The organism is Streptomyces sp. B5E4 (assembly GCF_039871555.1).
Taxonomy (GTDB): domain Bacteria; phylum Actinomycetota; class Actinomycetes; order Streptomycetales; family Streptomycetaceae; genus Streptomyces.
Genome location: NZ_JBDPMI010000016.1, coordinates 57,672 through 115,342, shown reverse-complemented (window position 1 = coordinate 115,342; position 57,671 = coordinate 57,672). Strand labels below are relative to the sequence as shown.

General features: G+C 73.5%; 32 protein-coding genes, 3 tRNA genes and 1 pseudogene (2 of these 36 cut by a window edge). 17 read left to right on the top strand and 19 right to left on the bottom strand.

Annotated elements, in window-relative coordinates:
- The 5 genes from ABGA99_RS21315 to ABGA99_RS21295 all read right to left on the bottom strand — a co-directional run.
- Positions 1 to 5,552, bottom strand: partial view of a type I polyketide synthase gene (locus tag ABGA99_RS21315; RefSeq protein ID WP_347583214.1) — the 5' portion only. Its footprint begins 5,116 nt before the window's first position; only the first 5,552 of its 10,668 coding nucleotides appear in the window; it begins with the start codon at positions 5,550 to 5,552; the stop codon falls past the left edge of the window.
- Positions 5,553 to 5,617: 65 nt separating this feature from the next.
- A complete protein-coding gene (locus ABGA99_RS21310) occupies positions 5,618 to 18,418 on the bottom strand; it encodes a type I polyketide synthase (protein ID WP_347583213.1) in 12,801 nt (4,266 codons plus the stop codon).
- A 134-nt stretch (positions 18,419 to 18,552) separates the two neighbouring features.
- The gene (locus tag ABGA99_RS21305) at positions 18,553 to 19,824 is read right to left on the bottom strand and encodes a cytochrome P450 (protein WP_347581405.1); all 1,272 of its coding nucleotides are present in this window, start codon (positions 19,822 to 19,824) and stop codon (positions 18,553 to 18,555) included.
- Positions 19,825 to 19,875: 51 nt separating this feature from the next.
- Positions 19,876 to 21,168: a cytochrome P450 gene (locus ABGA99_RS21300; RefSeq protein ID WP_347583212.1), complete on the bottom strand. Its 1,293-nt coding sequence runs from the start codon at positions 21,166 to 21,168 to the stop codon at positions 19,876 to 19,878.
- Positions 21,169 to 21,573: 405 nt separating this feature from the next.
- Positions 21,574 to 21,657 (bottom strand) — tRNA-Leu (locus ABGA99_RS21295).
- A gap of 375 nt (positions 21,658 to 22,032) precedes the next feature.
- Between ABGA99_RS21295 and ABGA99_RS21290 the strand changes: the two genes are divergently transcribed.
- The 7 genes from ABGA99_RS21290 (at position 22,033) to ABGA99_RS21260 (ending at position 30,225) form a co-directional block, all read left to right on the top strand.
- Positions 22,033 to 22,908 (top strand): DUF3662 and FHA domain-containing protein, encoded by an 876-nt coding sequence (locus ABGA99_RS21290; RefSeq protein ID WP_347581403.1) that lies wholly within the window; start codon positions 22,033 to 22,035, stop codon positions 22,906 to 22,908.
- 10 nt (positions 22,909 to 22,918) lie between these two features.
- Positions 22,919 to 23,425: an FHA domain-containing protein gene (locus ABGA99_RS21285; RefSeq protein WP_347581402.1), complete on the top strand. Its 507-nt coding sequence runs from the start codon at positions 22,919 to 22,921 to the stop codon at positions 23,423 to 23,425.
- 26 nt (positions 23,426 to 23,451) lie between these two features.
- Entirely contained in the window at positions 23,452 to 24,957 is a 1,506-nt protein-coding gene (locus ABGA99_RS21280; protein ID WP_347581401.1) for a PP2C family serine/threonine-protein phosphatase, read from the top strand.
- Positions 24,958 to 24,979: 22 nt separating this feature from the next.
- Positions 24,980 to 26,389: an FtsW/RodA/SpoVE family cell cycle protein gene (locus tag ABGA99_RS21275; protein ID WP_347581400.1), complete on the top strand. Its 1,410-nt coding sequence runs from the start codon at positions 24,980 to 24,982 to the stop codon at positions 26,387 to 26,389.
- On the top strand, positions 26,386 to 27,840 hold the full coding sequence (locus tag ABGA99_RS21270; protein ID WP_347581399.1) for a penicillin-binding transpeptidase domain-containing protein: 1,455 nt from the start codon (positions 26,386 to 26,388) through the stop codon (positions 27,838 to 27,840). Before ABGA99_RS21275 ends, ABGA99_RS21270 begins: the two co-directional genes overlap by 4 nt.
- Before the next feature lie 288 nt (positions 27,841 to 28,128).
- Entirely contained in the window at positions 28,129 to 30,081 is a 1,953-nt protein-coding gene (gene pknB, locus ABGA99_RS21265) for a Stk1 family PASTA domain-containing Ser/Thr kinase (protein WP_347581398.1), read from the top strand.
- 71 nt (positions 30,082 to 30,152) lie between these two features.
- A tRNA-Ala gene (locus tag ABGA99_RS21260) sits at positions 30,153 to 30,225 on the top strand.
- 193 nt (positions 30,226 to 30,418) lie between these two features.
- On the opposite strand, the gene ABGA99_RS21255 is transcribed toward ABGA99_RS21260, so the two are convergent.
- Entirely contained in the window at positions 30,419 to 31,240 is an 822-nt protein-coding gene (locus ABGA99_RS21255) for a DUF5324 family protein (protein WP_347581397.1), read from the bottom strand.
- A gap of 181 nt (positions 31,241 to 31,421) precedes the next feature.
- Between ABGA99_RS21255 and ABGA99_RS21250 the strand changes: the two genes are divergently transcribed.
- Positions 31,422 to 31,946: a peptidylprolyl isomerase gene (locus ABGA99_RS21250; RefSeq protein WP_347581396.1), complete on the top strand. Its 525-nt coding sequence runs from the start codon at positions 31,422 to 31,424 to the stop codon at positions 31,944 to 31,946.
- A 102-nt stretch (positions 31,947 to 32,048) separates the two neighbouring features.
- The gene (locus ABGA99_RS21245; RefSeq protein ID WP_347581395.1) at positions 32,049 to 32,948 is read left to right on the top strand and encodes a rhomboid family intramembrane serine protease; all 900 of its coding nucleotides are present in this window, start codon (positions 32,049 to 32,051) and stop codon (positions 32,946 to 32,948) included.
- Between the two features lie 311 nt (positions 32,949 to 33,259).
- Here ABGA99_RS21245 and crgA read toward each other — a convergent pair whose 3' ends face one another.
- On the bottom strand, positions 33,260 to 33,517 hold the full coding sequence (crgA, locus tag ABGA99_RS21240) for a cell division protein CrgA (protein ID WP_347581394.1): 258 nt from the start codon (positions 33,515 to 33,517) through the stop codon (positions 33,260 to 33,262).
- A 128-nt stretch (positions 33,518 to 33,645) separates the two neighbouring features.
- Here crgA and ABGA99_RS21235 point away from each other — a divergent pair, with 128 nt between their 5' ends.
- From ABGA99_RS21235 to ABGA99_RS21205, 7 genes and pseudogenes are all read left to right on the top strand, one after another.
- Complete coding sequence (locus tag ABGA99_RS21235; RefSeq protein WP_347583211.1) at positions 33,646 to 34,395, top strand: DUF881 domain-containing protein; 750 nt, start codon at positions 33,646 to 33,648, stop codon at positions 34,393 to 34,395.
- Between the two features lie 168 nt (positions 34,396 to 34,563).
- A complete protein-coding gene (locus ABGA99_RS21230) occupies positions 34,564 to 34,737 on the top strand; it encodes a hypothetical protein (protein ID WP_027774183.1) in 174 nt (57 codons plus the stop codon).
- Positions 34,734 to 35,471: an aminodeoxychorismate/anthranilate synthase component II gene (locus ABGA99_RS21225; RefSeq protein WP_347581392.1), complete on the top strand. Its 738-nt coding sequence runs from the start codon at positions 34,734 to 34,736 to the stop codon at positions 35,469 to 35,471. Before ABGA99_RS21230 ends, ABGA99_RS21225 begins: the two co-directional genes overlap by 4 nt.
- Positions 35,472 to 37,216: 1,745 nt before the next feature.
- A pseudogene (locus ABGA99_RS21220) lies at positions 37,217 to 37,948 on the top strand (class E sortase); the annotation flags it as partial.
- A 47-nt stretch (positions 37,949 to 37,995) separates the two neighbouring features.
- Positions 37,996 to 38,883 carry a class E sortase gene (locus tag ABGA99_RS21215; protein WP_347583210.1) on the top strand — a complete coding sequence of 296 codons (888 nt, stop codon included), beginning with the start codon at positions 37,996 to 37,998 and terminating at the stop codon, positions 38,881 to 38,883.
- 168 nt (positions 38,884 to 39,051) lie between these two features.
- Positions 39,052 to 39,597, top strand: a complete 546-nt coding sequence (locus ABGA99_RS21210) for a DNA-binding protein (RefSeq protein ID WP_347579744.1) — start codon at positions 39,052 to 39,054, stop codon at positions 39,595 to 39,597.
- Positions 39,598 to 39,643: 46 nt separating this feature from the next.
- Positions 39,644 to 41,074, top strand: a complete 1,431-nt coding sequence (locus ABGA99_RS21205) for a protein kinase (RefSeq protein ID WP_347583209.1) — start codon at positions 39,644 to 39,646, stop codon at positions 41,072 to 41,074.
- A gap of 26 nt (positions 41,075 to 41,100) precedes the next feature.
- On the opposite strand, the gene ABGA99_RS21200 is transcribed toward ABGA99_RS21205, so the two are convergent.
- The 3 genes from ABGA99_RS21200 to ABGA99_RS21190 all read right to left on the bottom strand — a co-directional run bounded on the left by ABGA99_RS21200 (position 41,101) and on the right by ABGA99_RS21190 (position 44,906).
- A complete protein-coding gene (locus ABGA99_RS21200; protein ID WP_347579742.1) occupies positions 41,101 to 42,573 on the bottom strand; it encodes a hypothetical protein in 1,473 nt (490 codons plus the stop codon).
- Positions 42,574 to 42,584: 11 nt separating this feature from the next.
- Positions 42,585 to 44,573: a VWA domain-containing protein gene (locus tag ABGA99_RS21195; protein ID WP_347583208.1), complete on the bottom strand. Its 1,989-nt coding sequence runs from the start codon at positions 44,571 to 44,573 to the stop codon at positions 42,585 to 42,587.
- Positions 44,574 to 44,771: 198 nt separating this feature from the next.
- A complete protein-coding gene (locus ABGA99_RS21190; protein ID WP_018838829.1) occupies positions 44,772 to 44,906 on the bottom strand; it encodes a DLW-39 family protein in 135 nt (44 codons plus the stop codon).
- A gap of 179 nt (positions 44,907 to 45,085) precedes the next feature.
- Between ABGA99_RS21190 and ABGA99_RS21185 the strand changes: the two genes are divergently transcribed.
- Complete coding sequence (locus ABGA99_RS21185; RefSeq protein WP_347583207.1) at positions 45,086 to 46,591, top strand: MFS transporter; 1,506 nt, start codon at positions 45,086 to 45,088, stop codon at positions 46,589 to 46,591.
- Positions 46,592 to 46,644: 53 nt separating this feature from the next.
- Here the strand turns inward: ABGA99_RS21185 and ABGA99_RS21180 are convergent.
- The 9 genes from ABGA99_RS21180 to dnaA form a co-directional block, all read right to left on the bottom strand.
- Positions 46,645 to 46,718, bottom strand: a tRNA-Ile gene (locus ABGA99_RS21180).
- Positions 46,719 to 46,786: 68 nt separating this feature from the next.
- Entirely contained in the window at positions 46,787 to 47,563 is a 777-nt protein-coding gene (locus ABGA99_RS21175) for a DUF3566 domain-containing protein (RefSeq protein WP_347579739.1), read from the bottom strand.
- A 3-nt stretch (positions 47,564 to 47,566) separates the two neighbouring features.
- A complete protein-coding gene (gene gyrA, locus ABGA99_RS21170) occupies positions 47,567 to 50,194 on the bottom strand; it encodes a DNA gyrase subunit A (protein WP_347583206.1) in 2,628 nt (875 codons plus the stop codon).
- 95 nt (positions 50,195 to 50,289) lie between these two features.
- Positions 50,290 to 52,422, bottom strand: coding sequence for a DNA topoisomerase (ATP-hydrolyzing) subunit B (gene gyrB, locus ABGA99_RS21165; protein ID WP_347583205.1), 2,133 nt, complete (start codon positions 52,420 to 52,422; stop codon positions 50,290 to 50,292).
- 292 nt (positions 52,423 to 52,714) lie between these two features.
- Positions 52,715 to 53,302 carry a DUF721 domain-containing protein gene (locus ABGA99_RS21160; RefSeq protein ID WP_347579736.1) on the bottom strand — a complete coding sequence of 196 codons (588 nt, stop codon included), beginning with the start codon at positions 53,300 to 53,302 and terminating at the stop codon, positions 52,715 to 52,717.
- Positions 53,299 to 54,432: a DNA replication/repair protein RecF gene (gene recF, locus ABGA99_RS21155; protein ID WP_347579735.1), complete on the bottom strand. Its 1,134-nt coding sequence runs from the start codon at positions 54,430 to 54,432 to the stop codon at positions 53,299 to 53,301. Before recF ends, ABGA99_RS21160 begins: the two co-directional genes overlap by 4 nt.
- 85 nt (positions 54,433 to 54,517) lie before the next feature.
- On the bottom strand, positions 54,518 to 55,396 hold the full coding sequence (gene gnd, locus ABGA99_RS21150; RefSeq protein ID WP_347579734.1) for a phosphogluconate dehydrogenase (NAD(+)-dependent, decarboxylating): 879 nt from the start codon (positions 55,394 to 55,396) through the stop codon (positions 54,518 to 54,520).
- A gap of 54 nt (positions 55,397 to 55,450) precedes the next feature.
- Positions 55,451 to 56,590: a DNA polymerase III subunit beta gene (gene dnaN, locus ABGA99_RS21145; protein ID WP_347579733.1), complete on the bottom strand. Its 1,140-nt coding sequence runs from the start codon at positions 56,588 to 56,590 to the stop codon at positions 55,451 to 55,453.
- 871 nt (positions 56,591 to 57,461) lie between these two features.
- Positions 57,462 to 57,671: the 3' portion of a chromosomal replication initiator protein DnaA gene (gene dnaA, locus ABGA99_RS21140; RefSeq protein WP_347583204.1), read on the bottom strand. Its footprint extends 1,749 nt past the window's final position; only the last 210 of its 1,959 coding nucleotides appear in the window; the start codon falls outside the window, past its right edge; it ends in the stop codon at positions 57,462 to 57,464.

The following is a 57,671-nucleotide window of genomic DNA, read 5'->3' as shown; positions in this document are numbered from 1 at the left end:
GACAGTCCGAAGAATCCGGGGTCGAAGTCCGCCGCCCCGTGCAGGAAGCCGCCCGACCACACCGACGACCGGCCCGCGCGGTCGGGGTCCGGGTCGTACAACTCCTCGGGGTCCCAGCCCCGGTCGGCGGGGAAGTCCGAGATCGCGTCACGGCCCGCCGCGACCAGCTCCCACAGCTCCTCCGGCGAGCCGACGCCCCCCGGGTAGCGGCACGCCATGCCGACGATCGCGATCGGATCGTCCGCCGCGGCCGCCCGCGGCACTCCCGCGCCCGCGTCCGCCCGGGTCTCCGTGCCGAGGCCGAACTCGGTGAGCAGGAAGCCCGCCAGCGCCGCCGGGCTGGGGTAGTCGAAGACGAGCGTCGCGGGCAGCCGCAGTCCCGTCTCGCGGGCGAGGCCGTTGCGCAGGTCGACGGCCATCAGCGAGTCGAAGCCCAGGTCCCGGAACGCCTGCGCCTCCGGTACGGAGCCCGGCGACTCGTGCCCGAGCACCGTGGCCGTCTGCGTACGCACCAGGTCGAGCGCCGCCGTCGCGCGCTCGGCACCGGGCAGGGCGGCCAGCCGCTCCCGCAGCTCCGGCGCCCCCGCACCGGGCGCCGCGGCCGACACCGCCCGCCTCCCGGGCGTACGGACCAGGCCCCGCAGCACGGGCGCCGGCGCGTCGGCGCCCGCGAGGGCGGCCGTATCGAGCCGTACGGGCAGCAGCACCGGCTCGCCGGATTCGGCGGAACCGGCGGACGCGCACGCCGCGTCGAAGAGCGCGAGCGCCTCCGCGTCCGGCAGCGGTGCGACCCCGGACCTCGCCATCCGCGCCCGGTCCGCCGCCCCCAGCCCGGCGGTCATGCCGCTCATCCGCTCCCACAGCCCCCACCCGAGGGCGACCGCCGGCAGCCCCTGCGCCCGCCGGTGCCGGGCCAGGGCGTCGAGGAACGCGTTCGCCCCCGCATACGCGCCCTGACCGGCCCCGCCGAGGACGGAGGCGGCGGAGGAGAAGAGGACGAAGGCGTCGAGCGGGAGTCCGCGGGCGAGCGTCAGCTCGTGGAGATGGAGCGCACCCGTCACCTTGGGGGCGAGAACACGGTCCAGTTGCCCGGACGTGAGCCCCGCGAGCAGCCCGTCCTCCACGACGCCCGCCAGGTGGACGACGGCGGTCAGCGGGTGCGCCGCGGGGATGCCGTCGAGGAGCCGGGCGGTGGCGTCGCGGTCGGCGAGGTCGCAGGCGGCGACGGTGACGGTGGCACCGAGGGCGGTGAGTTCGTCGCGCAGCGCGGTGGCGCCCGCGGCGGCAGGCCCGCTGCGGCCGGCGAGCAGCAGGTGGCGTACGCCGTGTTCGGTCACCAGGTGCGCGGCGAGCAGCCCCGCGAGCGTGCCGGTGCCGCCGGTGATCAGCACGGTGCCGTCGGGATCCCACCGCGGTCCCGGCGGCGGCTCCGCCGGGGCGGGGGCCCGGTGCCGGACGAGCCGGGGCGCGGTGAGGCGGCCGGCGCGTACGGCGACCTGCGGCTCACCGCAGGCGAGGACCCGCCGTACGGTACGCGCCGGATCCTCCGCGGCCGCGTCGTCGTCCAGGTCGACGAGGACGAACCGGCCGGGCGCCTCCGACTGCGCCGAGCGCAGCAGCCCCCAGACGGGAGCGGTCGCCAGGTCGGGTACGTCGCCGGGGGCGGCGGCGACGGCGCGGCGGGTGAGCACGACGAGCCGCGCATCGGCCGCCGCCGCCCGCTCGTCGGCCAGCCAGGTACGTGCCACGTCGAGGGCGCGGTGGAGCGCGGCGGTGGCGTCGGCCGCCTCGCCGAAGGGCAGGACGACGGCCTCGGGGATCTCCGGCAGGGCGGCGGTGTCGGCGATCTCGCCGATCTCGGCGATCTCGCCGATGCCGGTGCTGCCGGCGGCGCCGGCCGGGCCCGCCGCCTCCGTGTCCGTCGCGACCGGGGCCCAGTCCAGCCGGTACAGCGAGTCGGTCGCGGGGCGCGCGAGCCGGTCGGCGGCGAACGGCCGCGTCACCAGGGCGTCGACGGCGGCGACGGGCTGCCCGAGCGCGTCGGCGACCGTGAGCGCGACGGCGTCGGGCCCGGCCGGTGCCAGCCGCACCCGTACGGCGGTGGCGGCGACCGCCTCCAGCCGCACCCCGCCGAAGGAGAACGGCAGTTGTGCCCGGTCGGGCTCCCGGCCCGCGCCGAGGCCGAGCCCGATGCCGTGGAGGGCGGCGTCGAGCAGCGCCGGGTGGATGCCGAAGCGTGCGGCGTCGGCGGTGGCCTCCTCGGGCAGCACCACCTCCGCGAACACCTCGTCGCCGCGCCGCCACGCGGCCCGTACGCCGGTGAACACCGGCCCGTAGGACAGGCCGAGGGCCGCGAGCCCCGGGTACAGCCCGTCCACCGCGACCGGCTCCGCTCCCGCGGGCGGCCAGGCGGCCGGGTCCTGCCGGTCGGCCGCCGGGGCGGGGAGGGCGGCGAGGCGGCCGGAGGCGTGCTCCGTCCAGGGGCCGGGCGGCACGCCCCCGGGTTCGGGCCGCGCGTGGATACGTATCTCCCGCCGCCCCGCGGCGTCGGCCTCCGCCACCAGCACCTGGATCTCCACGGTCCCCGCATCCGGCAGCACCAGGGGCGCGTGCAGGGTCAGCTCCTCCACGCCCAGGTCCCGCTCGTCCAGCCGCGCCGCCGCGGACAGCGCGAGTTCGACGTACGCGGTGCCGGGGAGGAGGACGCTGCCGGCGACGGCGTGGCCGGCGAGCCAGGGGTGCGTACGCAGGGAGAGCCGGCCGCCGAGGACGAGGCGGTCGCCGTCCGCGGGGCGGGTGACGGTCTCGATGAAGGGGTGCGCGTCACGGCCGGCCAGCGACGTCCCGGGGGCGAAGGGCGGGAGCCAGTAGTCCTTGTGCTGGAAGGGATACGTGGGGAGGTCGTCGGCCAGGCGGGCGCCGGGGAGCAGCGCGGGCCAGGCGGGGGAGGCGGCGTGGTGGGTGTGGAGGGTGGCCAGGGCCGTGAGGAGGGTGTGGCGCTGGTCGCGGGTGCGGCGCTGGAGGGGGACGGCGAGGTGGTCGGTGCCGTCGGCGAAGGTCTGGCCGGCCAGGGTGGTCAGGGCGGCGTCGGGGCCGACTTCGAGGAAGGCGCCGGCGCCGTTCTCCGCGAGCCGGGCGAGGTGGTCGGCGAAGCGGACGGGTTCGCGGACGTGGCGTACCCAGTGCTCGGGGTCGCGGAGCCGGTCGGCGTCGGTCGCCATCGGTATCCGCGGGGGATGGAAGGTGAGGGTGCGGACGACCTCGCGGAACGGCTCCAGCATGCCGTCCATGTGGGGGGAGTGGAACGCGTGGCTCACGTGCAGCTCACGGGAACGGAACCGTTCGGCGACGGCACGCGCCTCGGCGGCGTCACCCGAGATGACGGTGGCGGTCGGGCTGTTGAGCGCCGCGATCGTGACGCCTTCCGTGAGGTGCGGGGCGACCTCGTCCGCGGCGGCGTGCAGGGAGATCATGACGCCGGTGGCGGGCATCTCCTGCATGAGGCGGGCCCGGGTGGTGACCAGCAGACCGGCGTCGGCGAGGCCGAGGACACCGGCGCAGTGGGCGGCGGCGACGTCGCCGACGGAGTGGCCGGCGAGGTGGCCGGGGGTGATGCCCCAGTGGCCGAGGAGGCGGAAGAGCGCGACCTCGTAGGCGAAGAGCGCGGGCTGCGCGTAGCGGGTCCGCCCCAGCAGCCCGGCCTCAGCCGAGCCCTCCCCGGCGAACATCACCTCGCGCAGCGGACGGTCGAGATGCGGGTCGAGCGCCGCCGTCGTCTCGTCCAGCGCCTCGGCGAAGGCGGGGAAAGCGGCGTACAGGTCCCGGCCCATGCCCGGGTGCTGGCTGCCCTGCCCGGAGAAGAGGAACGCCAACGCGCCCGCCACGGGGCCGGTGGCCGGGCCGGTGACGAGGCAGGGGTGCGCGGCGCCCTCGGCCAGCGCGGCGAGCGCCGCCGGGTCGCCGTCCAGGACCACGGCGCGGTGCCGGTGCCCGGCCCGGGACGTGGCCAAGGTGTGGGCGACGTCGGCCGGTTCCGTGTCCGGGTGGCGCTCGACGTACGCCGCGAGCCGCGCGCCCTGGGCGGCCAGCGCCCGCGGCGTCTTCGCCGACAGCGGCCACAGCGGCGCCCCGGGACGTGCCTGCGGCTGCTGCTCCGCGGCCTCCGGCGCCTCCGGGGCCTGTTCGAGGATCACGTGCGCGTTGGTGCCGCTGATGCCGAACGACGAGACCGCCGCCCGCCGCGGCCGGTCCGCCTCCGGCCACGCACGCGCCTCCGTCAGCAGCCGTACCGCGCCCGACTCCCAGTCCACGTGCGGCGTCGGCTCGTCCACGTGCAGCGTCCTGGGCAACCGCCCGTGCCGCATCGCCAGGACCGTTTTGATGATCCCCGCGACCCCGGCCGCGGCCTGGGTGTGCCCGATGTTGGACTTGACCGACCCCAGCCACAGCGGCCGGTCCGCGGTACGCCCCTGCCCGTACGTCGCGAGCAGCGCCCGGCCCTCGATCGGGTCGCCCAGCTCCGTGCCCGTACCGTGCGCCTCCACCGCGTCCACGTCGCCGGGAGCCAGGCCCGCGTTGTCCAACGCCGCCCAGATGACCTGCTGCTGGGCCGGGCCGCTGGGGGCGGTGAGCCCGTTGCTGGCGCCGTCCTGGTTGACGGCGGATCCGCGCACCACCGCCAGCACGCGGTGCCCGCGGCGCCGCGCGTCCGACAGCCGCTCCAGCGCGAGGACGCCGACGCCCTCCGCCATCCCCATGCCGTCCGAGCCCGCCGCGAACGCCTTGCACCGCCCGTCGGCGGCGAGCGCGCCCTGCTTGCCGAACTCCACGAAGGTGCCCGGCGTGTACATCACCGTCGCCCCGCCGGCGAGGGCGAGATCGCTCTCGCCGGAGCGGAGCGACTGCGCCGCCAGGTGCAGCGTCACCAGGGACGTCGAGCAGGCCGTGTCGACGGTGACGGCGGGACCGGAAAGACCGAGCGTGTACGCGATCCGCCCCGACGCCACGCTCGCCACGGACCCGGTGACGAGGTGCCCCTCGACCGCCCCCGGGGCGTACTCCAGCGGGGCCCCGTACTCGTGGTAGTTGCGGCCGACGAAGACCCCGGCCTTCGCCTCCTCCAGCCCCGCCGGGTCGATGCCGGCGTGCTCCAGCGCGGCCCACGCGCTCTCCAGCAGCAGCCGCTGCTGCGGCTCCATCGCCAGCGCCTCACGCGGCGAGATGCCGAAGAACTCCGCGTCGAAGCCGGCGGCGTCGTCGAGGAAGCCGCCCTCGCGCACCGTGGTCGTACCGCCCGGTCCCGGTCCGAAGAGGCGTTCCAGGTCCCAGCCGCGGTCGGCCGGGAACGGGCCGATGGCGTCGCGCTCCTCGACGAGGAGCCGCCACAGCTCGTCGGGCGAACCGACCCCGCCGGGGAAGCGGCAGGCCATGCCGATGATCGCGATCGGCTCCGCGGCCCGGTCCTCGACCTCCTGGAGGCGCCGCCGGGCCTTGCGCAAGTCCACGGTGACCCGCTTGAGATAGTCGCGGAGCTTGGCTACGTCCTCGGCCATGGCGCGTCCTTCACGTCGTGCGGCGGTCCGGCGGTGGATACGGCGGTCGGCATGGGTCTCACGCCTCAGCCGTCGCGGAATTCGCGGTCGATGAGGTCGAACATGTCCTCGTCGCTGACGAGATCGAGATCGTCGTCCGCCGCCTCCGGGCCGTCCGCCTCGTCGGCGTCCGCCGCGGGTGCCGTGCCCTGGGTGTCGAGGCCGGCCAGCAGGGTCCGCAGGCGGGCGGCGATCTCCGTACGTTCCTGGGCGCCCACCCCGTGCGCCGTGACCGCGGCCTCCAGGCGGGCGAGTTCGGCGCGTACGGCGGCGGCGGGCGGCTCGTCGGCGAGTTCTCCGGCGAGTTCCCCGCCGAGGAAGCGGGCGACGGCGAGCGGGTGGGGGTGCTCGAAGACCAGGGTGGCGGGCAGCCGCAGACCGGTCGCCTCGCCGAGCCGGTTGCGCAGCTCCACGGCCAGCAGGGAGTCCATGCCGCGCTGCCGGAACGGGGTCTTGTCGGTGAGGTCCGCCGGGTCCGCGGCACCGGGCCGCCCGCCGAGGACCGCGGCGAGGCAGCCGTGGACGACGGCCAGTAGCTCCTTCTCGCGCTCCTCCGGCGCCAGTCCGGCCAGCCGCTGCGCGAGCGGCGACCCTTCGCGTACGGGCCCGGCCGCCGCCTGCTCCGGCGGCGGCCGCAGTTCTGCGGCGATCTCCGCGAGCAGCGGGCTGGGCCGGGCGGAGGTGAAGACGGGCAGGAACCGTTCCCAGTCGACGTCCGCGAGGGCCACGAACGTCTCGTCGTGGTCGAGCGCCTGCCGGAGTCCGGCGAGCGCCGTCTCCGGGTCGAGCAGCGGCAGCCCCTGCTTGCGCAGGAATGCCGGATCGACCGCGTCCGGCAGCGTGTCGCTGCCCCACACCCCCCAGGCCACGGAGGTGGCGGGCAGCCCGCGCGCGCGGCGCTGCTCGGCGAACGCGTCCAGCCAGGCGTTGGCCGCGGCGTACGCCCCGTGGTCGCCGCTGCCCCACACGCCGGCGATGGAGGAGAAGAGCACGAACGCCTCCACCGGGTGATGCGCCAGCAGCTCGTCCAGATGCCGCGCGCCCGCGACCTTGGCCTCGACGACCTCGTGGAACTCCTCGACGGTCAGCGCGTCCAGCGAGTTGAGCCGCATCGCCGCCGCCGCGTGGATCACGGTGCCGATCCGGCAGCCGTCCGCGTCCAGGCGGCGTACGAGGTCGGCGACCGCGTCCCGGTCGGCGACGTCGCAGGCGGCGACGGTGACCCCGGCGCCCTGCTCCTCGATCTCGGCCACCAGCTCCGCGACGCCGGCGGCCGCCTCGCCGCGGCGGCTGACGAGGACGAGGTGTTCGGCGCCCGCGGCGACCAGCCACCGCGCGATGTGCGGGCCGAGGGCGCCGGTTCCGCCGGTGACGAGGGTGGCGTGGCGGGGGCGGTAACCGGCGCCGGGCGGCGGCGCATTGTGCGGGGCGCGGGTCAGGCGGGGGGTGTGGCCGCCGTGGTCGCGGATGGCGAGGTGGGGTTCGTGGCCGGGCAGGTCCCGGCCGGCGAGGTGCTGGACGAGGCGGGTGTAGTGGTGGGGCCCGGGGTCGGCGGGGAGGTCGATGAGACCGGCGAAGTGCCGGACGTACTCCAGCGCGGCGACCCGCCCGAGCCCCCAGGTCTGGGCGTGCTCGGGGTCGGGGGGCGGGTCGTGGGGGGAGGTCCGTACGGCATGGGTGGTCACGGTCCACAGAGGGACGGCGGGGTGCCGCTGCCGCTCGTGGAGGCGGGTGAGGGTGGCGGTGGGGTCGGGATCGAGGTTGAGGATGCCGGCCGGGTCGGGGTGGCCGGGGTCGGTGGTGACGGCGGCGCCGGCGGCTTCGAGGGCGGCGACCAGGGCGGCGGGCGCGGGCGTACCGGGTGGGGGGAGAAGAAGCCAGGTGCCGGTGAGCGCGGGCGGGGCGGCGGGGGGTGTGTGGGGGCGCCAGGTGACGGTGTAGCGCCAGGTGTTGAGGGTGTCGTGGGTCGATTCGGCGGCCCGGGGCGGGGAGAGCCAGAGGTGTTGGTGCTGGAAGGGGTAGGTGGGGAGGTCGGCGGGCGGGGCGGTGGTGCCGAGGGTGGCCGACAGGCCGTGGGCGTGGGTGTGGGCGCGTGCGAGGGCGAGGCGGTGGGGGGTGTCGTCGTCGCGGTGGAGGGTGGCGTGGGTGACGGCTTCGGCGTCGGCCTGGTCGATGGTGTCTTCGACGGCGGTGAGCAGGCCGGGGTGGGGGCTGGGTTCGAGGAAGTGGCCGTAGCCGTCGGCGAGGAGTGCCTGGACGGTCTGGTGGAAGCGCACCGGGGAGCGCAGATTGGTGAACCAGTAGCCGGCGGTGAGGGTGGTGGTGTCGACGGGCCCGGCGGTGACGGTGGAGTAGAAGGGGATGTCGGCGGCCCTGGGCTGGATCCCCGACAGCCGCGCCTTAAGGTCCGCTTCGAGGGGTTGGACGAGGGGGGTGTGCGAGGCGTACGTGACGGGGATGCGGCGGTGGCGGATGTCGTGGCGGGCGCAGTGCTCCTGCACCGTGTCCAGCGCCGCCACCGGGCCCGCGACGACCACCGCCGCGGGCCCGTTGAACGCCGCGACCGACACCTCCCCGGCAACACCGCAGTTCTTCAGCAGCCCCTCCGCACCGGCCTCGTCCAGCGCGACGGACAGCATCCCGCCCGTACCGGCCAGGGCCGTCAACGCCCGCGACCGCAGCGCGACCACCCGCGCCGCGTCCGCCAAGCTCAACGCACCCGCCACATGCGCGGCGGCGATCTCGCCCTGCGAATGCCCGATCACCGCATCCGGACGCACGCCGTGGTGCTCCCACCACCGCGTCAACGCCACCATCACCGCCCACAGCGCCGGCTGCACCACCTCCACCGGCTCCAGCACCGCGGGATCATCGCCGGTGAGCACGTCGAGAAGATCGAAGTCGCTGTACGGGGCCAGAGCTTCGCCGCACTCCGCGAGGGCCTCGGCGAAGACCGGGGACTCCTCCAGCAGCCGGGCACCCATCCGCACCCACTGCGACCCCTGCCCGGGGTAGACGAACACCGTCCCGCCGGACACCTCTCGCCCGGTCACCACGCCCGGATGCGGCACGCCGTCCGCCAACGCCGCCAGCCCCGCCAGCAGTTCCTGCCGGTCCTCCCCGACGACCACCGCGTGCCGCGTCAGCCGCGCCCGCGTCCGCAGCGCCGCCGCGACGGCTTCGGGCCGCAGCCCGGGGCGCTCCGCCAGATATCCGTGCAGCGTCCCGGCGTACGCGCGCAGGGCGTCGGCTCCCTGGGCGGAGAGCGGCGCGCCCACGGGTCCGGCGGGTGCCGCGGCCGGGGGTTCGGGCTCCGGCTCGGCCTGTTCGAGGATCACGTGGGCGTTCGTGCCGCTCACCCCGAACGACGAGACCGCCGCCCGCCGCGGCCGGTCCACCTCCGGCCACGACCGCGCCTCGGTCAGCAGCCGTACCGCGCCCGACTCCCAGTCCACGTGCGGCGTCGGCTCGTCCACGTGCAACGTCCGCGGCAACTCCCCATGCCGCATCGCCTGCACCATCTTGATGATCCCCGCGACCCCCGCCGCCGCCTGCGTGTGCCCGATGTTCGACTTCACCGACCCCAGCCACACCGGCCGCTCCGCGGCACGCCCCCGGCCGTACGTCGCCAGCAGCGCCTCCGCCTCGATCGGATCGCCCAGCGTGGTGCCCGTACCGTGCGCCTCCACGGCATCGACATCAGCGGCACCCAGCCCGGCGCTGTCCAGCGCCGCACGGATCACCCGCTGCTGCGAAGGACCGTTGGGCGCCGTCAACCCGTTGCTCGCACCGTCCTGGTTCACCGCCGAACCACGCACCACCGCCAGCACCCGGTGCCCGTTCCGCCGCGCCGCCGACAACCGCTCCAGCACCAGCACACCGACCCCCTCGGCCCAGCCCGTGCCGTCCGCACCCGCCGCGAACGACTTGCACCGGCCGTCCTCGGAGAGCCCGCGCTGCCGGCTGAACTCCACGAACGTCCCCGGACTCGCCATCACGGTGACACCACCCGCGAGCGCCATCTCGCACTCACCCGTACGCAGCGACTGCGCCGCCAAGTGCAGCGCCACCAGCGACGACGAACACGCCGTGTCCACCGTCACCGCAGGACCCTCCAGCCCGAACGCGTACGACACCCGGCCCGACGCCACGCTCGCCTGGGTCCCGGTCAGCACATGCCCCTCGACGCCCTCGGCGCCCGCGTCCACGCCCACCGCGTAGTCGTGGTACATCAGCCCCGTGAACACGCCGGTGCGGCTGCCCCGCAGCGCGGACCGGTCGATGCCCGCCCGCTCGAACGCCTCCCAGCTCGTCTCCAGCAGCAGCCGCTGCTGCGGATCCATCGCCAGCGCCTCGCGGCGCGACAGCCCGAAGGGTTCGGGGTCGAAGTCCCCGGCCCGGTAGAGGAAGTGCCCCGCCCGCGTGTGCGAGGTGCCCGACCGGTCCGGGTCGGGGTGGAACAGCCCGTCGAGATCCCAGCCCCGGTCGGTGGGGAACGGGCCCAGGCCCTCCCGCCCTTCGGTCACCAGCCGCCACAGGTCCTCGGGCGAGGCGACGCCGCCGGGGTAGCGGCAGGCCATGCCCACGATGACGACGGGGTCGTCCGCGCCATCCGCCGCTCCGCCGCCCGGCCGCCGCGCGGCGGCGGAGTCCGTGCCCGCGGCGTCCTCGCCGAGCAGGAAGGCGGTGAGGGCGTGCGGCGTCGGGTAGTCGAAGGCGAGGGTCGTCGGCAGGCGCCGGCCGACCACGTCGGCGAGGCGGTTGCGCAGTTGGACGGCCGTCAGCGAGTCGAAGCCGAGGCTCTTGAACGTCTGGCCGGGCTCGATCGGCTCCGCGGAGTCGTGCCCGAGCACGCTCGCCGCCTGTTCCCGTACGAGCAGCAGCGCCGCACGCTCCCGCTCGGCCGGCGCCATGCCCGCCCAGCGCGCGGCGGGGGTGTCCTCCGCCGCAGCGGCGGCGGACCGGCGGGCGGGCAGCCGGACGAGGTTCCGCAGCACGGCCGGTACGGCTCCGCCGCCGTCGCCGAACGCGCGGAGGCCGAGGCGGGCGGCGACCAGGTGCGGCGGCTCCCCGCCGGCCGCGGTGCGCGTGGCCGCGTCGAAGAGGGCGAGCGCGTGGTCGGTGCCGAGCGGCGCGACCCCGTGCCGGGCCATGCGCCGGATCTCGGCGTCGCCGAGGTGCCGGGTCATGCCGCTGGCTTCCGCCCACAGTCCCCAGCCGATCGAGCGGGTACGCGGCCGGCGGTGGGCCAGCGCGTCGAGGAAGGCGTTGGCGGCGGCGTAGTTCGCCTGGCCGGGGGTGCCGAGCGTGGCGGTGGTGGAGGAGAAGAGGACGAGCGCCGGGGGTTCCGGCAGGTGGGCGGTGGCGCGGTCGAGCGCGAGCGCGGAGTCGACCTTCGCCGCCAGGACGGCGTCCAGCCGCTCCGGGGTGAGGTTGGTGATCAGGGCGTCGTCGAGCACCCCGGCGGCGTGGACGACGGCCGTCAGCGGGCCCACCGCGGCGGTGGCGTCGATCAGCTCGCGTGTGGCGTCGGGATCGGTGAGGTCGCAGGCCGTGACGGTGACGGTGGCGCCGAGGGCGGTCAGTTCCTCGCGCAGCGCGTCGGCGTGCGGCGCGCGGGGTCCCCGGCGGGAGACGAGCCGGAGGTGGCGTACGCCGTGGCGGGTGACCAGGTGGCGCGCCAGCAGCGCGCCGAGGGTGCCGGTGCCGCCCGTGACGAGGACGGTGCCGTCGGGCCCGAAGGGCGAGGCCCCGGGGTCGGCGGGGGTGTGGCGGGCGAGGCGGGGGACGGTCAGGCGCCCGGCGCGGAGGGCGAGTTGCGGCTCGCGGGTGGCGAGCGCCGCGGGCAGCGCGGCCACGGAGGCGGGGTCGTCGTCGGTGTCCACGACCACGAACCGGTCCGGGAACTCCGACGCGGCGGAGCGCAGCAGCCCCCACAGCGCGGCGCCCCCGAGGTCGTCCACCCGGTCGCCGGGCTCGACCGCCACCGCCCCGCCGGTCACGAAGACCAGCCGCGCGCCGTCGAACCGCTCGTCGCCGAGCCACCCCTGCACCAGCTCCAGCGCCCGGGCCACCGAGGCGCGTATCCCGGTGGCCTCAGGGGCGGCGGCGGGCGGCCGGACCACCGCGAACTCCGGGACCGGGACGGGCAGGACGGCCAGGTCGGCGAGGTCGGCGAGCTCGACGTGCTCTGCCCGGTCCTGCCCGTGCGGCAGCGGCTGCCACGCCACCCGGTACAGCCCGTCCTGCCGCGCGCCGACCGCGTCGCGCAGCCGCTCCGCCGCCACCGGCCGCAGGGACAGCCGGTCCACCGTGACGACGGGGTCGCCGGCCGGGTCGGTCATGACCAGGGCGACGGCGTCGTCGCCGAGGCGGGAGGCGCGTACGCGCAGGGAGGTCGCGCGGGTCGCGTGGAGGCGTACGCCCGACCAGGAGAAGGGCAGCAGCGTACGGTCGGACGGCGCACCGAGGAGCACCGCGTGCAAGGCGGCGTCCAGCAGCGCCGGATGCACGCGGGAGCGGTCGGCGTCGGCGGTCGCCTCGTCGGGCAGGGCCACTTCGGCGAAGGTCGCGTCGCCGCGGTCGTCGTGCCACAGCCGCCGCAGGCCCTGGAAGACGGGCCCGTAGTCGTAGCCGCGGGCGCCGAGCCGCGGGTAGCCGTCGGAGAGGTCGACGGGGACGGCGGTGGCGGGGGGCGGCCAGGGCAGGACGGCCGCGGGCGGAGCGGCGGCGGTACGGGACAGCACGCCCTCGGCGTGCGGGGTCCACGGCGCTTCGTCGTCGGCGGCCGGGCGGGCGTGGACGCCGAACGTCCGCCGGCCCTCGGCATCCGGAGCGGCCACGGTGACCTGGAGGCGTACCGCTCCGGTGGCCGGGAGGAGCAGGGGCGCCGACAGGGTCAGCTCGTCGACCTGATCGCATCCGACCTGGTCGGCCGCGTGCAGCGCCAGCTCCACCAGCGCGGTGCCGGGCAGGAGAACGGTGCCGGCCACGGCATGATCGGCGAGCCAGGGGTGCGTGGCGAGCGAGACCTCCGCGGTGAACAGCACGCCGCCCGAGGTGGCGAGAGAGACGGGGGCGTCGAGGAAGAGGTGGTGGCCGTCGGTCCCGGCGGACGCGGCGACGGTGGGGGAAAGCCAGAGGCGCTGGTGCTGGAAGGGGTAGGTGGGGAGGTCGGCGGGCGGGGCGGTGGTGCCCACGGTGACGGGCAGGCCGTGGGCCTCGGTGTGGGCGAGCGCCACGGCGAGGCGGTGGGGGGTGTCGTCGTCGCGGTGGAGGGTGGCGTGGGTGACGGCTTCGGCGTCGGCCGCGTCGACCGTTTCCTCGATGGCGGTGAGCAGGCCGGGGTGGGGGCTGGGTTCGAGGAAGTGCCCGTAGCCGTCGGCCAGCAGCGCCTGCACGGTCTGGTGGAAGCGGACGGGCGAACGCAGATTGGTGAACCAGTAGCCGGCGGTCAGCGCGGTCGTGTCCATGGCCCCGCCGGTGACGGTGGAGTAGAACGGGATACGCGCCGCTCGCGGCCGGATACCCGACAGCCGCTGCTCCAGGTCCGCTTCCAGCGGCAGGACCAGCGCAGTGTGCGAGGCGTACGTCACCGGAACCCGCCGGTGCCGGATGTCGTGGGCGGCACAGTGCTCCTGCACCGCGTCCAGCGCCGCCACCGGTCCCGCGACGACCACCGCCGCGGGCCCGTTGAACGCCGCGACCGACACCTCCCCGGCAACACCGCAGTTCTTCAGCAGCCCCTCCGCACCGGTCTCGTCCAGCGCGACCGAGAGCATCCCGCCCGTACCGGCAAGGGCCGTCAACGCCCGCGACCGCAGGGCGACCACCCGGGCCGCGTCGTCCAAGCTCAACGCACCCGCCACATGCGCGGCGGCGATCTCGCCCTGCGAATGGCCGATCACCGCATCCGGACGCACGCCGTGGTGCTCCCACCACCGCGTCAACGCCACCATCACCGCCCACAGCGCGGGCTGCACCACCTCCACCGGCTCCAGCACTTCGGGGTCGTCGCTGGTGAGCACCTTGAGCAGGTCGAAGTCCGTGTACGGAGCAAGGGCTTGGGCGCACTCGCCGAGGGCCTCGGCGAAGACCGGGGACTCCTCCAGCAGCCGGGCGCCCATCCGCACCCACTGCGACCCCTGCCCCGGGTACACGAACACCGTCTTCCCCGGCACGGCGCTCCCCTGCACCACACCGTCGTGCGGCACACCCGATGCCAGCGCCTCCAGCCCGGTCAGCAACTCCGCGCGCCCGGCCCCGACGACGACCGCGCGCCGGTCGAACCGCGTGCGGCGTACGAGTGCGGCCGCCACCTCCTCGGCGCGCAGCGCGGGCCGCTCCGCCACGAAGCCGTGCAGGCGGTCCGCCTGTGCCCGCAGCGCCGCCGCCGTACGGCCGCTCAGCGGCCACGAGACCACCCCGGGCGCCGCGGCATGCTCCTCCGCACCCCGCTCTTCGGCCTGTTCGAGGATCACGTGCGCGTTGGTGCCGCTGATGCCGAACGACGAGACCGCCGCCCGCCGCGGCCGCTCCGCCTCCGGCCACGACCGCGCCTCGGTCAGCAGCGAGACACCTCCGGCGGCCCAGTCCACGTGCGGCGTCGGCTCGTCCACGTGCAACGTCCGCGGCAACTCCCCATGCCGCATCGCCTGCACCATCTTGATGACCCCCGCCACGCCCGCCGCCGCCTGCGTGTGCCCGATGTTCGACTTCACCGACCCCAGCCACACCGGCCGCTCCGCGGCACGCCCCCGCCCGTACGTCGCCAGCAGCGCCTCCGCCTCGATCGGATCGCCCAGCTCCGTACCCGTACCGTGCGCCTCCACCGCGTCCACGTCCGACTCGGCGAGCCCGGCGCTCGCGAGGGCCGCGCGGATCACCCGTTCCTGCGCCAGCCCGTTGGGCGCCGTCAGTCCGTTGCTCGCGCCGTCCTGGTTGATCGCCGTGCCGCGCACGACCGCGAGCGGCCGGCGCCCGTTCCGCCGCGCCACCGACAGCCGCTCCAGCACCAGCACGCCGACGCCCTCGGCCCAGCCCGTCCCGTCCGCAGCCGCCGCGAACGACTTGCACCGGCCGTCCGCCGACAGCCCGCGCTGCCGGCTGAACTCCACGAACATCCCGGGCGTCGACAGCACCGTCACCCCGCCCGCCAGCGCCGTCGCGCACTCGCCCGCGCGTATCGACTGCGCGGCCAGATGCAGCGCCACCAGCGACGACGAACACGCGGTGTCCACCGTCACCGCGGGACCCTCAAGCCCGAAGACGTACGCGATCCGGCCCGAGGCGACGCTCGGGGTGGTGCCGGTGAGCACGTAGCCCTCCAGCCCGTCCGCGGCCTCGTGCATGCGCGGCCCGTAGTCCTGCGCCGTGGCGCCGACGAAGACCCCGGTGCGGCTGCCCCGCAGCGGCCCGGCCGCGATGCCCGCGTGTTCGAGGGCCTCCCAGCTCGTCTCCAGCAGGAGCCGCTGCTGCGGGTCCATCGCCAGCGCCTCGCGGGGCGAGATCCCGAAGAACTCGGGGTCGAAGCCCGCCACATCGTCCAGGAAGCCGCCCCGCGCGGTGTACGACGTGCCCGCGCGGTCGGGGTCCGGGTCGTGCAGGCCGTCCAGGTCCCAGCCGCGGTCGGCGGGGAAGTCCCCGGTGGCGTCCCGCTCTTCGCGGAGCAGCCGCCACAGCTCGGCGGGCGAGCCGACGCCGCCGGGGTAGCGGCAGGCCATGCCGACGATGACCACCGGATCGTCGTCACCGGACGCCGGGTCCTGGTCGCCGTCCGGCTCGGGCCGGGCTTCGTCGCCGCCGAGTGCGGTGTGCAGCCAGGCGGCCATCGCCGCGGGCGTCGGGTGGTTGAACAGGGCGGCGCTCGGGAGGCGTACGCCGGTGCCGGCGGTGAGGCGCCGGCGCAGGTCGGCGGCGCCGTAGGAGTCGAGGCCGAGGTCGCGGAAGGCCGTGTCGGTGCTGACGTCGCCCGCCGAGTCGTAGCCGAGGGCGGCGGCCGTGTGGGTCCGTACGAGATCGGTGAGGCCGGCGAGATCGGCGGGGGCGGGCTCGTCGGCCGGTTCGGCCGGCGGGACGTCCGGCGGCTCCGGCAGTTCCCGCGCCACGGGCCGCGCCTCCGGCGACGGCCCGGTCCAGTGGCGGCTGCGCTGGAAGCGGTAGGTGGGCAGCTCGACCCGGCGCGTGCCCGCGTCGGCGAAGAACGCGTCCCAGCCGATCCCGGCGCCGTGCACGTGGAGTTCGCCGAGGGTGGCGAGGAGGGACCGGTCGTCCGCCATGTCGCGCCGGAGCGTGGGCAGCACCAGGGCCTCGGCGTCCTCCCCCAGGCAGTCCCGGGTCAGCCCGCTGAGCACGGCTCCCGGCCCGATCTCCAGGAACACCGCCGCCCCGCCGGCGCTTGCGGCGCGCGCGCCGTCGAGGAAGCGGACGGCCTCGCGGACGTGCCGTACCCAGTAGTCCGGGCCGCACAGTTCCCCGGCCGTGGCCGGGGCGCCGGTGAGGTTGGAGACGACCGGGATGCGCGGCGGACGGTAGGTGAGGGCTTCCGCGGCCTCGCGGAAGGCGTCGAGCATGCCGTCCATGTGCGGCGAGTGGAAGGCGTGGCTGACGCGCAGCGCGGTGGTCCTGCGGCCGCGCGCGGACCAGGCGGCGGTCAGGTCCCGTACGGCGCCGGCGTCGCCGGAGACGACCGTCTCCGCGGGGCCGTTGAGCGCGGCGATCGCAAGACGGCGGCCCGGCTCCCGTTCGTACGCGGCGAGGCCGGCCCGCAGTTCGGCCTCGCTCGCCTCGATCGCGGCCATGGCCCCGTCCGCGGGGAGGGCCTGCATGAGCGCGCCCCGGGCGGTGACGAGGGCGGCGGCGTCGGCGAGATCAAGGACCCCGGCGACGTGCGCCGCCGCCAACTCGCCGACGGAGTGGCCCAGGAGCACGTCGGGGGTGACGCCCCAGCGTTCCAGCAGCCGGCAGAGGGCCACCTCGACGGCGAACAGCGCGGGCTGGGTGAAGACGGTGCGCCCCAGCAGCTCCGCTTCCGGGGACTCCGCCCCGGCCAGGACGACGTCCCGCAGCGGCGGCGCGTCCGGCACGTGCCGGGCGAGGTGGGCGTCGAGTGCGGCGCACACGGCGTCGAACGCCTCCGCGTACGCGGGGTACGCGGCGTACAGCGCGCGCCCCATGCCCGCGCGCTGGCTGCCCTGCCCGGAGAACAGGAACGCCAGGCGCCGCCCCGGCGCGTCCGGCCGCGCGGGGCCCGCGCCGCGCAGCACATGGGGCGCGTCCCGGCCGTCCACGAGCGCGGCCAGGCCCGACAGCAGGGCCTCGCGGTCCCCGCCGAGCACCACGGCGCGGTGCTCGAACGCCGAGCGGGTGGTGGCCAGGGAGCCCGCGAGGTCGGGCAGTCCGGCCCGGTCGGGGCCGGCGTCGGTGACGTACTCCGTCAGCGCCCCGGCCTGCGCGCGCAGGGCCGCCGCGCTGCGCCCCGACACCAGCCACGGCAGCGTGCGGGGCGGGCCGTCCCCCGCGCGGTGCCCGTCCGCGGGCGCCGGGCGCCAGTCGGCCAGCACCACGTGGCAGTTGGTGCCGCCCATGCCGAACGAGCTGACCCCGGCGACGAGACGTTCGTCCGCCGCCCGCGGCCACGGCCCCGGCGCGGTCCGCACGCTCAGCTTCAGCTCGGCCAGCGGAATCCCCGGGTGGGGCTCCTCGAAGTGGAGGCTGGGCGGCAGCTCCCGGTGCTTCAGGCTCAGCAGCGCCTTGATCAGGCCGACCGCGCCGGCGGCACCCTCCAGATGCCCGATGTTGGTCTTCACCGAGCCGACGACCAGCTCCTCGCCGGCGCCGCGCCGCGCCGTCCCCAGCGCGGCGCCCAGGGCCGCCGCCTCGACGGGGTCGCCCACCGGCGTCCCCGTGCCGTGGAGTTCGACGTACTGCGCCTCGCCCGGGTCGACCCCGGCGTCCCGGTACGCGGCCCGGATGACGCTCTCCTGCGCCGCGGGGTCGGGCGCCGTCAGCGTACGGCCCGTGCCGCTGCCCAGCGCGCTGCCGAGGATGACGCCGTGCACCGGGTCGCCGTCGGCGAGGGCGTCGGCCAGCGGCTTGAGGACGACGATGCCGCCGCCCTCGCCGCGTACGTAGCCGTTGGCCCGCGCGTCGAAGACGCGGCAGCGGGCGTCGGCGGCGTCCGGCGAGAGGGCGCCGAAGAGTTCGGCGGCGGCGAACCCCTCGGCGAGGAGGTTCAGATGGACGCCGCCCGCGAGGGCGAGGGCCGACTCGCCGTCCAGGAGGCTCCGTACGGCCAGGTGCACGGCGGCCAGCCCGGAGGACTGGGCGGTGTCGACGGCGAGGCCGGGGCCGGCCAGGCCGAGCAGGTGCGACAGGCGGTTGGCGAGGGCCGCGCGGCTCAGGCCGGTGGTGCTGTGCGCGGAGAGGGCACCCGCGGCGTGCTGGAGCCGGGCGTAGTCGTCGGTCATCGCGCCGACGAACACGCCGGTACGGCTGCCGCGCAGCTCCCCGGGCCGTACCCCCGCGTGCTCCAGCGCCTCCCAGGCCAGTTCGAGCGCGAGGCGCTGCTGCGGGTCGACAGCCGCGGCTTCACGCGGTGACATGCCGAAGAACGCGGCGTCGAACCGGTCGACCTCGTCGAGGAAGCCGCCGTGGACACCGGCCGGCAGACCGCGTCCGGCGGGAGCCGGCGCGACGGCGTCGACGCCGTCGCGCAGCAGCCGCCAGAACGCCCCCGGGTCCGCCGCCCCGGGAACACGGCAGGCCATCCCCACCACGGCGATCCGGCGATCGGCCGGCACACGTGCTTTACCGCTTCTCTCGCTCATGACTCCCCCGTACGATCCGGCGGGTCTGCGCGGGGTGAGCCGCGGGCGCGCGACGTCGTCGCTCCGTGCCCCACCTGACTCACCGCCGCGCCGACGCGCCGCCTGCTCCGTGGTGCCCTGCGCCGAAAGTCCGTTCAGCCTGCCGAGGCGACGCGCACGGGAAGCTCCTGCAGTCCGCGCGTGATGATGTACGACGCCCGGGGCGGCGAGGCGGTTTCCAGCTCCAGGTCCAGCGCGGTCAGCTTCGCCACCGCGACCTGTGCGGCGAGCCGGGCGATGGGCGCGCCGACGCAGAAGTGCACGCCGAGCCCGAGGCCGAGGTTCCGTTCCGCGGGGCGCGACAGCAGCAGCGCGTCGGGGTCCTCGTAGACCTCGGGGTCGCGGCTGGCGGACCCGATCATCAGCATGACCTGTTCGCCGGCGGCGATCGGGACGCCCGCGACCTCGGCGTCCTCCAGCGCGACCCGGGAGATCATCTGCCCGGGCGGGTCGTAGCGCAGCATCTCCTCGACGGCGGCGGGCACCTCCTCCGGGTGCTCGCGCAGCCACGCCACCTGCTCGGGGTGCTGGAGCAGGGCGTACATGCCGTTGCCGATGAGGTTCACGGTCAGCGCGAACCCGGCCGACAGCAGGAGAGTGAGCGTGACGACCAGCTCGTGCCCGGTGAGCTTGCCGTCGGTGCCCTCGGCGGCGACCAGCTCGCTGATCAGGTCCCCGGTGGGCGCGGCCCGGCGCTCCTCGGCGAGCAGGCCGAAGTACTCGTACAGCTCGGCCCGGGCGCTGTCGCGGCGGGTGACCTCCTCAGGCGTGAGGAAGATGCTCGGGTCGAGGCCGTGGGCGATGTCGTTCGACAGCGCGCGGAACCGTTCGTGCTTCTCCGCCGGGACACCGAGCAGTTCGCCGAGCAGGATCGCGGGCAGCGGGTGGGCGACCGCGTCGATCAGGTCGAGGGGACCGTCGCCGGCCTCCGCCCTGGCCTTCTCGATCAGCTCGTCGACCAGCTCGCCGGCGCGGGTGCGCAGCGCGTCGATGCGGCGCGCGGCGAACGCCTGGCTGACCAGGCCGCGGATGCGGGTGTGGTCGGGCGGGTCCATGAAGATGAACGGGCGCACGGTGGTGCCGTCCGGCGCCTGGCTGAAGTGCTCCGCCACGGTGGCGCCGTCGCCCCAGCCGAACCGGTTGTCACGCAGCACCGCGGAGACCCCGGCGTGCCCGGGGACCACGACGAGGCCCAGGGGCGTACGGGTCACGGGACCCTGCTCGCGGATCTTGCGGTAGACGGCGTAGGGGTCGGCGTGGAAGGCCGGGTCGAAGGGGTCGAAGGGCAGAAGCTGCGAGAAGATCGCCGGATCTATCGCCTCCTCCGCCGCGCCCGCCCCTTCCTCGTTCACTGAAGTTTCCGACATGCTCTCCTGCTCCCCGTTAGATGGTGAAGTCCCGTTACGCGAGGGTGGGCGTCAGGCCGTAGGGGCCGGCACGAGCTCGACGGGCATCCGCAGGATGACCGTGTGCTTGTTGCTCGGCGCCCAGGTCACGTCGCCTTCGAGCCTGATCTCGGCCACCTGGTCGAGCAGCTCTTCCAGCAGCACGCGCATCTCGATCCGCGCGAGCTGCTCGCCGAGGCAGGAGTGCGTGCCGTGGGCGAACGCCAGGTGCGGGTTGGGGGAGCGGCGGATGTCGAAGGTCGTGGGGGCGTCGAAGACGGAGGCGTCCCGGTTGCCCGAGGCCCACCAGAAGGTGATCTTCTCGCCCGCCTTGATCTCGGTGCCGCGGAAGACGGTGTCGCGGAGCGCGGTCCGCCTGTTGTACGGCGTGGGGGTGGACCAGCGCAGCATCTCGTCGATGGCGCCGGGCAGCAGGGAGCGGTCGGCGCGCAGGGCCTGCCACTGCTCGGGGTGCTGGGCCAGGGCCAGGATGCCGGTCGCCAGCGCGTTGCGCGGCGGCTCGCTGCCGGCGATCAGCACCAGGCAGAAGAACGCCTCGCGCTCGTACTCCGACAGCGGCTCTTCGCCCCGGTCCGCGGGGATGTCACCGTGCGCCAGCACGGACATCAGATCGTTCGCGGGCGGGCCGGCCGCCGCGCGCTTCTGCGCGATCAGCTTCTTGCTGTACTCGTACATGGCGTACTGGGTCTCGGTGGCGGTCTGGTTGACCTGGCCGGAGAGGCGTTCCTCGAATCCGGCGAGGGTCTGACCCCACTCGATGAGCTGCGGCATGTCCGCCTCGGGTGCGCCCAGCACCTTCCCGACACACTCGATGGTGTACGGGGCCGTGACGGCCGGCTGGAAGTTCACCCGGCCCTGTGCGACCGCCTTCCCGACGAGCCGGGCCGCGACCTCACGCCATTCCGGTAACCGCGCCTCGACGGCCTGCCGGGCGACGGGCGGGCTGACCAGGTCCTTGAACATCTGGTGCCGCGGGTCGTCCTGCATGTTGATCAGCGCGCCGGCGTGCACCCCGGGCTTCAGGTCGTCGATGTGCGTGCCACCGCCCGCCCGCCCGACGCCGCCCTTCGAGGAGAACACCGGGTCCTCCGCGGCGGCCTTCAGATCGGCATGCCTGGACACGACCCAGAATCCCTCGCCGTCCACCGTGGTCCCCGGCGGGTGCCACAGCAGAGGAGCCTCCTCGCGGAGCCGCGCGAAGACCTCGTGCGGGAAGCCGTCGGTGTACCGCGTCTGATCGGTGAGGTCGAAGCCCCCCAGGACCGCCGGCAACTCGGCGGAATCCTGCCCATGATGCCCCGTCATTTCACTCCTCCCGCGACCAACCCCCTCGGCCGCCACCCCGTTTGAGACGTCGTCAGTGAAATCGAGGTCGAGTGTGTGGGATCACATCTGGGCTTGTCAAACAGTTACGTTTCGTTCTCGTTCCCCCCGGGAACCGGGCTCTCGCGGCCCGGATCGTCACGGGGAGCGACACCCGCCGGGGCGTACGCGCCGGCGCCCGAGCGACGCCCGCGCCCGCCCCGCACCCCACCGCCGACCGCCCCACCAGCGCGGGAAGCCCTCACCGGACGAGCGGCCCGCAGCGCACCCTCCGCAGCCCCGGGGAGAGCCGCCCGGTACGCACAGCAACGAACCCCTGCGCCGGATCTCTCCGAAGCAGGGGTTCTGTCATGCGACCTGAGCAATAACACAATATTGCCCTCTGTGTGCGCGAGGGGGGAGTTGAACCCCCACGTCCTTTCGGACACTGGAACCTGAATCCAGCGCGTCTGCCTATTCCGCCACCCGCGCAAAGGGTGTGCCGTCCGCGGCCGCAGGCCGCCCCGGCGTCGTGCTGACGTCAGGAAGCCTAACACGCGGTTCGGGCCCGAATCACCTCCGATTTGCCCGCACCGCGGCCGCTCGGGGCCGGTGGTGCGGGACACTGGGAGGAGCCGCCCGTACCATCCCAGGGGACGCCTGGGCGGACGGTGGAGGAGCAGGGCCGGACGGCCGGCCGGACAGTCGGCCGGACACGTGTGAGACAGGTGTGAGAGAGGACACCGCGTACCGGCGGCGGGGACCGGGAACCAGTCCATTCCCCCGCGCGTGGATACGATCAGCGTGCAGTTTCGAGCAGCATGTTCGAGGGCCCGGCGGGAAGGCCCGTAGGAGAGGAGGTGCCCCGTGGGAGTACTCAAGCGCTTCGAGCAGCGTCTCGAGGGTCTCGTCAACGGCACCTTCGCCAAGGTGTTCAAGTCCGAGGTGCAGCCGGTGGAGATCGCCGGCGCCCTGCAGCGCGAGTGCGACAACAACGCCACGATCTGGAACCGTGAGCGTACGGTCGTGCCCAACGACTTCATCGTGGAGCTGAGCGCCCCCGACTACGACCGGCTCGCTCCCTATTCCGGCCAGCTCGGCGAGGAGCTGGCCGCGATGGTCCGCGACTACGCCCAGCAGCAGCGCTACACCTTCATGGGCCCCATAAAGGTGCACCTGGAGAAGGCCGAGGACCTCGACACGGGGCTCTACCGGATCCGCAGCCGCACCCTGGCGGGCAGCCACTCCCAGGCGCCCGCGCGGGGCCGGCCCGGCGGCGGTGCGCCCACCGCGCCGCCCGGATCCGCCGCCCCCGCGGGGCCCGGCAGCTACGGCTCGCAGCCGAGCGACTACGCCGCCTACGGCCGGCCGCCGCAGCACCAGCCGCCGCCGATGCCCGCGGGCCCGCCGCCCGGACCGCCCGGCGGCGCCCCCGCAGGCGCCCCGCCCGGCGGCGCGCGCCGGCTGCGCCACTGGCTGGAGATCAACGGCGTACGCCACCAGATGACCAGGCAGTCCCTAGTCCTCGGGCGCAGTACGGAAGCCGACGTGCGGATCGACGACCCCGGCGTCTCCCGCCGGCACGCCGAGATCCGTACCTTCGACGGCGGCGCGATGGTGCAGGATCTCGGGTCGACCAACGGCATCGTGGTGGACGACCAGCACACCCAGCGCGCTACGCTCCGCGACGGCTCACGCATCCGCGTGGGCAACACCACCGTCCTCTACCGGCAAGAAGGGTGAAGCGGGGCCGATGTCAGAGCTGACCCTGACGGTCATGCGGCTGGGTTTCCTCGCCGTACTGTGGCTGTTCGTCATCGTCGCCGTACAGGTCATCCGCAGTGACCTGTTCGGCACCCGGGTCACCCGGCGGGCGGCGGCCGCCCAGGACCGCCCGCCGCCGCGGCCGCAGGCGCCGCCGCAGGACGCCAGGGGCGGCCGCGGCGGGCGCCGGGGCCAGCGCGGGGCCCCGACCAAACTCGTGGTCACCGAGGGGTCGCTCACCGGCACCACCGTCACCCTGCAGGGGCAGACCATCACCCTGGGACGGGCCCACGATTCCACAATCGTGCTGGACGACGACTACGCCTCCTCGCGGCATGCCAGGATCTATCCGGACCGTGACGGGCGCTGGATCGTGGAGGACCTCGGTTCCACCAACGGCACCTACCTCGACCGGTCCCGGCTCACCTCGCCGGTGCCGATCCCGCCCGGCGCACCGGTCCGGATCGGCAAGACCGTCATCGAGCTGCGGAAGTAGAAGACCATGACCGGAGGGCGGGCACCATGCGGATGTACCCGGAGCCGACCGGCGAGGTGCGCATGAGCCTCTCTCTGCGCTTCGCCGCCGGGTCGCACGAGGGCATGATCCGTGACCACAACGAGGACTCCGGATACGCCGGTCCCCGGCTGCTCGCCATCGCCGACGGCATGGGCGGCCAGGCCGCCGGCGAGGTCGCCAGCTCCGAGGTCATCTCCGTCATGGTCGCCCTGGACGAGGACGTCCCCGGATCCGACCTGCTCACCGCGCTCGGCACGACCGTGGAGCACGCCAACGACCGGCTGCGCCGCATGGTCGAGGAGGACCCGCGCCTGGAGGGCATGGGCACCACGCTCACGGCCCTGCTGTGGACGGGCCAGCGGCTCGGCCTGGTGCACGTCGGCGACTCCCGCGCGTACCTGCTGCGCGACGGTGCGCTGACGCAGATCACCAAGGACCACACCTGGGTGCAGCGGCTCGTCGACGAGAACCGCATCACCGAGGAGGAGGCCACCACCCATCCGCAGCGCTCGCTGCTGATGCGCGCCCTCGGCAGCGGCGACCAGGTCGAGCCCGACCTCTCCATCCGCGAGGTGCGCGCCGGCGACCGCTACCTGGTCTGCTCCGACGGCCTGTCGTCCGTGGTCAGCCACGAGACGATGGAGAACACCCTCGCCGGCTACGCCGGGCCGCAGGAGACCGTGCAGGAGCTGATCGAGCTGGCGCTGCGCGGCGGCGGCCCGGACAACATCACCGTGATCATCGCCGACGTCCTCGACGCCGCCGACGACGACACCATGGCCGGCCGGCTCAACGACGCCCCCCTGGTCGTCGGCGCCGTCGCCGAGAACCAGCACCAGATCGACACCGCCGGCATGCAGACCCCGGCCGCCCGCGCCGCGGGCCTCGGCCGGCCCACGCCGCCGCAGGCCGGCGGCTTCGGCCCGGCCGACGACGGCCGCGACCCGTACGGGCTGTCGTACAACGACGAGGACTTCATCAAGGCCCCGCCCCGCTTCAAGTGGCTCAAGCGCGGGCTCCTGCTCGCCGTGGTCCTCGGCGGGCTGGGGTACGGCGGCTACAAGGCGTACGACTGGACCCAGTCGCAGTACTACGTGGGCACGAAGGACGACCACGTCGCCGTGTACCAGGGCATCGACCAGAAGCTCGCCTGGATGAGCCTGTCCTCCGTCCACCAGGACCACCCGGACATCGAGCTGAAGTTCCTCCCCGGGTACCAGCAGAAGCGCGTCGAGGACAACATCGCCGAGGAGAGCCTCGGCGACGCGCAGGCGAAGGTGGCCGACCTGCAGGAGCAGGCCGACGTCTGCCGTACGGTCGCGGAGGCCGAGGCCGCCGACTCCCGCGCGCAGGAGGAGGAGCGGCGGCAGCAGGAGCAGGAGAAGCAGAACCCCGACAAGCAGGGCGACGCCGGAGACAAGGCGGGGGACGACAAGGCCGAGTCGCCGGCACCCGGAGCCTCGTTGACCGAGGAAGAGCAGAAACTGGCGAGGCAGTGCCCGGAGCAATAACCCGTTGGGGGGCGGACCGTCCATGAGCAGCAGCCACACCAGCACCATCAGCTCGGTGGCGGCGCCCAGTCGGCGCAACACAGAACTGGCGATGCTCGTCTTCGCCGTGCTGATCCCGGTCTTCGCGTACATCAACGTGGGTCTGGCGAAGGAGGACACCGTCCCCGCCGGCGTCCTCGGCTACGCGGCGGGGCTCGGCTGTCTGGCCGCCGTCGCGCACCTGGTGGTACGGAAGTTCGCCCCGTACTCCGACCCGCTGCTGCTGCCGATCGCCACCCTCCTCAACGGCCTGGGCCTGGTGCTGATCTGGCGCCTGGACCAGGAGCCGTCGCTGACCACGCCCGCGCTCGGTGGCCCGATGGCGCCCGGCCAGCTCATGTGGTCCGCGGTCGGCGTCGGGCTCTTCGTGGTCGTGCTGCTCTTCCTCAAGGACCACCGGGTCCTGCAGCGTTACACGTACATCTCCATGGCCGCGGCGCTGGTCCTGCTGATCATGCCGATGGTGCCGGGCCTGGGCGCCAACGTGAACGGCGCCCGCATCTGGATCCGCATCCCGGGTCTCGGCTCGCTGCAGCCCGGCGAGTTCGCGAAGATCGTCATCGCGGTCTTCTTCGCCGGCTACCTCATGGTCAAGCGGGACGCCCTGGCCCTGGCCAGCCGCCGCTTCATGGGCCTGTACCTGCCGCGCGGCCGCGACCTCGGCCCGATCCTGGTGATCTGGGGCCTCAGCCTCATGATCCTGGTCTTCGAGACCGACCTCGGCACCTCGCTGCTCTTCTTCGGCCTGTTCGTGATCATGCTCTACGTGGCCACGGAGCGCACGAGCTGGATCGTCTTCGGCCTGCTGCTGTCCGCGCTCGGCGCGGTCAGCGTGGCCTCCTTCAACAGCCACATCGGCGACCGCGTCGACAACTGGCTGAACCCGCTGGCGCGCAGCCCCGTCAACGACGGCGTGACCGAGACCGCCCAGGCGATGTACTCCTTCGGCTCCGGCGGCCTCTTCGGCTCCGGTCTCGGCCAGGGCTTCTCCCGCCTGATCGGCGGCATCGCCACCAAGAGCGACTACATCCTCGCCACCGTCGGCGAGGAGCTGGGCCTGACCGGCCTGATGGCGATCGTCGTCCTGTACGGGCTCCTCATCGAGCGCGGCATGCGCACGGCCCTCGCGGCCCGCGACCCGTTCGGCAAGCTGCTCGCGGTCGGCCTCTCCGGCGCGTTCGCGCTGCAGTGCTTCGTCGTCGCCGGCGGCGTCACCGCGCTCATCCCGCTCACCGGTATGACGATGCCGTTCCTCGCCCAGGGAGGCTCCTCGGTCATCGCCAACTGGGCACTGATCGCGATCCTGCTGCGCATCAGCGACACCGCACGCAGACCCGCTCCGGCGCCGGCGCCTTCGCCGGACGCCGAGATGACCCAGGTGGTACGCACATGAACAAGCCGCTCCGCCGCGTCGCCGTCTTCTGCGGCCTGCTGGTGATAGCCCTGCTCGTCCGGGTCAACTGGATCCAGTTCGTCGAGGCCGACGAACTGCGCAACCACGAGGACAACCGGCGCGTGGCCATCGAGCGCTACGCCCACCCCCGCGGCAACATCATCGTCGGCGACAAGGCGATCACCGGCTCGACCGAGACGTCCGGCAGCGACTTCCAGTACAAGCGCACCTACAAGGACGGCCCTCTGTGGGCCCCCGTCACGGGGTACGCCTCCCAGGCGTTCGGCGCCAACCAGTTGGAGGCGCTGAACGACGGCATCCTCACCGGCAACGACGACCGGCTGTTCTTCAACCGCACGATCGACATGATCACCGGCAAGGACAAGAAGGGCGGCAACGTCGTCACCACCCTCGACGCGGGCGTGCAGAAGGCCGCGTTCGAGGGCCTGGGCGACCGCAAGGGCGCCGTCGCCGCCATCGACCCGGAGACCGGCGCGATCCTCGGCCTGGCCAGCAGCCCCAGCTACGACCCGTCCTCGTTCGCGGGCAACTCCGACAAGGACTCGAAGAACTGGGTGGCGCTGAACAAGGACAAGGACAAGCCCATGCTCAACCGGGCGCTGCGCGAGACGTACCCGCCCGGCTCGACGTTCAAGGTCGTCACGGCCGCGGCGGCGCTGGAGAGCGGCGAGTACGACATGGACGAGCCGACCGGCGCCCCCGAGACGTACAAGCTGCCGCTGTCGACCAACACCCTGGGCAACGAGGTCACGGGCGTGTGCGAGGACGCCACCCTGCGCGAGGCGCTGCAGTGGTCCTGCAACTCGGTCTACGCGATGATCAGCGACAAGGTCGGCAACGAGGGCATGATCGACATGTCCGAGAAGTTCGGCTTCGGCAATGCCGAGCTGGACACCCCGGTCCGCGCCGCCGAGAGCATCTACCCGGAGATGGACCGCCCGCAGAACGCCATGGGCGGCATCGGCCAGGCGTCCAACCGCGCGACGCCGCTGCAGATGGCGATGGTCGCCTCGGCCGTCGCCAACGACGGCGAGCTGATGAAGCCGTACATGGTCGAGAAGCTGGTCGCGCCGAACCTCAACGACATCGAGGTGACGCAGACGCAGAAGCTCAGCGAGCCGCTGTCCGGCGAGAACGCGCAGAAGATGCAGCAGATGATGGAGACCGTCGTCAACGAGGGCACGGGCTCCAACGCCAAGATCGACGGGGCCACCGTCGGCGGCAAGACGGGTACCGCGCAGCACGGCATCGACAACCGCGACCTGCCGTACGCCTGGTTCATCTCGTACGCCAAGGACCCCGACAGCGGCAAGCAGATCGCCGTCGCCGTCGTGGTCGAGGACGCGAGCGCGAACCGCGACGACATCTCCGGCGGCGGCGTCGCGGCGCCGATCGCCAAGAGCGTGATGGAAGCCGGACTGGGGCGGTAGGCCGCACGCAAGCGGGACGCAGGCGGGGAACGAGAGGGTGAGGAGTGGAGCAGCGGGGGGTGTCCCCCGGGGGGTGTGCCGGGAAAGTGACCGCATGAGGGGAACCGCGGAGCGGGTGCGCGGCGTCACCCGATAGCGGTCGGATACCGGTCGGATATCGGCTGACGGTCTGGCCCGAACGGTGTCATCCGCGCCCGGTACGGTATGCCGAGCAGCACGAGCCGGACACCCCGTGCCGGCGCTCCACTTCGGCACGGGGGCAGGAACGGAAGAGGGCTGGGAGAAGCTATGGAAGAGCCGCGTCGCCTCGGCGGGCGGTACGAGCTGGGCCAGGTGCTCGGCCGCGGCGGGATGGCCGAGGTGTACCTCGCCCACGACACCCGCCTCGGTCGTACGGTCGCGGTCAAGACGCTGCGCGCCGACATGGCCCGCGACCCCTCGTTCCAGGCCCGCTTCCGCCGTGAGGCCCAGTCCGCCGCCTCCCTGAACCATCCCGCCATCGTCGCTGTGTACGACACCGGCGAGGACTACATCGACAGCGTCTCCATCCCGTACATCGTCATGGAGTACGTCGACGGCTCCACGCTGCGCGAGCTGCTGCACTCCGGCCGCAAGCTGCTGCCCGAGCGCACGCTGGAGATGTGCACCGGCATCCTCCAGGCCCTGGAGTACTCGCACCGCAGCGGCATCGTCCACCGCGACATCAAGCCGGCGAACGTCATGCTGACGCGCACCGGCCAGGTCAAGGTCATGGACTTCGGCATCGCCCGTGCGATGGGCGACTCCGGCATGACGATGACGCAGACCGCCGCGGTCATCGGCACCGCGCAGTACCTCTCCCCCGAGCAGGCCAAGGGCGAGCAGGTCGACGCGCGCTCCGACCTGTACTCGACGGGCTGCCTGCTGTACGAGCTGCTGACGGGACGGCCGCCGTTCGTCGGCGACTCCCCGGTCGCGGTGGCGTACCAGCACGTGCGCGAGGAGGCGCCGCCGCCGAGCACGTTCGACCCCGAGGTCACGCCCGAGATGGACGCCATCGTGATGAAGGCGCTCGTCAAGGACCCGGACTACCGGTATCAGAGCGCCGACGAGATGCGCGCCGACATCGACGCCGCGCTGGAGGGCCTGCCCGTCGCGGCGGCCGCCGCGATGGGCGCCGCCGGCTTCGCCGGCGACACCCCGACCACCGCCATGACCCCGCAGAACGGCTACGGCACCTCGATGCTGCCGCCCGCCCGGGACGACGACGGCGGCATGGGCTACGACGACCGCGGCGCGGGCCGCCGCCGGCAGCAGAAGCGCAGCGGTGCGACCTCGACGGTGCTGCTGATCCTCGCCGGCATCCTGGTCCTCGTCGGCGCCATCTTCATCGGCAAGTCCATCTTCGGGGACCAGGGGGCCGACCCGGTCGAGGTGCCGGACGTCGTCGGCGAGAAGTTCGAGGACGCCCAGAACGCCATGAGCAACGTCAAGCTCACCCTCACCAAGGACGGCGAGGAGCGCTGCGACGAGCCCAAGGGCACGGTGTGCAGCACCAACCCGGCGCCCGGCGAGGAGGTCGACCGCGGCTCGACGGTCACGGCGGTCGTCTCCAAGGGCTCGGGCGTGCAGAAGGTCACCGTCCCGGACGTGACGGGCATCGACGCCGACGAGGCCGAGGACACCCTGCGCGAGGCGGGCTTCGACGTCGACCAGGAGGAGCAGGAGTCCAGCGAGCCGGAGGGGCAGGTCCTGAGCCAGGACCCCGAGGGCGACACCAAGGCCGCGAAGGGCGCACTCGTCACGCTCACCGTCGCGGCCGCGCCGGAGGAGACGGAGCCGGCGACGATCAACATCCCGCGGGTCATCGACCTGTCGTACGAGGACGCGAAGTCGACCCTGGAGGGTCAGGGCTTCGTCGTCTCGCGCACCGATCAGCAGACGGCCGACGCCGCCCCGGAGACGGTCATCGCGCAGAGCCCGGAGGGCGGCACGGCGGCCACGGAGGGCGACACGGTCACGGTGACCGTCGCCGTCGAGCCGGACGAGCCGGCGACGGTGGCGGTGCCGTCGGACCTGGTCAACAAGACCGTCGGAGAGGCGAAGGCCCAGCTTGACGGCATGGGCCTGGTCGTCGGCTTCATGCCCGGCGTCCCCTCGGACGACGCCGCGATCATCCTGGCGCACGACCCGCCGGCGGGGACCGAGGTGGAGGCCGGCAGCACCGTGAACCTGGTCACGCGGCCGGGCGAGGACGGGTAGGCCGGCTCCCGGCCGCGGAGATCACGGCGATGCGAGTGCCCCCGCCGAGCGGGTAGGCTGGGGGCCGCTTCGGGGCCTTAGCTCAGTTGGTAGAGCGCTGTCTTTGCATGGCAGATGTCAGGAGTTCGACTCTCCTAGGCTCCACGGATCCGCACAGCGGATCGGATGCGTACGAACGCCCTCCGGAGGATCTTCCGGAGGGCGTTCGTACGCTCGGAGCCGCTTGTCCTCGACGTGGACGACCTGCGTCCCGGTGGTGACCGGTGACGATCCAGCCGTCGGCGCTTGTGACGCCGGTCACGCCGAAGTCCGCCGCTTCGGAGCCTCCCGGCCGCCGTCAGAGGTCGTCCTCGCGTTCGTAGTACGCGCGGTCGGTGTCCGTGGGTTCGCCCGCCTCCGAGCGGGCCGTGCCGCCGCCCTCGGCGTCCATGTCCGCCGCCGCCTGGCGGGCCTGGGCGTCCTGGTCCCCGGCGTCGGCGCGGTCGATGCGGGTCTCGCGGTCCATGTACTCGGTGTCGTCGACGATCCGGGTCGTGGAGGCGTCGCCGCCGGGTTCGGTGGCCTCCGGGGGTTCGACCATCCAGTCCGGGTTCACCTGGCGGTCCCACCAGCGCCAGGCGACGACCGCGGCGGCGCCGAGGGCGCCGACGACGGCGGTGCGCTTGACCGTGCGGGCGACGGCCGCCCGGCGGTGGCGCCTGCGGGCCAGATCGTCGATCTCCCCCGGGCTCACCTCGCCCCGCAGTGCCGACAGCGCCGCGGCGCCGCGGGCGACGGCCTGCCGGGTCGCGGGGCCCGCGGCGGCCTTCGTCGCCACCACCGCGGCCTTCGTCGCCGCGGCGGCGCCCAGGATGCGCGGGGCGGCGTACGCCGCCGCTCCGCGCGCCCGGCGGGCCGCGTCGGAGGCGGTCCTGTCCAGCTCGTCGGGCACCGCCTGGCGCACCTTCCGCACATGGGGCTCCAGGTGGGCGCCGTACGCCACCTGGGCGCTCGCGGCCATGTCGGAGACCTTCGGGCCGATGCGCTCGCGCGCCTCGTGCGCCATGTGGGCGCACTGGTCCCTGGCGGTGGCGGCGTACGGCGCCACCGCCTCGGCCGCCTGCTGCACGCTCTGCTTCGCCGTGTCAGTGGCCGTGCGCGCACCGTTCTTGCGAGTCACGGATTTCTCCTTCGTACGGGACGGGTGGCACTGTGCGCCTGTTCACCTGCGTACAGATCATGCCCAGATTCAACCGTTTAAGCATGTTATGTCACACCGGTGACTTAGCAGGAGGCTGGGGATCGCCCGGCCGGGCGTGCGAGGATCGGGGGACGCACTGAATCCGTAAGGAAGGCACATCGTGGCCGAGCAGCTCTACGCCACCCTGAAGACGAACCACGGCGACATCGAGGTGAAGCTCCTGCCGAACCACGCGCCGAAGACGGTGCAGAACTTCGTCGGGCTCGCCACCGGCGAGCGCGAGTGGACCCACCCGGCGACGGGCCAGGTCTCCCGCGAGCGTCTGTACGACGGCACCGTGTTCCACCGCGTCATCAGCGGTTTCATGATCCAGGGCGGTGACCCGCTGGGCAACGGCACCGGCGGCCCCGGCTACGAGTTCGGTGACGAGTTCCACCCGGACCTGGCCTTCGACCGTCCGTACCTGCTGGCGATGGCGAACGCCGGGCCCGGCACCAACGGCTCGCAGTTCTTCATCACCGTGTCGCCCACGGCCTGGCTGACGGGCAAGCACACCATCTTCGGTGAGGTCACCGACGAGGCCGGCAAGAAGGTCGTCGACGAGATCGCGGCCGTCCGGACGAAGCGGGCCGACCGCCCCGAGAAGGACGTGGTCATCGAGTCCGTGGAGATCACGCGCCGCTGACTCCGGGAACCTGAGCGCCCCGCCCGTCGTACCACCGGCAGGTGAGTCGACGGGCGGGAGTGCGGGGCGGGGCGTGCGGAGAACCAGAGGGGACGCGGGCTAGTGACGGACCAGGCACCGGGAGGGGCGGAGAGACCGGCCGAGGACAGCGGCCTGCCGGGCTGCTACCGGCACCCGGACCGCGAGACCGGCGTGCGCTGCGTGCGCTGTGACCGGCCCATCTGCCCGGAGTGCATGATAAGCGCGTCGGTCGGCTTCCAGTGCCCCGAGTGCGTCCGCGGCGGCTCCGGTACGGCCCACCCGCCGGGCGCCGCCGCGCCCCGTACGCTCGCGGGCGGCGTCATGTCGGACGACCCGCGCCTCCTCACCAAGATCATCCTCGGCCTCAATCTCGCGGTCTTCCTCGCCGTGCTCACCGGCGGCGACCGCGTCACCGACCCGATGCTCCTCGTCGGGCAGGCCGTCTTCTCCTTCGGCGGCCCGCTCGAAGGCGTCGCGGAGGGCCAGTACTACAGGCTGCTCAGCTCCGTCTTCCTGCACCAGGAAGTCGCCCACATCGCGCTGAACATGCTGGCGCTGTGGTTCCTCGGGCCGCCGTTGGAGGCCGCGCTCGGCCGGCTGCGGTTCGTCACGCTCTATCTGCTCTCCGGCCTCGGCGGCAGCGCGCTGTTCTATCTGGTCGCCGCGCCCAACGACGCCGCCCTCGGTGCCTCCGGCGCCATCTTCGGCCTCTTCGGCGCCACCGCGGTGCTGATGCGCCGGATGAACTACGACATGCGTCCCGTGCTGGTGCTGCTGGCGATCAACCTGGTCTTCACCTTCACCTGGTCGGGCATCGCCTGGCAGGGCCACATCGGCGGGCTGGTGGTCGGCACGGCCGTCGCGTACGGGTTCGTGCACGCGCCCCGCGGCAAGCGGGTCCTGGTGCAGCGGGCGGTGGCCGCCGGGGCGCTGCTGGCGATCGTCGCGGTGGTCGTGATCCGCACCCTCCAACTGACGTAGCAGCCGCCTCGGCGGGCTACGTAACCTCCGGGCCGCAGCCGCGTTGAGAGGGGTGGGGCAAGCAGCCACGCCCGAAGTTGTCCACAGGTAGTCAGCGATCCTGTGCGTACCGTGGGGACAGCCGTTCGATATCGAACACGCCTGCGTTTTCCTTGGCAGGCCGCGGAATCACCGCTGGTCCGGACGGCGTACCGCGGTCGGACCGGCGTCAACGCCACTGAGGTTATCCACAGATCTTCTGCTTTCTGCACAGCTGTGGATGACCTGTGGATAACTCTGCTCACGACCGGCCGCGAGGCGGCTGACGACGGCTACTTCCACTGCGTGGAGACGACGAACCCCGCGAGGATGAAGCCGAAGCCGACCACGATGTTCCAGTTGCCGATCGCTTCGAGCGGCAGATCCCCGGTGGTGACGTAGAAGACGACGATCCAGGCGAGTCCGATGACGAACAACGCCAGCATCAGCGGCGCCACCCAGCTCCTGCCGGTGCCTGAGAGCTTGAACTCGCCCGACTTCGCCGGCGGCGGGGTGTAATCGGCCTTCTTACGGATCCGTGACTTCGGCACGAGAGACTCTCCTGTCGACGCTGCGGTTGCGGGCCTGTCGGGGAGGCCCCGAGCCGCGGGGGCGGCTCCTTCCCCGGGCGTGTCCGTTAGCGTAGTCCTTCCACCGGGGGTAAGGAGACAAGGGTACGGTGACCAATTCCGCTCGGCGGCTCCTTGTCAGGCCCGCACGGCTGTTCACCTTCGCCGCCTTCGCCCTCGCCGGGCTGATCTTCTGGACGAGCTTCAACACCGCGCAGGGCACCAACCTGCGCACCGACGACTCCATGCTCCGCCTCACCGACCTCATCTACGAGCGCGACCGCGCCAACCAGCGCCTCGACGGCGGCAACGCCTCGCTCCGCGAGGACGTCGACTCCCTCGCCGAGCGCGACCACGGCGCCGGCACCGCCCCCGGCAACGAGCTCCAGGAGGCGGAGCGGGCGGCCGGGGCCACCGAGGTCGACGGCGCCGGGCTCACGGTGACGCTCACCGACGCCCCGCCGGACGCCACCGCGCTCATCCCCGGCGTCCCGGACCCCACGCCGGACACCCTCGTCGTGCACCAGCAGGATCTGCAGGCCGTCGTCAACGCCCTGTGGGCGGGCGGCGCGGAGGGCATCCGGGTCATGGACCAGCGGCTGATCTCCACCAGCGCGGTGCGCTGCGTCGGCAACACCCTGATCCTGCAGGGCCGGGTGTACTCACCCCCCTACAAGATCACCGCGGTCGGCGACCGGCAGGACCTCCAGGCCGCCCTGGACGCCGAGCCCGCGGTGCAGAACTATCTGCGGTACGTGGAGGCGTACGGTCTCGGCTACGAGGTCGAGCGGCACGACTCGGTGACACTGCCCGGCTACTCCGGCACCGTCGGCCTGCACCACGCCCGCCCCGTGGAGTGACGACTCCCACGTCCCCCCCGGCCGGTGGCGCGGGCGAAGCCCGCCGCTTCGGGGGGCACGTGTCGTTAGTCTGGTGACTCGTACGGACGAATTCGGCAGCGGCACAGGGCCACACGCGGGCCGCGGACGGGCCAAAGGGCAACGGCGAAGATCGGCGAAGAGGGACGCATGTACGGCTGGATCTGGCGGCATCTGCCGGGCAACGCGCTGGTACGGGCGCTGATCTCGCTCATCCTCGTCCTCGGCATCGTCTTCCTTCTCTTCCAGTACGTCTTCCCCTGGGCCGAGCCGCTGCTGCCGTTCAACGACGTCACCGTCGACGAGGGAGCCGCCCGGCGATGAGCGCGCGCATTCTGGTCGTGGACAACTACGACAGCTTCGTCTTCAACCTGGTCCAGTACCTGTGCCAGCTCGACGCCTCGTGCGAAGTGCTGCGCAACGACGAGGTGACGCCGCAGCACGCGGACGACAGCTTCGACGGCGTGCTGCTGTCCCCCGGGCCCGGGACCCCGGAGCAGGCGGGGGTGTGCGTCGACATGGTGCGGCACTGTGCGGAGCGGGGGCTGCCGGTGTTCGGGGTCTGCCTCGGGCTGCAGTCGATGGCGGTCGCCTACGGCGGTGTCGTCGGCCGGGCGCCGGAGTTGCTGCACGGCAAGACCTCGCCCGTGACGCACGGCGGCGCGGGCGTGTTCGCCGGACTGCCGTCGCCGTTCACGGCGACGCGGTACCACTCGCTCGCCGTCGAGCGGGAGTCGCTGCCCGACGAGCTTGCGGTCACGGCGGAGACGGACAGCGGCCTCGTGATGGGGCTGCGCCACCGCGATCTGCCGGTGGAGGGCGTGCAGTTCCACCCGGAGTCCGTGCTGACGGAGTGGGGACACCGGATGCTGGCGAACTGGCTGGCCGTGTGCGGCGACGCCGGGGCCGTCGAGCGGTCGGCGGGGCTTGCGCCGGTGACGGGCGGGGCGGCGGCGGGCTCGGCGGTGGGCTCGGCACCCGGCCTGGTGCCGGGAGGCGTGGCGCCGGCGGGCGGGCCGGCGCCCGCGGGCGGCGGGGCGGCCGGGACCGCGGGGTGACCGACACCCGGCCGGACGGCAACGCACCGGGGCGCGCGGAGGAGCGCGGGCCGGGGCGCGAAGCGCGTTACCGCGGCTTCCACGACTCGGGCGCCCCCGGCCGGCCGGCGGACGACTCCGCGGACCCGCTCACCGACCCGCTGACCGGCGGCCGGCCGCCGCTGCCGCGCCGGGACACCTCGGGAGCGGGCGGGCGTGCGGTGCCCGGTGCCGGTGGTCCGGGCACGGGTCCCGGCGGTGCCGGGGGCCGCCGGCGGGACGCCGGGGTGTCCGGTGCGGGCGCCGGACCGTCCGGTACGCGGCCGGGGTTCGGCTCCGGTACGGGGCCGGGGCCCGCCGGTTACGGCGCGGGGAGCGGCGGACAGGATCCGCTGGAGCAGGGCCACCTGCCGGAGTACGCCCACCGCAACCCGCTCCGCGGCGACCCCCTGCCACCGCCGCGCGGCGCCGACGCCGGGTCGCAGCCGGATCAGGGCGCACAGCCGCAGGGGCAGCAGGCGCACGGCCGCTTCCCGCAGCAGCAGTACCCCCCGCAGGACGGGACCCCGCAGCCGCAGCATCCGCAGGCCACGTACCCGCAGCCCCACGTGCCGCGGCAGGAGCCCGTCGCCGCCGACGGCCCGCGGCCGCGGCCGCTGGAGCCCCGGCCCGAGTCGCCGACCTCGGCGGTCTCCCGCTGGTTCCGCCCGCACACCCCGCCGGACGCCCGCGACCCGAACGCCCCCGCCGACTACGCGCGCCCGGCGGACCCCGCCCAGGGCACCCCGCGAAACGATCCGCCGCCCCCCTCCGGCGGCCACCACCCCGGCGCCTACGCGCCCACCCCGGACCCCGCCCCGCACGCCCCCGGCCCGGACGGCCGCGCCGCGCACGGCGCCCACGCGCACGCGGCGTACCCCGCGCGCGACGATGCGCCGGCCGACCCGGCGGCGGTCGTGCCGCAGGAGGGGAGCGCGGCGCAGTACCCGGTGACGTCGTACGACGCCGGCGCGCACCCGTCCCCGTACGAGGAGGCGCCGCAGACGGCCGCGTACGGGCAGACCTCCGGGTACGAGCCGCAGCCCCCGGCGGCGTACGACCCGCAACTCCTCGGCTACGACCAGGCCCCCGCCGACCCCCTCGGCGCCTCCTACCCGGCGACGACCGGCGATCCGCTGACCGATCCCCTCGACCCGGCACCCGCACCCCCCACCGGCCGCAGGGCCAGGACCGGCGACCCCCTCACGGATCCCCTTACCGATCCCCTCACCGGCCCGCTCGGCCCACCCGCCGCGCAGGCCGCCCCCGCCGACACCCCCGCAGCCGCCCCCAAGCCCGCCCCGCGCCGGCACGCCGGGCGGCCCGCCGTCGAGGAGCAGCAGCAGCCGTACCCCGCGCCCGCCTACGGCCGGCACGCCGGGAGCGGCGCCTCCGCGGGCGCCGCCCCCGCCGGCACCACCCCCTCGGCCCACCGCGACCCCTCCCCCTGGGGCGACCTCTCCGCAGCCGCCCACGCCGGCGCCCCCGCCCCCGCCGACCCGGCACAGGCGCACGCACCGGCACCCGCCCCCGCCCCCGCCGACACCCCGGCGTCCGGCCCGGCCACCGCCCGTACCCCCGACCAGGCCGCGCACCCCGACCAGCGCCTCACCTGGGGCACCGCCCCCGCCGGCCGCCGCCGCGGCACAGCCGCGGGCGACGGCCGCGGCGACCGCGAGGACCGCACCGTTCAGACGATGTCCCTGAACGTCGCACGGGCTCTCGGCACCCGTATGTCCGCCCGCAAGGCCGCCCGCGCCGCCAAGCAGCAGCGCACCGTGCTGATCAGCCGCATCACCGGCGAAGCGTTCATCACCCTGGGCGTGCTGATGCTCCTCTTCGTCGTGTACCAGCTCTGGTGGACCAACGTCCTCGCCGACCGCGAGTCCCGGCAGGAGGCGAAGCAACTGGAGGAGCAGTGGGAGCGCGGCGACGGCGCGGGCAAGGAGGACGCCCGCGACCCGGGGGCGTTCGAGGCCGGCGAGGGCTTCGCGATCATGCACATCCCGTCGCTGGACGTGAACCGCCCGGTGGCGCAGGGCATCGACAAGCAGAAGGTCCTGGACCGCGGCCTCCTCGGCCACTACGCGGAGGGCGACCTCAAGACGGCGATGCCGTGGGACGAGCAGGGGAACTTCGCGGTCGCCGGACACCGCAACACCCACGGCGAGCCCTTCCGGTACATCAACCGGCTGGAGAAGGGCGAGGAGATCATCGTCGAGACCAAGGACACCTACTACATCTACGAGGTGGCCAGCACGCTCCCGTCGACGTCGCCGTCGAACACCGACGTCATCGACCCGGTGCCCGAGGGGTCGGGATTCACCGAGCCGGGCCGCTACGTCACACTAACGACCTGTACGCCTGAGTACACGTCCAAATATCGCCTTATTGTCTGGGGCAAGATGATCGAGGAGCGTCCGCGCAGCGAGGGCAAGCCCGACGCGCTCATGGACTGAGCGGTACGGGCGGCCGGAGACCGGCGGACGGAACGGACGGGGAAGCGGTGGCAGCGACGGACGGTGAGCGGGAGAGCAGACCCGCAGCGGAGGCCGCGGAAGAGGCTGCGCCGAAAGCTCCGCAGGAGGCCGGAGTAGAGGCGTCGGGGGAGAAGGCGGCGGAGCCCGTACCGGCGGAAGGGGAGGGCGCCCGGGAAGAAGAGGCCCGGGACGAGGAAGCGGCTCCACCCCGCTCCCGCCCCCGCTCCCGTCGCGGCGTGCTCGCCGGGGCTGTCAGCGTCGTCGGCGAGGTGCTGATCACCGTCGGCGTCCTCATGGCCCTCTTCGTCGTCTACTCGCTGTACTGGACCAACGTCCAGGCCAACCGCGAAGCCGGCCGCATGACGGACGACCTCCGCGACTCCTGGGAGAACACCCCGGACGACGGCAAGCCGCGGCCCGTGGACATCGGCGATCTCAAGGGCGGCATCGGCTTCCTGCACGTGCCCGCGATGGAGGAGAACATCCTCGTCCGCAAGGGCACGGCGACCGACGACCTCAACAAGGGCGTCGCCGGCTACTACACCGAGCCGAAGAAGTCGGCCATGCCCTGGGACCGCCGTGGCAACTTCACGCTCGCCGCGCACCGCGACGGGCACGGCGCGAAGTTCCACGACATCCACCGCGTCGAGGAGGGCGATCCGATCGTCTTCGAGACGAAGGACCGCTGGTACGTCTACAAGACGTACGCCGTGCTCTCCGAGACGTCGAAGTACAACACCGCCGTGCTGGACAAGATCCCGGAGGAGTCCGGGAAGACGAAGCCGGGACGGTACATCACGCTCACCACGTGCACCCCGATGTACACCTCCCGCCACCGCTACGTCGTCTGGGGCGAGCTGGAGCGCGTGGACCGCGTCGACGAGGAGCGCACCCCGCCGGCCGAGCTGTCCTGAGCCCCCCGGCGGGTGCCCGGAGTGGCACGCGTAGACCGTCGCGGACGTGGAAGAACGCGTCCCGCTTATCTCACCTCCCCGAGGTCTGTCTGGGGGCGGTCCCGCTCCGTAGGATGCAGTTCGCAAGCGCGAATCTGGACTCGGGGACATCTGGGGAGGCCGCACGGCATGGGAGCTCCACGGCAGGACACCAGCGAACGCGCACGAGAACTACAGCGAAGCTGGTATGGCGAACCGCTGGGCGTGCTGTTCCGGCGGCTGATCGACGATCTCGGCCTCAACCAGGCGCGGCTGGCCGCCGTGCTCGGTATTTCGGCGCCGATGCTGTCGCAGCTCATGAGCGGGCAGCGGGCAAAGATCGGCAATCCGTCGGTGGTGCAGCGCGTACAGGCGTTGCAGGAGCTGGCCGCGGAGGTGTCGAGCGGCAGCGTGTCGGCGGCGGAGGCGGCGGAACGGATGGAGGGCGTTCGCAAGAGCGCGGGAGGGGCGGTGCTCGGGACGACGCAGACGCAGTCGTCCACCGGATCGACGACGGTGCGTCGCGTCGTACGGGAGATCCAGTCGCTGCTGCGCTCGGTGGCCGCCGCCGGCGACATCATCGACGCGGCGGACCGGCTCGCGCCGACGCAGCCGGAGCTGGCAGAGTTCCTCCGGGTGTACGGCGCCGGCCGCACCGCCGATGCCGTTGCACATTACGAAGCACATCAGTCATAACCGGATGAATTACTAAAGAAGCCGTACAAGGGGCGGGCACAGCAGCATGGGTGAGGTCTTCGCTGGGCGGTACGAGCTGATCGATCCGATCGGCCGGGGCGGGGTGGGCGCGGTCTGGCGCGCCTGGGATCACCGGCGACGGCGCTATGTGGCGGCCAAGGTGCTGCAGCAGAGCGACGCGCACACACTGCTGCGCTTCGTCCGCGAGCAGGCGGTACGCATCGACCACCCGCACGTGCTGGCACCCGCCAGCTGGGCGGCCGACGACGACAAGGTGCTGTTCACGATGGACCTGGTGGGCGGCGGCTCACTGGCCCATCTGATCGGCGACTACGGACCGCTCCCGCCGCGGTTCGTCTGCCTGCTGCTCGACCAACTGCTCGCCGGACTGGCCGCGGTGCACGGCGAGAACGTCGTGCACCGCGACATCAAACCGGCGAACGTGCTCCTGGAGGCGACCGGCACCGGCCGGCCGCACCTCCGGCTCTCCGACTTCGGCATCTCCATGCGCAAGGGCGAGCCGCGGCTGACGGACACCAACTTCGTCGTCGGAACGCCCGGTTACTTCGCGCCGGAGCAGATGCTGGGCGCGGAGCCCGACTTCCCCGCGGACCTGTTCGCGGTGGGTCTGGTCGCGCTGTACCTGCTGACCGGGGAGCGTCCGGACAGCCAGGCGCTGGTGGAGATGTATCTGAAGAACGGCGTACCGCCGGCCCCGAAGGAGGTGCCGGAGCCGCTGTGGCAGGTGCTCGCGAGCCTGCTGCAGCCGGATCCGGAGGCGCGGTTCCGCACCGCGACGGGTACGCGGAAGGCGCTGGCGGAGGCGGCGGAGCTGCTGCCGGAGCTGGATCCGGCGGAGGAGCCGGTGGAGGTCTTCGACCAGCTCGGGCCGCTGCCGGTGGGGTTCGGGCCGCGAGGTCCCGAGCAGTCCGGGGGACGGGCCGCGGAGCCCGCGCCGGGCCCGGGTCCCGGTACGGGGCTCGCTGCCGGACCTGGTCCGGGGCCTGCTGCCGCACCGGGTACGGGTCTTGGTCCCGGTTCTGGTCACGGTTCCGGTACGGGACGCGGTACCGGCACCGGGCCGGCCGGGGACGTCGCTGCCGCGGGCCCGGCGGGGCCCGTGGGCGCGCCCGGGTCCCCGTACGCCCCCGGCGGCACCGGATACGTACCCCCGCCGGCGGCTGCCGCGGCCGAGCCGGGCCCGGCGGGGCCCGGCACCGCGCACCCGCCCGCGGCGGGGCGGCCGGGTGCGGGCGACCCGGCCGAGGCGACCAGCTACGGCATCGCGCCGCCGGCCGCCTCGCAGCCGCCGACGCCCACCGCCCCGTACACGACGGCCCAGCCGCAGTCCCAGCCCAGGCCGGGACCGGTGGTGCCGCAACGGCGACCGGGACCGCCCGCGAAGGTGGCGATCCCGGTCGTGGTGCTCGCGGTGCTGCTGATGGCCGTCGGCGTCTGGGCGCTGGCCTCGGGCTGACGCTGCTGACCCTGCTGACGCCCCTCCTACTGGCGCCAGTTCTGCTGCGGCGGCAGCGGCGGGTACCCGTCCCCGTACGGCCGCTCGCCGTACGCCGGGCCCACCGGCCCGCTCCCGTACGCCCCGGGCGCCGTCTGCGTGTCCTCGCCCGCCACCTGCGGACCGGCCCCCGCGCCCGGCACCGCCCGGCGCCGCGCCAGCAGCGTCCACAGCCCCAGGCCCGCCAGCAGCAGCACGCCCGCGCCGATCCCGGCGATCGCCAGGATCTTCTTCCCGGCACCGTCGCCGTCGCCGTCCGCACCGGCCGGCGAGCCCTCCGCCGCCATGTCGCGGTCGTCGTCCGTCACCGCGAACCCGGCCGCCGCCGCGTCCCCGTCGTACGCCGGGCCCTCCTCGGGCTCGCCCTTGATCGTCGTCCGCAGCTCCACCGGCACCGGCCCGTCCGCGAACTCCCCGACCTCCTCGGACACGCTGACGGCTATGTAGTACCAGCCCGCGAAGCCGACGTTGCCGAGTTCGCCGCTGTAGACCGCGTAGCGGTTCTGGTAGGACACCGGCGGGGCCACGGCGGGGATCGCCGCCGGGTCGTCGCCGAAGTACGTCTCGTTCTCGTTGGCGATGAACCCGCGCGCGGGGTTGTAGAAGTCGACGCGCACCCCGTTGGAGGCGAACGCCGTCTCGTCGCCGACCCGCGTCGTACCGAATTCGGTCTGCAGGAAGAGCTGCTGGCCCCAGTCCAGCGGCACCCGGTAGAAGTGCGTGTCGCCCGGCCGGATCTCGTCCGTCCACACGCCGTGGTCGATGGCGACCGCGTCGTTGAACCCGGTGCCGCCCTTGCGCGGCTCGGCCTTGCCGGTCGGCGGGGGCGGGGGATTCGTGGGGATCGACTGCGGGTCGGGCGGGGTCGTCGACTCGGCCTCGGCCAGCGGCGGCTCCGCCATGAAGCGCAGCTCCAGCGGCCATGCGGCCGGGCTGGAGGTCGCGTCGCTGACGCGGGTGACGATGAGGTTGTAGACGCCGGCCTCCTGGCAGGTGCCGTCGGGCTCGGCCACGCGCCAGACGTAGTTCGCGATCGGCCGGGCCGCGCCGTCGGCGGCGAAGTCGACGTCGGAGCTGCTGCACCGGTCGCCGCCCTTGCTCTCCAGCTCCAGCTCGATGCCGTCGCCGTACGCGACCTTCGTACCCGGCTTCGGCGCCGCCACGGCGGATATCCAGGCGTGGGACTCCGCGTCGAGCGTGACGCTGTAGTACAGCTTGTCGCCGGGGGCGAGGGAGTCGGTGTACGTCCTGCCGGCCTCCACCTTCTCGCCGCCGGCGCTGCTCGCGGCACCCTCGATGGGCTCGGCGTCCTCCGCCGTCCGGTACTCGCCCGCGTCGACCGGCGAGTTCACCGGTGCCGCGCCCTGGCGGCCGGCCGCCGCCGCGGCCGGAGCCGCCGCCGGGAGCGCGGCCTGCGCGGCCAGCGCGGCCACCGCCAGCGCCGCGGCCGGCCCCGCCATCGTTCGCGTCCTCACCATCCACCCCTTACGCCGTTGCCTGCCGCCGCTTCCGCCGCCGCCGGCCGCTTCCGATTCCGTACGATCACGAACGCGACCCCCGCGCCGACGAGCAGCACGCCCCCCGCGATCCCGCCGGCAAGCGGCAGCACGGAGTCCGATGATTCCTCGTCCGCCCCGGCCCGCGCATCCCTCCCGCCGTCCGCACCGCCGTTCTCGCCCTCGGCGACGGCCGGCGCCCCGTGCCGCGGTCCCGACTTCTCCTCGCCCAGGACGTCGACGCGCAGCACGACGCCGATGGCCGTGTTCTGCGCGAACTGCGCCGCGTCGGGCCCCAGCGAGACCGACAGGTAGTACTCGCCGCCGCGGCGCACGGGCACGACCTCGGTGGCCGTCTCGTAGCGGTTCGTCCAACTGACCGGGACCGTACCGAGGTCGGCGGCGACGGGCTCACCGTAGTAGCTCCGGCTGCTGCTGAACGGGCCGTCGCCGACGACGGCGCGGCCGGGGGCGTAGAGATCGGTGGCGGCGAAGCTGGAGACCCCGGCGGCGCCGTCGAGCGTGGGCTCGTTGGCGAACTCGACGCGGTAGCGGAGCTGCTGTCCCCAGCCGACGCCGACCTTGTAGAAACGCGTCTGCGCGGGCAGCAGTTCGTCGCGCCAGACGCCGGGGCCGATCGCCTCGGCGTCGTTGAAGCCCGTACCGCCGGTGATGTCCTCCGGTTCCGCGGTGGGCAGTTCCGCGCCCTCGTCGCCGGCCGGGCCGTAGCCGGTCTCGGACTGCGCGGGCGTGACGCCGGGGCGTAGCGGCTCCTCCCGGCCGACGACCAGCTCCAGCGGCCAGCGGGCCCGGTCCGAACCGGCGTCGCTGGTGCGGTGCACGCTGAGCAGGTAGCGGTCGGCGGCGTCGCAGGGCTCGCCGCCGTCGGCGCTGGGGATGCGGCTGACCGCGTCGGTCAGCGGCTGGGCACCCTCGTCCTGCTCGAAACGGTCGTCCTGGGCGTCGCACCGGGTGTCGTGGTCGTCGGTGGCGTGCAGCTCCAGCTCGATGCCGTCGCCGTACGCGACGGGCACACCCGGCTGCGGCACGGCGGTGACGCCGAAGTCGGCGGCGGACGCGGCGTCCAGCTCGGCGGCGTACCACTTGGTCTCGCCCGCGCCGATGCTGTCGAGGTACTGGCCGGGCTCGACGGCCGCGGCCCCCTCGCGGCCGAGGCCGCCCTCGACCGGGTCGCCGCGGAAGCGGTAGCCGTCGGCGGAGAGGCGGGCGGCGCGCTGGAGCTGGCGGGCGAGCGCGTCGGCGTCGGGGGCGTCGTAGTACGCGCCGTGCCCCTTCTCCGCGATGCACTTCAGCTCGTCGCGGGCCTTGCCGCCGACCTGGAAGCCGACCGTGTCGATGCGCAGGGCGCCGAAGGCGCCGCCGGTCTCCCCGAGTTGCTCCGCGACCTCGCAGGGGTCGGGGGTGCCGCAGCTGTCCTCGCCGTCCGAGACGAGGAGGATGGAGCGGTGGCCGAGGGCCCCGGGCGGGCGCTCGGGGAGGTCCCGGGCGGCCTTCCGCAGCGCGTAGCCGATGGGGGTATCGCCCTTCGGCTTCACCTCTGCTACGGCGTCCTTGATGCGGCCCCGGTCCAGCTCCTCGACGGGCACGGCGAGACGGGTGTCGGTGCAGCCGCTGGCGCGGTCGGCGCCGTAGACGCGCATCCCGGTCGGGTAGCCGTCGGGCAGGGCGTCGACGACGGTGCCGACGGCCTCGCGGGCGGACTCGATACGGGTGGCGCCGGAGCCGTCGTCGTCGACCATGGAGCCGGAGGAGTCCAGCACCATCACCAGGCCGCCGCCGGTCGGCGCGGACTCAGCGGGTGCGGCGGGCACGCCGGGTGCCCCCGGCGCGGCGGGTGCGGCGAGCGCCGCGGGCAGCGGTCCCGCGGTCAGCGCGGCGGCGAGCGCCGCGGCCGCACCGGCGTACACGGGCCGTCTCCGGTGGCCGCGCAGTGGTCGTCCCATGACATGTCCCCCTCTTTCTCTGCCATGTGCTCATGCACCGTAAAACGTGTGCAGTAGCAAATAACAGGGGGCGTGCGTCACGGTCGTGCAACAGGGCTCCGGCCATGCCGAGGCCCCGGCCGCACCGCCGCGCGAGCGGCGGGGCCGGGGCCGGGGACCTGCCCGGAAACGGGCGGCCCTGCTCGGAACTCTCGCGTCTCAGACGCCCGAAGAGGAGGGCACCGAGTCGGTGGCCTCCGTCCACAGGTCTTGCTCGGCGCGATCCGCCTGGATCTGGCGGTACACGAGAAGCCCGCCCAGAGCGGCCAAAGCGATCAGGAACAGCTTCTTCACCGCGCTACCTCGTCCTTCCAGAGACATTCGACTACGAAGCCCGATGATACACAGCGCAAACGACACCGGAGCCGGGGCTCGGGACCGCGGCACGAGGACCGCACTAGGACCTAAGTCCCGCCCCGGTTCCCTCCGGCGCCCGATCCGTACGCACCCCTCCACCGCGCACGATGACGGTCATGACCACGCCCGACACGACCCACGCCGCGGATCCGGCGGCCCGTACGAAGACGGCCGATCCGCCCGCCGGCCCCCGGTCCCGCGCCCCCGCCGCCGCACCGGCGGGCGCCGCCTCCCCGTCCCGCCTCTGGCCGGTGCTGCTCGCCTCGTACATCGGCCAGTTCCTCGTCGTCCTCGACGTCTCCGTCGTCAACGTCGCCCTGCCCAGCATGCGCGACGACCTGGCGCTCAGCGGCAGCGCGCTGCAATGGGTCGTCAACGGCTACGCCCTCACCTTCGCCGGCTTCCTGCTGCTCGGCGGCCGGCTCTCCGACCTCTTCGGCCCCAAGCGCGTCTACCTCGCGGGGCTCGGCGTCTTCGCCGTGGCCAGCCTCGCCGGCGGGCTGGCGCAGAACGACGCCGTCCTCATCACCGCCCGCGCCGCCCAGGGCGTCGGGGCCGCGTTCCTCGCGCCCGTCACCCTCTCCCTGCTGACCCGGGCGCTGCCCGAGGGCGCCGCCCGTACCCGGGCCATCGCCGCCTGGACGGCGGTCGGCGCCGCCGGCGGCGCCACCGGCGGGCTCATCGGCGGCGTCCTCACCGACCTGGCGTCGTGGCGCTGGGTGCTGCTGATCAACGTGCCGATCGGCGTCGCCGTGGGCGCCGTCGTCCTCGTCCGGCTGCGCGAGCAGCACCGCGACGCCGACCGCCCCGCCCTGGACCTCCCCGGCGCCGTGCTCGTCACCGGCGGCGTCGGCGCCGTGGCGTACGGCATCACCGAGACCGAGTCCGCCGGCTGGACCGCCGGCTCCGCGCTGCTGCCCCTGCTGGCCGGGCTCGTGGCGCTGGCGGGCTTCGTGGCCGTGGAAGCGCGGTCCGCGCAGCCCCTGATGCCCCTGCGGCTGTTCCGCATCCGCGCGGTGGCCGTCGGCAACGTCGTCACGCTCGTCAGCATGGTCGGCGCCTTCGCGCTCTGGTACTTCCTCACCCTCTACATGCAGACCGTCCTCGGCTACAGCGCCATCCGCACCGGCCTGGCCTTCCTCCCGCACACCGCCGCGCTCATCGTCGCCTCGCAGTTCGCTCCCCGGCTCTCGGCCCGCTTCGGCAGCCGGACGATGACGGTGGTCGGCGGGCTCCTCACGGGCGGCGGGTTCCTGTGGCAGGCGGCGGCGATGGACGCGGACGGCACGTTCGTCTCCGCGATCCTCGGCCCGGCCCTCCCGATGGCCGCGGGCCAGGCCGTCCTGCTGGCGCTGCTCACCGACGTCTCCACCTCCGGCGTCGGCGAGCGGGACGCCGGCGGCGTCTCGGGCCTCGTCAACACCTCCCGCCAGATCGGCGCGGTGCTGGGCCTGGCGATCCTCGGCGCGGTCGCCTCCGCGGGCCACGGCTCCCCCGAGGACGGCTACGCCCGCGCCTTCCTGGCCGCAGGCGTCATCACCGCCGCCTCGATGCTCCTGGTCCCCTTCCTCCCCCGGCCGGGGAAGCAGACGCGGCCGGTCTCCGGGTCCGTACCCGCATGACAACGGCGAAGGGCGCCTCCTCGTGACGAGGAGGCGCCCTTCGCCGTTTCCGGTGCGGCTACCAGGACTTGAACCTGGGGCCTCATCCTTATCAGGGATGCGCTCTAACCGACTGAGCTATAGCCGCGCGCTGCACAGAGGTTACCCCAACGCCGAGCCGCGGCCCAAATCGATAGCGGGTGTACACGGCGGGCGCTACTCGTCCTCCGCCAGCGTGACCTCGATGCCGCCGACGAAGCCCGCGGAGAGGTTGTAGATGAACGCGCCCAGCGTCGCCAGCGCCGTGGCGAGGACCACGTCGATCAGCGCCACCACCGCGGTGAACCCGACCACCCGGGGCAGCGACAGGAACGACTCCAGGTCGAAGCCGGCCGAGTCGTCCGAGCCGGTGGCCTCGCTGATCGTGCCGCCGACCGTGCTGAAGACGCCCATCGCGTCCAGCACCATCCACAGCACCGTCACCGCCACGATCGTGCAGATGCCGAGCGCGATGGAGAGCAGGAAGCTGACCTTCATCACCGACCACGGGTCGGCCTTCGCGATCCGCAGCCGCGCCTTGCGGGTGCGCGGGACCGTCCTGGCGCCGGTACGCGACCTGCGGACACCCGCGGCCGTCTGCTGCGCCTGCTCGTACGCCTGACCGCCGCCGCCCGGCGTACGCCCTCCGGCGTGCCCGCCGCCGGCCACGCCGGCCGGCGGGGTGTACGCCTGCGGCGGCTGGTGCGGCGTCGGCGGGGCCGCGGGGGCGGCCGTCGGCGGGGGCATCGGGCCCTCGGGGGCGCCGTCGTACGGATACGCGTGCCCCTGCGGGTCCTCCGCGCCCCCGGCGCCCGCGGCACCGGAGGCGCCGCGTCTGCGCCCGCGCCGGCCGCCGTGCCCGCCGCCGGCGTCCTCCGGACCGAGCGGGGGGTTCGGCTGCGCGTACCCCTCCGCTCTCGCCGGACCGGCGCCGGCACCCGTGGCTCCACTCACGACCTACTCCTCGCCTTCACCGTCCGCGGCGGGGCCCTGGGCCCCGGCGTCCGTGTTCCCGGCCTCGTCGGCGGCGACGGCGGCGTCGGCGGCCTCCTCGACCTCCTCCGCCTCCCGGCCGGCTTCGGCGTTCCGCGCGATGCCGACCACGGCGTCCCGCTTCCCCAGGTTGATCAGCTGGACGCCCATGGTGTCACGGCCCGTTTCCCTGACCTCGTCGACCCGCGTACGGATCACGCCGCCGCCGAGCGTGATGGCGAGGATCTCGTCCGACTCCTCCACCACCAGCGCGCCCACCAGCGAACCCCGGTCCTCCACCAGCTTCGCCGCCTTGATGCCGAGCCCACCTCGCCCCTGAACGCGGTAGTCGTCCACGTTCGTACGCTTCGCGTAACCGCCGTCGGTGGCGGTGAAGACGAACGTACCGGGCCGCACGACATTCATCGAGAGGAGTTCGTCACCCTCGCGGAAGCTCATGCCCTTCACGCCGGAGGTCGCGCGGCCCATCGGGCGCAGCGCCTCGTCCGTTGCGGTGAACCTGATGGATTGGGCCTTCCTGCTGACGAGCAGCAGGTCGTCCTCGGGCGAGACCAGCTCGGCGCCGATCACCTCGTCCGGCGAGCCGTCGGGCATCTCCCGCAGGTTGATCGCGATCACGCCGCCCTGGCGGGGCGAGTCGTAGTCCTTGAGCACCGTCTTCTTCACCAGCCCGGCCTTGGTGGCGAGCACCAGGTACGGGGCGGCCGCGTAGTCCCGGATCGCCAGGATCTCCGCGATGTGCTCGTCCGGCTGGAACGCCAGCAGGTTCGCGACGTGCTGGCCCTTGGCGTCGCGGCCGGCGTCCGGCAGTTCGTACGCCTTGGCGCGGTACACCCGGCCCTTGTTCGTGAAGAACAGCAGCCAGTGGTGGGTGGTGGAGACGAAGAAGTGGTCGACGATGTCGTCCTCGCGCAGCCGCGTCCCGCGTACGCCCTTGCCGCCGCGCTTCTGCGCCCGGTAGTCGGTGCTCTTCGTCCGCTTCACATAGCCGCCGCGGGTGATCGTGACGACGATGTCCTCCTCGGCGATCAGGTCCTCGATGGACACGTCGCCGTCGAAGGGCACGAGCTGCGTGCGCCGGTCGTTGCCGAACTTCGCGACGATCGCCGCCAGCTCCTCGCTGATGATCAGCCGCTGCCGCTCGGGGGAGGCGAGGATCGCGTTGTACTCGTCGATCTTCGCCTGCAGCTCGTCGTGCTCCGCGGTGATCTTCTGCCGCTCCAGGGCGGCCAGCCGGCGGAGCTGCATCTCCAGGATCGCGTTCGCCTGGATCTCGTCGATCTCCAGCAGCTCCATCAGGCCCCGGCGCGCCACGTCCACCGTCTGCGAGGCCCGGATCAGCGCGATGACCTCGTCGATGGCGTCCAGCGCCTTCAGCAGGCCGCGCAGGATGTGCGCCCGCTCCTCGGCCTTGCGCAGCCGGAAGGTGGTGCGGCGGACGATGACGTCGATCTGGTGGTCGACCCAGTGGCGGATGAAGGCGTCCAGCGACAGCGTGCGGGGCACGCCGTCGACGAGCGCCAGCATGTTGGCGCCGAAGTTCGTCTGCAGGTCGGTGTGCTTGTAGAGGTTGTTCAGCACGACCTTTGCGACGGCGTCCCGGCGCAGCACGATGACCAGCCGCTGGCCCGTACGCGACGAGGTCTCGTCCCGGACGTCGGCGATGCCCGTCAGCCGGCCGTCCTTCACGCCGTCGGCGATCTTCTGCGCGAGGTTGTCGGGGTTGACCTGGTACGGCAGCTCGGTGACCACCAGGCACTGCCGGTCCTGGATCTCCTCGACCTCGACCACCGCGCGCATCGGGATCGAGCCGCGGCCGGTGCGGTACGCCTCCTCGATGCCCTTGCGGCCCACGACCAGCGCGCCGCTGGGGAAGTCGGGGCCCTTGATGCGCTCCAGGAGGGCTTCGAGCAGCTCGTCGTTGGACGCCCGGGGGTGCTCCAGGTACCACTGCACCCCCTCGGCGACCTCCCGCAGGTTGTGCGGCGGGATGTTGGTCGCCATGCCGACCGCGATCCCCGCCGAGCCGTTGATCAGCAGGTTCGGGAAGCGGGCGGGCAGGACGGCGGGCTCCTGGGAGCGGCCGTCGTAGTTGTCCCCGAAGTCGACGGTCTCCTCGTCGATGTCGCGGAGCATCTCCATGGCGAGCTGCGCCATGCGGCACTCGGTGTAGCGCATGGCGGCGGCCGGGTCGTTGCCCGGGGAGCCGAAGTTGCCGTTGCCGTCGACGAGCGGCATCCGCATCGACCACGGCTGGGCCAGCCGCACCAGGGCGTCGTAGATCGCCGAGTCGCCGTGCGGGTGGTAGTTGCCCATGACGTCGCCGACGACGCGCGCGCACTTGAAGTACCCGCGCTCCGGTCGGTAGCCGCCCTCGTACATCGAGTACAGCACGCGGCGGTGGACGGGCTTCAGGCCGTCGCGGATGTCCGGCAGCGCACGCGAGACGATGACGCTCATCGCGTAGTCGAGATAACTGCGCTGCATCTCCGTTTCGAGCGAGACGGCGTCCACGCGCAGCACGATGCCGCCGTCTTCGCCCTCGCCGTCCGGCTGCGGGTCGGGGTTCTGGGGAGTGAGCTCGTCGGCCATTGCGGGTCTTTTCTACCTTTTCGAAGAGGTCTCGAAGGCGGTCGGTCGCACCCGGGCGGGGGGCCCGGGTGGCGGACCGCCCGGGCGGGGCCGACTCAGATGTCGAGGAAGCGGACGTCCTTGGCGTTGCGCTGGATGAACGAGCGGCGCGCCTCGACGTCCTCGCCCATGAGCACGGAGAACAGGTCGTCGGCCGCGGCGGCGTCGTCGAGCGTCACCTGGCGCAGCACGCGGTGCGCCTGGTCCATGGTGGTGATCCGCAGCTCCTCCGCGTTCATCTCGCCCAGGCCCTTGAAGCGCTGGATCGAGTCGTCCCTGATCCGCTTGCCCTGCGAGCGGCCCAGCTCGATGAGCTGGTCCCGCTCGCGGTCGGAGTAGGCGTACTCGAACTCGTCCCTGGTCCACTTGATCTTGTACAGCGGGGGCTGGGCCAGGAACACGTGCCCGCCCTCGATCAGCGGGCGCATGAAGCGGAACAGCAGCGTCAGCAGCAGCGTCTGGATGTGCTGGCCGTCGACGTCCGCGTCGGCCATCAGCACGATCTTGTGATAGCGCAGCTTGCCGAGGTCGAAGTCCTCGTGGATGCCGGTGCCGAACGCCGAGATCAGCGCCTGCACCTCGGTGTTCTGCAGTACCCGGTCGATACGGGCCTTCTCCACGTTCAGGATCTTGCCGCGGATCGGGAGGATCGCCTGGTACCGGGGGTTGCGGCCGGACTTCGCCGAGCCGCCCGCGGAGTCGCCCTCCACGATGAAGATCTCGCACTTGGACGGGTCGTTCGACTGGCAGTCGCTCAGCTTGCCCGGCAGCGACGCCGTCTCCAGCAGACCCTTGCGCCGCGTCAGGTCGCGCGCCTTGCGGGCCGCCACGCGGGCCGTCGCCGCCTGGATGGACTTGCGGACGATGTCCGCCGCCTCGTTCGGGTTCCGGTCGAGCCAGTCCGTCAGGTGCTCGTGCGTGACCTTCTGCACGAAGGTCTTCGCCTCGGTGTTGCCCAGCTTGGTCTTCGTCTGGCCCTCGAACTGCGGCTCGCCCAGCCTGACCGAGATGATCGCCGTCAGGCCCTCGCGGATGTCCTCGCCGGTGAGGTTGTCGTCCTTCTCGCGGAGCAGCTTCTTGTCCCGCGCGTACCGGTTGATCAGACCCGTCAGCGCAGCACGGAAGCCCTCCTCGTGCGTACCGCCCTCATGGGTGTGGATGACGTTCGCGAAGCTGTACACACCCTCGCTGTACTGCGTGTTCCACTGCATCGCGATCTCGACCGACATCAGCCGCTCGGTGTCCGCGGCCTCGAAGTCGATCACCGAGGGGTGCACCGGCTCGCCCTTGCGCGAGTTCAGGTGGCGTACGAAGTCGGAGATGCCGCCCTCGTAGTGGTACGTGACGCTGCGCGCCTTGTCCTCGTCCTCGTCGCCCGCGGTGTCCGCGCCGGAGGTCTGCTTCGCCGCCGCCCGCTCGTCGGTCAGCGAGATGGTCAGGCCCTTGTTGAGGAACGCCATCTCCTGGAAGCGGCGGGACAGCGTCTCGAACGAGTAGTCCGTCGTCTCGAAGACGTCGCCGTCCGCCCAGAACGTGACCGTGGTCCCGGTCTCGTCCGTCGCCTCGTTCTGCGCCAGCGGCTCGGTCGGGATGCCCAGCTTGTAGTCCTGCGTCCAGCGGTGGCCGTCGGTCTTGACCTCCACCGACAGGCGGGTCGAGAGCGCGTTCACGACCGAGACGCCGACGCCGTGCAGACCGCCGGAGACCGCGTAGCCGCCGCCGCCGAACTTGCCGCCGGCGTGCAGCACGGTCAGCACGACCTCCACGGCCGGCTTGTTCTCCGACGGCACGATGCCCACGGGGATGCCGCGGCCGTTGTCGACGACGCGCACGCCGCCGTCGGCGAGCAGCGTCACCTCGATCGTGTCCGCGTGGCCGGCCATCGCCTCGTCCACCGAGTTGTCCACGACCTCCTGCACCAGGTGGTGCAGACCGCGCTCACCGGTCGAGCCGATGTACATGCCCGGGCGCTTGCGTACGGCGTCGAGGCCCTCCAGGACCGTGATCGCACTCGCGTCGTACGCCGCGTCCCCGACGGCCTCCGCCTCCGCGCGTGCGTGTGCCCGCGCGGCAGCCTCAGCGACCGCCTCCGCGGCGCTGTCGCCGCCTGGAGGCATGTTCTCGCTGGCAGGGATGTTCTCGTTGGAGTTGCCGGAATCGGCCACGAAGCGCCCTTTCTGGCACAGCACGGGCCCCTCTCCTGGCTGAGCGGGAGCGGCCGCGTCGTTGTTGGTCAGCGTGTTCCGCAAGTGGGCGGGTTGCTCCCAGTCTACCGGTAGCCCACGACAGAATGGCGGTTTGCAGGTGCCTGAACCCGCATGTGGCGCCCTGAACATCTGCCCGCCGAGGGGGGCTGCACACACCGGGGCCTGCAGAGCCTCTGAGCGCCACTCAGCGCTTCGGGGCGTCAACCATCAGCTACTGTGACCGACCTCACTCCATCACAGGTTTACCGCCCGGGTTCAGCAGAAGGTACGGGCCTTACCCGTACGTGTCCCCGGGGCCCTGGCTCCCGGGCGCCCGCAGCGGCCCGAAGCGCCGCCCGCCGCCTCCCGGACCCACCACTTTGATCAGTTTCACGGTCCCGTGGCCCAGCTCCTCGTTGAGCCGTGCCACCAACTGCGGCGCCAGCAGCCGCAGCTGCGTCGCCCACGCCGTGGAGTCGCACTTCACCACGAGTACCCGCTCCTGCTCGTCGTACCGCTCGGGCGCACAGTGCTGCGCCACCTCGGGACCGACGAGCTGCGGCCAGCGGCCCATCACACCGCCCACCGCCGCCGGCGCCTCCCAGCCGCGCTCGGTGATCAGCCTGCTCACCGCGGCACCCAGCGGCAGCGGATCGCGACCGTCGGCGCGGGCGCCCGAGCGCAGCCCGCCGCCGCGACGGGCCTGCCGGCGCTGCTGCGCCGCCGCCCCCCGCGCCCGGGCCTCCGCCCGCGCCGCCCGCAGGGCCACGCGCGCCAGGTCGACCCCGGACGGCTCGGGAGCGGCGGGGGACTCGGGGGCACCGGAATCCGCGGGCCGGTCCGGGCGTGCCGCACCCTCGGAACGTACGGGCTCCTCGCTCATGCGCGCTCCACCCGCCCGTCGGCCACCGTGAACCGCGCCCCCGCCAGCGCCCCCGGCACGTCCTCCGCCACCGCCGCCGTCACGAGCACCTGCTCACCGGGCGCCACCAGTTCCGCCAGCCGCTCCCGCCGCCGCGTGTCCAGCTCCGCGAACACGTCGTCCAGCACCAGCACCGGCTCCCCGCCGCCCTCGCCGCGCAGCAGCTCGTACGAGGCGAGCCGCAGCGCCAGCGCGTACGACCACGACTCCCCGTGCGAGGCATAGCCCTTCGCCGGCAACTCGCCCAGCTTCAGCACCAGATCGTCGCGGTGCGGACCCACCAGCGTCACGCCCCGCTCGATCTCCTGCTTCCGCGCCTCCGCCATCGCCTCCAGCAGCAGCTCCGCGAACTCCTCGCGCGTACGCGCCTCGGCGAATCGCCCGCCGGCCGGTGACCGGTACTCGAACGCCGTCGGCCCGCCGCCCGGCGCCACCTGCTCGTACGCCTTGTCCACCAGCGGCTGCAGCACCGCGATCAGCTCCAGCCGCTGCGCCAGCAGCTCCGCCCCGGCCCGCGCCAGGTGCTGATCCCACACGTCCAGCGTCGACAGATCGAGCTGCCGCCCGCCGTGCCGCCGCGCCATCGCGGCCGTCTTCAACAGCGTGTTGCGCTGCTTGAGCACCCGGTCGTAGTCGCTGCGCACCCCGGCCAGCCGCGGCGTCCGCGCCGTGATCAGCTCGTCGAGAAAGCGGCGCCGCTGGTCCGGGTCTCCCTTGATCAGCGCCAGGTCCTCCGGCGCGAACAGCACCGAGCGCAGCACACCCAGCACCTCGCGCGGCCGCACCTGCGACGAGCGGTTCAGCCGCGCCCGGTTCGCCCTGCCCGGGTTCAGCTCCAGCTCCACGAGCTGCTGCCGGCCGTCCTGCGTCACCGCGGCCCGTACCACCGCACGGGCCGCGCCCATCCGCACCAGCGGGGCGTCCGCGGACACCCGGTGACTGCCCAGCGTCGCGAGATAGCCGACCGCCTCGACCAGGTTCGTCTTGCCCTGGCCGTTCGGACCGACGAAGGCCGTCACCCCCGGGTCGAGGGGCACCTCCGCCCGCTCGTACGAACGGAAGTCGGCCAGCGAGAGATGAGTCACGTGCATGGCCCGACGCCGACCTCCCCAGGCACTCGGCCGATTCAGCTTCAGCGAACAGCGGGCCGGCGCTCCCGCCGGCCGCCCGGCAGAGCTACTTCTCCTCCTTGACCGCGTGGCCGCCGAACTGGTTCCGCAGCGCGGCGATCATCTTCATCTGCGGCGAGTCGTCCTGCCGCGAGGCGAACCGGGCGAAGAGCGAGGCCGTGATCGCGGGCAGCGGCACCGCGTGGTCGATCGCCGCCTCCACGGTCCACCGGCCCTCGCCGGAGTCCTCCGCGTAGCCGCGGAGCTTGCCCAGGTGCTCGTCGTCGTCCAGCGCCCGGACCGCCAGGTCCAGCAGCCAGGAGCGGATGACCGTGCCCTCCTGCCAGGAGCGGAAGACCTCGCGCACGTCGGTGACCGAGTCCGCGGCCTCCAGCAGCTCCCAGCCCTCGGCGAAGGCCTGCATCATCGCGTACTCGATGCCGTTGTGGACCATCTTGGCGAAGTGCCCCGCGCCGACCTTGCCGGCGTGGACGGCGCCGTACTCGCCCTCCGGCTTCAGCGCGTCGAAGACCGGCTGCACCCGCGCCACGTGCTCGGCATCGCCGCCGTACATCAGCGCATAGCCGTTCTCCAGGCCCCACACGCCCCCGGAGACACCGCAGTCCACGAAGCCGATGCCCTTCGCACCCAGCTCCTCGGCGTGCTTCTCGTCGTCCGTCCAGCGCGAGTTGCCACCGTCCACGAGGACGTCGCCGGGCTCCAGCAGCTCGGCCAGCTCGTCGACGGTCGACTGCGTGGCCGCGCCCGCGGGCACCATCACCCACACCACACGCGGGGCGGGCAGTGCATCCACGAGCTCCCGCAGGCTGTGGACATCGGCTCTGTCCGGGTGGTGGTCGAACCCCACGACGGTGTGGCCCGCGCGCCGGATGCGCTCACGCATGTTCCCGCCCATCCGGCCGAGACCCACAAGACCGAGCTCCATCGCTGCCCCTTCGTCCGTCTGCGCGTCCTATCGGGTCCGAGCCTACGCCGGACCTCAGCCGCTCAGCCGCACGGGCATGATCAGGTACTTGTACGCCTCGTCCGCCTCGGCGTCGAGCGCGGGCTTGCCGCTGAGCAGCGCCGGCTTCGTCGACGTCGTGAACGAGAGCTGTGCCGCGGGCGAGTCGATCGCGCTCAGCCCGTCGAGCAGGAACAGCGGGTTGAAGGCGATCGAGATGTCGTCGCCCTCAAGCTGCGCGTCCACCCTTTCCACAGCCTGTGCGTCGTCACTCGACCCGGCCTCCAGGGTGAGCACACCCTGCTCGAAGCTCAGCCGGACCGGCGTGTTCCGCTCGGCCACCAGCGCCACGCGCTTGACGGCCTCGACGAACGGCGGGGTCTCGATGACCGCCACCGAGTTGAACTCCGTGGGGAACAGCGTGCGGTACTTCGGCAGGTCGCCCTCGATCAGCCGCGTCGTCGTGCGCCGGCCGGCGCCCTCGAACCCGATCAGGCCCTCGCCGGCACCAGCGCCCGACAGCGCGAGCGTCACGATGTCGCCGCTGGTCAGCGACTTGGCCGTGTCCAGGAGCGTCTTGGCGGGGACGAGCGCCACCGAGGAGGCGTCGGCGGTCTCCGGCTTCCACAGGAACTCGCGGACCGCGAAGCGGTACCGGTCCGTGGAGGCCAGCGTGACCGTGTCGCCCTCGATCTCGATGCGCACACCCGTGAGCACCGGCAGGGTGTCGTCCCGGCCGGCGGCGATGGCGACCTGCGCGACGGCGGAGGCGAAGACCTCGCCGGAGACCGTGCCGGTCGCGGTGGGCATCTCCGGCAGCGCCGGGTACTCCTCCACAGGCAGGGTGTGGAGTGTGAATCGCGAGGAGCCGCAGACCACGGTGACCCGGACGCCGTCGGTGGAGATCTCCACAGGCCTGTGGGGAAGGGCGCGGGAGATGTCGGCGAGCAGCCGCCCGGAGACGAGGACCGTGCCGTCCTCCTCCACGTCCGCCTCCACCGAGACGCGGGCGGAGACCTCGTAGTCGAAGCCGGAGAGGCTGAGCGTCCCGCCGTCCGCCCCGTCGGCCTTCAGCAGCAGCCCGGCGAGCACCGGCGCGGGCGGCCGGGCCGGGAGGCTGCGCGCTGCCCACGCCACTGCCTCCGCGAGTACGTCGCGCTCCACCCGGATCTTCACGGAGACCGCCTCCTGGTGCTCTCGGCCCTTGCCGGCTCGGTTGGTGTGGGGGACCAGTCTGACGCACGGCACCGACACGGGGGGCAGGTCGGGGTCAACTCGTCGCTGCCGCTCTTGGAGGCCGTCGACCGCACTTGTGCACAGGCCCCGCTTCGAAGCGGATTCCGAGCTAGCTACGTGTAGAGGTAGTAGTAGGGCTTGTGGAAACCGTGGAAAACCTCGTCTGCGCAGGTCAGCCCGCGAATTTTACCCACAGGCGGGTTGGGGACGAAGAGTGGATAACCCTCGGTTCCTGTGGACGGGGCCCGGCTGTGCACAGGCCGTTCACAGGCAGGGGCCACTTAGCCACAGCTCCGTCCCCAGAGTTACCCGGGTTTCTGCACAGCCAATCCTGCCGCTCGATGTGACGGCTTTCACTCGACCCGGTGAAGGGGCGCGTTGCGTTGCCGAACAGTGGACAAACTTGTGGACAGGCTGTGTACAGAGCGGGGTTTTCTGTGGGTGAGTGGTCTTCCGCGGTGGACAGTGCTCGGCGCCGATCGAACCGGCCGACCGTGTCCACAGGTTGTGGGCAACGGCCGCCCACAAATCCACACCCTGATGAGCTGCGCAGACGCGAGTTGTCCCGACCGCGTCCACACCCGCCCGTGGGTAACTCACCGGTCCCCAGGGTGTGGACGGCCGAAAAGCCGCCGAGGTGTGGAGAAGTGCCTGGTCAAGGCCGGGAATCGAACAGAGCGCGGGGGCTCGGCTGTTCGGGTACGTGCCCGGGGTGGCCGGACGCGTGGCGGGGACCGGTGCAGAACCGGCTGCGGAGGGGCGCGCAGGACGCCGGGAGCGGTGTGGGACGTACGGAACGGCGGCGGGACCGCTAGCTGTTCTTGATGCGGTTGGTCAGCTCGGTGACCTGGTTGTAGATCGAGCGCCGCTCGGCCATCAGGGCCCGGATCTTGCGGTCCGCGTGCATGACGGTGGTGTGGTCCCGGTTGCCGAACTGCGCGCCGATCTTCGGCAGGGAGAGGTCCGTCAGCTCCCGGCACAGATACATGGCGATCTGGCGCGCGGTGACCAGCACGCGGCT

Bases quoted from the DNA above. Each gene is read 5' to 3' on its own strand.
- gyrA (WP_347583206.1), bottom strand. From the start codon at position 50,194: ATGGCCGACGAGCTCACTCCCCAGAACCCCGACCCGCAGCCGGACGGC.
- ABGA99_RS21210 (WP_347579744.1), top strand. From the start codon at position 39,052: ATGGGAGCTCCACGGCAGGACACCAGCGAACGCGCACGAGAACTACAG.
- ABGA99_RS21160 (WP_347579736.1), bottom strand. From the start codon at position 53,302: ATGAGCGAGGAGCCCGTACGTTCCGAGGGTGCGGCACGCCCGGACCGG.
- ABGA99_RS21200 (WP_347579742.1), bottom strand. From the start codon at position 42,573: ATGGCGGGGCCGGCCGCGGCGCTGGCGGTGGCCGCGCTGGCCGCGCAG.
- ABGA99_RS21310 (WP_347583213.1), bottom strand. From the start codon at position 18,418: ATGAGCGAGAGAAGCGGTAAAGCACGTGTGCCGGCCGATCGCCGGATC.
- pknB (WP_347581398.1), top strand. From the start codon at position 28,129: ATGGAAGAGCCGCGTCGCCTCGGCGGGCGGTACGAGCTGGGCCAGGTG.
- ABGA99_RS21280 (WP_347581401.1), top strand. From the start codon at position 23,452: ATGCGGATGTACCCGGAGCCGACCGGCGAGGTGCGCATGAGCCTCTCT.
- ABGA99_RS21305 (WP_347581405.1), bottom strand. From the start codon at position 19,824: ATGTCGGAAACTTCAGTGAACGAGGAAGGGGCGGGCGCGGCGGAGGAG.
- ABGA99_RS21225 (WP_347581392.1), top strand. From the start codon at position 34,734: ATGAGCGCGCGCATTCTGGTCGTGGACAACTACGACAGCTTCGTCTTC.
- ABGA99_RS21270 (WP_347581399.1), top strand. From the start codon at position 26,386: ATGAACAAGCCGCTCCGCCGCGTCGCCGTCTTCTGCGGCCTGCTGGTG.
- gnd (WP_347579734.1), bottom strand. From the start codon at position 55,396: ATGGAGCTCGGTCTTGTGGGTCTCGGCCGGATGGGCGGGAACATGCGT.
- ABGA99_RS21205 (WP_347583209.1), top strand. From the start codon at position 39,644: ATGGGTGAGGTCTTCGCTGGGCGGTACGAGCTGATCGATCCGATCGGC.
- ABGA99_RS21275 (WP_347581400.1), top strand. From the start codon at position 24,980: ATGAGCAGCAGCCACACCAGCACCATCAGCTCGGTGGCGGCGCCCAGT.
- ABGA99_RS21185 (WP_347583207.1), top strand. From the start codon at position 45,086: ATGACCACGCCCGACACGACCCACGCCGCGGATCCGGCGGCCCGTACG.
- recF (WP_347579735.1), bottom strand. From the start codon at position 54,432: ATGCACGTGACTCATCTCTCGCTGGCCGACTTCCGTTCGTACGAGCGG.
- ABGA99_RS21195 (WP_347583208.1), bottom strand. From the start codon at position 44,573: ATGGGACGACCACTGCGCGGCCACCGGAGACGGCCCGTGTACGCCGGT.
- ABGA99_RS21285 (WP_347581402.1), top strand. From the start codon at position 22,919: ATGTCAGAGCTGACCCTGACGGTCATGCGGCTGGGTTTCCTCGCCGTA.
- ABGA99_RS21230 (WP_027774183.1), top strand. From the start codon at position 34,564: ATGTACGGCTGGATCTGGCGGCATCTGCCGGGCAACGCGCTGGTACGG.
- ABGA99_RS21300 (WP_347583212.1), bottom strand. From the start codon at position 21,168: ATGACGGGGCATCATGGGCAGGATTCCGCCGAGTTGCCGGCGGTCCTG.